Genomic DNA, 57,671 nt, shown 5'->3' with positions numbered 1-57,671 from the left:
CTGCTAGCTTTTAAGCTGATAGATAATATTGAGATATTTATCAGTATAATTAAAAAGTTTATTTCATTATCTATGTCATTTGTTTATGGAATAGTAATTGCATATGTATTAACTCCAGTTGTTAAATTATTTGAGGAAAAAGTAAAATTAAAAAGGGGAGTATCTATAGCTTTAACATATGCTATTTTAATTGGAGGAATAACTATTTGGGCATTGTATGGAATACCAGGACTGATAGAAAATGTAAAGGAAATAGGAAGTGATATACCTAATTATATAAGCTCTCTTGAAGGTGTTGTTAATGATATTTTAGAAAAAGATGGATTTAGTGGTATTATAAATAACACTGGTGTTAAAATGAATGTTGATACATATATAGATAAAAGTGGGAAAATACTTATTAGCGCATTAGAAGGCTCATTAATGAAAATGGTAAGCTTATCATCAATAATTTTTAAATTTATTATTGGATTATTAGTAGCTATATATATTCTTATAGATAAAGAAAGATTGTTACGTGAATGTAAAAGAATGATGTATTTAACTTTAAAGAAAGAGAAAAGTGATAAATTAATTGAGTTTATTAAAACTTATAATTCTATGATAGTAACATATATAGGTATAAAGGCAATTGATTCAATGATAATAGGTGTGTTAGCCTTTATATTATTAAATATAGTAGGGTCTGAATATACAATATTGTTATCTATATTAGTTGGTGTTACTAATATGATACCTTATTTTGGGCCATTTATAGGTGAAATTATAGGTTTTTTAATAAATGTATTTGTATCACCTACGAAAGGTATTATTGTATTTTTAACATTATTCTTGTTGCAGATGTTTGATGGATGGTACTTAGATCCAAAACTTATAGGAGACAAAGTTGGGGTGAGACCATTTTGGATTATATATGCAGTTGTAATAGGCGGAGGCTTTTTTGGACCTATAGGAATGCTTCTAGCATCTCCAACAGCAGCAACAATTAAAATATACTATAAAAAACTTTTAGAGAAGAACAAAATTACAATTTAGTATTATTCAAATATAAAAAATAAGAACTGCAAAATTTGCAGTTCTTATTTTTTATACTTCGAGCAGTGAGATGAACAACTTCCGCAGTTACAATCACCTTTTGAAGATTTTTTTATGTTTTTAAATAATATATATCCGGCAACTATAATTAATAAAGCTGCAATAAAAATTTCCAAATAAATTCACCTTCTTTTAAACAAATAATGAACCTATATTAAATACTAAGAATGCAACTAACCAAGCTAAGACCAATTGATAGGTTACAGAGAATAAAGTTAATTTTGAACCAAATTCCTTTTTCATAGTACCAACAACAGTAATACAAGGTGTATAAAGTAAAACAAATACTAAGAATGATAGTGCTGATAGTGTAGTAAAATGAAGTGGTAACATTGTTTGTAAATCACCTGCAAAGATTACACTCATTGAAGAAACAACAGTTTCTTTAGCAATTAGTCCTGTTAATAATGAAACTGATGATTGCCAATTCCCAAAGCCTAGTGGCTTAAATATTGGAGCAATAAAACCACCTACAGAAGCTAATATACTATTATTAACATCTGTCATTCCAGAGAAATTAAAGTTGGATAAAAACCATAAAATTATACTCATTGCAAAAATTAATGTACCAGCTTTCACTAAAAATCCTTTAGTTTTTTCATATAATTGATTTAAAAGATTTTTTAATGATGGCAATTTATATTCTGGCAACTCTATAAGTAAAGGCTCTTCTTCATTTTTAAATATTGTATGCTTAAAGATTATACCAAGTATAAATGCTAATAATATACCTAAGAAGTAAAGTGAAGCTACAACTAGCCCAATACTATTAGGGAAAAATACAGCTGCAAATATACTATAAACAGGCAATCTAGCATTACAACTCATTAAAGGAATCAATAAAGCAGTAAGTTTTCTATCTTTTTCACTTTCTAAAGTTCTTGCAGTCATAATTGCAGGAACAGAACATCCAAAGCCAACAATCATAGGAATAAATGCTTTTCCTGATAACCCCATTTTTCTCATAATTTTATCCATTATAAAAGCTACTCTTGCCATATACCCACTATCTTCTAAAATAGTTATACAAGCAAAGAGTGATAATATTATAGGTAATAACACTAATATTCCACCAACACCACCTATGATACCATCTATAATTAATGACTGGAACCAAGGCGCAGTTCCTTGAATTAAACTTTCAATTATAGGAACTAAAGAGTCATTTAATAATGAATCTAATAAGTCTGAAAGGGGTTGTCCTATCCAAGAAAATGTTACTTGGAATGTTAAGGCCATAATTATAAAGAAAATAGGATAAGCAAGCCATGGATTTAGCATTATATTATCTAATTTTTCTTTTATAGTCCTTGTTGATTTATTATCTTTTTTAGTACATTGACTTAATAAGTTTTCTATGTAAATATAAGTTTCTTTTTCACTTGAAAAATTATAATCATTATTATCTATTTTATTGGTATGAAGATTTTTTAAAGCTTTTTTTATATCATCTATACCTTGTTCTTTAGATGCTTGTATAGGAACAACAGTTACATTTAAAAGTTCTTCTAACTTTTTATAATCGATATTTATACCCTTCTTTTCAGCTACATCTATCATATTGACAGCTAAAATAATAGGCTTTTTAAATTGCTTTAGTTGCATTGTTAAATATAAATTTCTATCAATATTAGAAGCATCAATAATATTTAATATTAAATCTACTTGTCCATTTTCCAAAAACTCTTTTGATATTTTTTCTTCGTTTGAAAAAGTATCCATAGCATATATACCAGGTAAATCTACAATTTTAAAATCATCAAAAAAGCCTTCTTTTTTATCTACGGTTACTCCTGCCCAATTACCAACTCTTTGATTAGAACCAGTTAGGCTATTAAAAAGTGTAGTTTTTCCAACGTTGGGGTTACCAAGCAAAGCTACATTTTTCATTTTGTCATCCCCTTATTTTTATAATTAAGCTGTTAAAATAATATTTTTAGCATCCTTTTTACGTATAGCTAAATCAAAACCTCTTAAGTTTACTACTAAAGGATCACCTAAAGGAGCAACTCTTTTTAATTCTATTTCAGTTCCTTCAATAAGGCCTAAAGCATAAAGTCTTTTAGTAAGTTTATCATTTCCGTTTATTTCATGTATCTTAGCTTTTTCGCCAAGCTTTAAATCGCAAATGCACATATATATATCACCTCAAATTGAAAATCATTATCAAAAAATTCTTACATATATATATGATATCAATAAAAGAGGGCTTGGTCAATAAAAGCAACATATTAAAAACAAATTTGTTATATATTTGAAAAAGTAAAAACTATAAATGGTATTCACTGTATTAATAACATGGTATAATAAAAAGATATAGAGATACTAATTTTAAAACAGGAGATAAATAATGTAAGAAAGAGTGATAGTGTGATTATTCGAGAAAATTTTGTTGACGTAGAAGAATATAATATTGAAAAGATATTAGAAGGGAAGGAGGTTCAGTGTAAACCAGATGATATTATATATTTTGATTTAGAGCATTATGTTTACAAAAAGCCAAAATGTATAGGAGTATTTGGAGCATGTGTATATAATAATGTTGATAAAAAGATACATGTAACTCAATATATGATAGAAAATAAGAGTGAAGTAGTTGAAATATTAATACTTGCAAAAAAATATTTTACGAAAATGAAGAAGATGGGAAAGAAAGTTATAGTTACTTTTTCAGGAAATAATGATTTTACTGTTATAAAATACTTATTCAATAAATATAATATTTATTTTGATTTTGATAAAGAATTTAAATCTTTAGATATACAAAAAGAATATGAAAGAAATATGAATACATCTATAGGACTTAAAAATTTGGAAAAGGTTTTTAACATATATAGAGAAGGAGATGTTATTAGTGGTTCAAATCTAGCTAAAACATTTCATAAGGTATTAAAGGATAAAGAATATATTGAAAGAATGCCAAAAGAAAAAATAGAAACAATATTATTATATAATGAGCAAGATGTAGTGAATTTATATAAGATTTTTATTACTTGGAAAGACTATATACGAAGTAAAGATGAAGAAATAAAAGTTAATATTGATACAGAAAATTTAGAAACTGATAAGGAAGAGATTGATAAGAAAGAAACTAATAGCAATGAGGTTATGGAAGAAGATAAAGAAGAAGTAGTAGAAGCAACTGAAGTTGAAAAAATTGAAGATTGTATTGTAGATTAAATTTATATTATTTTAAGGATAATATCCTTAAATGATAGATGCTCCTAATTATTTAGGAGCATCTATCATTTATAGGAGTTTTATTTAACTGTAGAGATATTGATGTTTTTCCCATCGGAAATAGCTATAACGGTGCCATTAATATCTGTTCTAATAGTTCTAATATTATAAGAATTAAGAAGAGATAAAGTTTCTGAGGTAGGATGACCATAAGAGTTATTTTTACCTACAGATATTATTGCCACAGATGGGTTTGCTGAAATTAGAAAATCTGTGGAAGTAGATGTTGAAGATCCATGATGACCAACTTTTAAAATATCACAGTTTAAATTATTATTTTGAGATAGTACTGTATCTTCAGTTGATATTTCGGCATCACCTGTAAATAAAAAAGAGTTATTAAAGAAAGTTATTTTGATGATTGGAGAATAATCATTTAAATTATCACTAGATATATTTTCTAGGGGTGAAAATACTTCAATTTCTGTATTTTTTCCAAGATCAATTCCTTTAACTCCCTTCTTTAAAACATTTATTTTAAGATTCTTATCAACCAAAGCACTAATCATGTTTTCAAAGGTAGTAGATGAAGTTATTACTTTAGGAGAATAAAAGCTTCCAATAGTATATCTTTTTATAATAGTATCCATATTTCCGATATGATCTTCGTGAGGATGTGTTGCAATAATATAATCAAATTTTTTTATATTTAATTTTTCTAAATAATCTAGCAAATCTTTTCTATTAATAGATGGACCAGAATCTATAAGTAAATTTTTATTATTAACCTGAATTAAAATACAATCTCCTTGGCCTACATCTATATAGTGAATAATCATTTTGTTTTCGTAATTAACATTGTTATTTTGAGTTAAAAAAGAAATAGAAATAATAATTGCAGAAATAGTAAGTATTATTTTTAATGCTTTATAACTTTTATGTTTAAATTTATTCATAATTAAAGACTCCTAAATAAGAAATATATATTTTAGATTATTGACTAAAATTATAGAAAGAAAACTTAAGTTTATAAATATTTAACAAGTTAGTGAAGTGAAATTGTTGGTATAATATGTTATAATTGTATAAAATATCATATAAGAGCGTGGTTAAATAAAAAATATTAGGAGGATGAGGATGAAAAAAGAGTTTTCAATAAGTAATGATAAAGTATTAATGAATTTTTCAACTAGGTATTGTAATAATTTTGAGAGTTTATTAGAAAGTGAGGGGTTTAGAAGGGTTTTAAGTGTTTATTTAAAGAGATCTGAAAAAAAGAGAACTTTATCATATAGATATTTAATTAAATCTTTAAACACCACTGAAATATCAAATTTAAGAGAGGATATCACTAAAATTTTTAAATGGCTAACTATAATAGATGTAAAAGAAGTTATTGAATTAAATCCAAGATATAGTGAGCTTTTGAGTAATAAAGAAGAGTTTATCAATATGATAGAAGATTTTTATTTATTTTGGAGAAGATTAGAAAGATATACTATTGTTCAAAATGATAAAATTAGTCAAGGTTTAGCAGCTATGAATTTTACAGAAGCAAATTCAGCTTTTGAAAAGCTAATATTAAAGTTCTATAGAAAAATTGAACAAAATGTATTAGGTAGAACTCCACAAGTTTTTAGACAAATAACAGCAGGTGGAAACTGCAGTATAATGATAAATAAGCTATTATGGCCAATTCCTAATGGGTATGAATTACTAGAGGATATTAATTTTATAGATTGTATTTTGTTAGAACCACCATTTATAACATATCCTAAAAAGAATACAAGAAATGGAATGTTTTCAGAAGTTTATGATAATCCTTTAAAGTATACACATATAAATAAAGACCATTGGTTTTGTTATCCTGCAAAGGTTGGAGAGCTAATAGCGTATATATATTTCCATAGGGATTTTATGAATCATGGAATAACTCTATGTAATTTATTTGAAATGGCTACAAGAGAAGAATGTAGAGGAAGACGTCCTGATATTGTTTATGTATTTGGAATAAATGATGGAGAAGATTTAAAAACAGTTTTCTATGATGATGAAGAAAATAATATAATGCTTGGTTATGTAAATTATTCAGATGAGATAGATTACTTTGGATATATGAAAAAAATGATATTAACATTGCATAATTTAATAATGATAAAAAGAGGTTATTTGCCTATACATGGTGCAATGGTAAATGTTCAAATGAAAAATGGAAAAGAAGCTAATGTAGTAATAATGGGTGATAGTGGTGCAGGAAAATCTGAGAGTTTGGAGGCTTTTAGAACATTAAGTGAAGAATATATAAGTAATATGAATATTATTTTTGATGATATGGGTACTTTTAAAGAAATTAATGGAGAGATATATGGATATGGTACAGAAATAGGCGCATTTGTTAGATTAGATGACCTAGCTCAAGGGTATGCATTTAGAGAAATAGATAGAAGTATATTTATGAACCCAGATAAAATAAATGCAAGATTAGTAATGCCTGTAGCACCGTATAGCCAAATAATTAAAGGGTATAAGATAGATTTATTCTTATATGCTAATAATTTTACTAACATAACAGAAAATGATAAAGCTATCGAATACTTTAATAATCCTGAAGATGCAATTAAATTATTTAAATCAGGTCCAAGAATGGCAAAGGGAACTACAACTGAAGAGGGATTAGTTGAAAGTTACTTTGCAAATCCATTTGGACCTGCACAAAAACAAGAAGCTACTGACATATTGATAGATAGATATTTTAAAACAATGTTTGATACAAATGTAAAAGTTGGACAAATCAAGACATGTCTTGGAGTTAAAGGTAGAGAACAAGAGGGGCCAAGAGAAGCTGCAATAGAGTTATTTAACATTATTAAAGAGTTATAAAAAATAGCTTTGCACTTATGTGCAAAGCTATTTTTATTAAAATTTATCTTTTGCAAAAAATGATATAGAATATAATCCACAAATACCAATAATAGCATAAATTATTCTACTGAAAGTACTCATTTCCCCAAATATTGCAGCAACAAGATCGAATTGAAAAAAACCTAATAGTCCCCAGTTTATAGCTCCAATTATAATAAGTATAAGTACTATGGTATCAATTACCTTCATAAAAAACAACTCCTTTGGTTTTAATAACATAGTTATTTTTTCCAAAGGAGAAATTTATATTCATGCAAATATATTTCAATATTAAATTTTTTATTAAATTGAAATATTTCTGTCAATAGGTTGATTTAAAGATATGATAGTATCAGTTCTTTGAATTCCGGAAATAACATTTATTTTGTTTAATAATATATCTTGAAGATCACTTATGTTTTTACAGATAACCTTAGCAAATACAGAATAATCACCAGTAGTTAAGTGTAATTCAACAACTTCTTTAATTTTTGACATTTCTTCAAAAACTTCTGAGAATGATGAAGTTTTATCAATATATATTCCTACAAAGCAACAAACATCATATCCTAGTTTAGGAAGATTTAAAAGAATTTTAGTTCCTTTTATTATTCCAAGTTCCTCCATCTTCTTCATACGAACATGAATAGTACCACCGCTAACATGGCAAAGTCTTGCAATTTCTAAATATGGAGTTCTACAATCTTTTATTAATATATCTAAAATTTGAAGATCTAATTCATCAAGTTGATAGGCTTGGTTTAAACCCATAATAACACCCCTTTAATAAATTTATAATATCTTTAATACATTTTATCAAATAATTTAAAGATATGCTAGTCCTAATTATCGAATTCTTATTTTTTTAGGGATATAATATAAAAATTAACAATTTTTAACATATTATATATTTTAGCTAATAATAAGAAGGATTAGTTAATTATTAGATAAATAATAAAAAAATTACAAAGTTGGCCATGAAGTATAAGAAAAAATAATGTTATGAAGATAAGAAGAAATGAAATGGAAAGATATATTTTATAAAAGAGTGGAAATAAAATCGGGTTGAAAATATGTTAAATAGACAGTAATATATATAGTAGAAAGATATAGGAAGGAGAGCTATTGATGGGTAACTTTTTATCAACACTGCTTTATTTCATTGTTCTATTAGCAATTGTATTTGGAATAATGTTTTTAGGAAGAAAGTATGTATTTTCAAAAGTTAGAATTAATAAGTATATACCACTTGGTATAGCTATAGTAACATTTATTTTACAATTATTTATGCCTGTTATACTAGGAAAGAGTATTTTCTGGGTATCATTTTTACTAACAATATTAACAGTAACATTCTTTTTATGGTTCATGGATATTCAAGCAACTGGTGGTCCTAAAAAGAAAGAAAAGAAAATTGAAATTAGACCTAAGGCTAAGCCTAATAGAGTAAAGCATTTAAATAATGCTCAAAACAATAAAAAATAAAATATTTAATTTGAATTATTCCCTTTATAGAGGTAGTTTTATTATTAAAATTATTTTCTATAAAGGGAATGTTAAAATTAAATGCTTTTTATTTTAAATGAAACAACTTTATTCACTTAAGTTGTATTCTTTATGTAACTTTAAGTGAATAATTTCTAAATATAGTTATTATTTAGGTGAACAATAAAAATTGGAGAGCTTACTGCAGTTTTATTCTCATCTTGTAGTACTCTAATAACGTACCAGGTTTCTGATTTTAAACTTTGATGTTCATATATATATTTAATACAACTTAAATTAATATCTTCAATTTTTTTTATAATTGTACCACCATTTGATATTATTTGAATTTCTCTTATTTTATATCTGATATCTTCAGCAAAAATTGAAAACTTTATTTTTGAAGAATAAATTGATAATGTATCTCCCATAAATGTTTCATCTATGGTAAAATGTAATTTTAAAAATCGTGATTCAGTTGAATAAGTTCTATGACTTCTAAAAGCATCAATTAATGAATTCTTAGATAAATCATTTGCAATATATGCAGTTAAATTATCAGATTGATCGAAATTAATTCTATGATTATCTTGTCCGTTAACAGCACCTAATTTCCAACCGCAATCCAGTAATTGATAATAATATTTCTCATGTTTAGTATATTTACTTGCAGGATTACCATTATAAACTTCTATGGATGTAATAATTTTATTAAAAATTTCATTATATTGAATTTTACCAATTTCCTTATGGGGATGATTAATAATTATAAAAGCTTGATTATTATTAATCATCCATAAAGTTAATAATCTTAAATCTTTTATAGCTCCAGTAAAGAAGTTATTAGGATTTATTATGTTAAAATCACCAAAAGGAATAGTTCTACATTCAAAGCCAACAATAGGTAAGAAGTCATCTTCATTTTTTCTTATTTTATTGGAAAAATAATTTGTTGCATCCCATTTTGTTAAAGTACGATCTTTAACAGTAGTTTTATTTGCAAGAAAATCATTGTGATCAGTTACAAATAAAAAATCTAATCCGCATTTTATAGCAAATTCATATAAGTTTAAAGGAGTACCTTTACCAGTTGAATAGCTAGAATGACAGTGGGGGATACCATAATAATATTTTAATTTATTCTGATCAAAGATTACTTTGGTTTTACGCTTACTTTTACTCACAAATTCGCCTCTTAAAATTATTCATTATTAATATATAGTATTAAAGACATTAAAATAATGACAATAATTATAAAGGGTGATAAAATAAAGTGAAACTTTCATGATGAATATAAGTTATAAGGGAGTTAAAAAATATGATTATGGATTTTGAGGGAGTTAAACCTAAAATAAATGAGAATACATATATTTCAGAAAGCGTTGATATAATAGGAAAAGTTGAAATTGAGGATAATGTAAACATATGGTTTGGTACTAGGCTTAGAGCTGATATGAACAAAATAGTAGTTGGTGCTAATACTAATATTCAAGAAAATTCAGTAGTGCATGTTGATGCTAACTCTCCATGTATTATTGGAAGAAATGTAACTATAGGTCATGGAACTATAATTCATGGATGTAATATTTCAGATAATGTTTTAGTAGGAATGGGATCAATAATATTAAATAATGCTAAAATTGGAAAGAATACTATTATAGGGGCAGGAAGTTTAGTTACTCAAGGAAAGAGTTTTCCAGATGGAGTTCTTATTTTAGGAAATCCAGCAAAAGTAGTTAGAGAATTAACTGATGATGAAATAAAAAACATTAAGAAGTCAGCAGATAATTACGTAAATTTAAGTAAAAGATATAAAAAGTAGGAGGACGTATGTTAAGAATAGGAGAATATAATACTTTAGTAGTAGATAGAGAAAAGGACTTTGGATTTTATCTAGTTGATAAACAAAGTAAAGAGGATGTTTTACTTCCTAAGTCATTAGCGGAAGGAATGGGAGTAGAAGTTGGTAAGGAGGTTGAAGTATTTATATACAGAGACTCAAAGGATAGACCAATAGCTACATTTAAGAAGCCTTTAGCTATAGTTGGTGATGTTGCTTATTTAAAGGTTGTACATCAAGGTGAGTTTGGTGCATTTGTTGATTTTGGGTTAGATAGAGATATATTTGTACCATTAAAAGAACAAAGATATAAATTACATACAGGAAAAAAATATTTATTTTATATATATGTAGATAAGACAGGAAGACTTGCAGCTACAACAGAAGTTGAGCCATATATTGAAGTTGCTGAAGAAGGAACATTTAAAGTTGGTGATGAAGTTACTGCAATGGTATTTTCAAAGACTCCTTCAGGAACTTTAAATGTTGCAATTGATGCTAAATATAGAGGATTAGTATTACCAAATGAGTACTATAATGAGGTTCATCCAGGATATGAAATGCAATTAAGAGTTAAGAGAGTTTATGAAGATGGTGTAATAGGATTAACACCAAGAAAGACTAGATTAAATGAAAGAGATGAACTTCAAGAAAAAATTGTAACTTATATGAGAAAAAATGGTGGATTTATGGAGTTCAACGATAAATCTAATCCAGAAGACATAAAAGCTACTTTTGGAACTAGTAAGAATTACTTTAAGATGGCTTTAGGTGGACTTATGAAGGCTGGAAAACTTACTCAAGATAAAGAAGGAAGCAGACTTATCTAGGAATAACTTTACTTTGCTAGAAAAAATACAAGTGAATTTATCATTTGAATATTTATATTTTAAAAGAAGAGCACTATGAATATGGTGCTCTTTCTTATGGGTAATATATGATTACGAAGATTTAATGAATAATTTATTTAATAATAAGCTCAGGTATTTTTGCTATATCAAAATCCATAATAGTATAAGTACTTTTTAATTTTCCGTTGATTTCAGGTGAAAGATTAGAATGAAGATATAATGAGTCTAATCCAACATTTGAAGCACCTTCAATATCACATATATAGTCATTTCCAATCATAATACTATTTTTTATATTTAAATTATGCTTATTAATTAAAGTATTATAAAAGTTTTCATCTGGTTTACACATTTTATAATCAGCAGAAAATAAAATATCATCAAAGTATTTTTCAATTCCTAATAATCTCATTTCATAAAGTGTAAATATTCTTTGTGCGTTTGATAATAAGTATATTTTTTTACCTTTTTTCTTTAATAATTCTAATAATTCAATTACACTATCATATAATTTTATATACTTTATAGACGAAGTCCTAAAGAAGTGAGCAGTATCCATTATTAACTCATCAGAAGGAAGAATATTTTTATTTGTATAAAGCTTAGAAAATACAGTTTCAAGTGGAAAGTCAGGATATTTTGAATCCATTAAATTATCTAAATTTAACTTAACTAAAGCTCTATATGATTCTCTTAATTCTTCGGCATCATATAATGCACCTTTAAAAGAATAAAATAATGATAGCTTGTACCAAAAATCCATACTTTCTTCATCAGTATTAATATCAATCAATGTTCCATATAAATCAAAAATATAATTAGTATACATAAATTCTCCTTAGTATTTATAAAATTTTTTTTATTATATCATTATAGTAGGGAAAATTAAATTGGAGTTTTTTACAAAAATAATCAATTTAGTAATTTTATTATTATAAATAGGTATTATAGAATTTAAAATAACTAGTATCATTAAGTGGGAGTAATTAAAAGGAATTTATAAGGGGATGTGTATTAAAAATAACACATCCCTAATATATTAAGAGGAAAATAAGATAGCTAGATTAATTAGTTTTAAGTATATATTCTGTGTATGGAATATCTAATTCAACAGAACTTATTATTTTTATATTATAGGGTTTATTTATTTTAGTTAAAATAGATCTTACATCATCAGATATAGTACCTGTAGTTATAATTATCCCATTATTTATATTATTTGAAATCATAGCACCTAATAACTTTTCAACCTGTAATATTGATATAGAATTATTAAGAGAATATCTTTTACATTCAACATAGAATTTTTGAGAATCCTTTTCACAAATAATATCTTTTCCACCATCTGGCCCTAAAGGAAGGAGAAGAATATTAGTGAAGCCTAATTGAGATAAATATTCACTACACCAAATTTCAAACTCGTGAGGGGTTAATCTATGAACTAAATTATATAATTGATTATTTCCTTCAAAGTCTTTATATGATTTATAGTATATAATAATTTTTTTTATCAATTTACCTATTAAAGGAGTAAATAAGATTATTATGAAATAACTATATATTGTATTTAACTTCATTCATTAAACCTTCCTTCGTAATATAATAATTATGATTTCTTATTGATTTTGTAAGTTCATAACCATCAATAAGCTTAATTTCTACTCCACGATTTTGGTTGTTAAAATCGTTAGCAAATTTTATAGCTTGATTAGAAAATGAACTATTTGTAATAAGAATTCCTTTTTTACAGTTATTAATAAGCAGTCTACCTAAAAAGCTTTGAACGGCAGGTCTGCCGGTTAATTCCCAATTATCTTCATCATCAGGGGTTTTACCAAGTAAATTATTTTGAATACAACTTATAAATACATCTTCATTATTTAATGAGGCTTTAAAATTAGTTAAATTACTATCACCATTGGGAAGAAGTATATTTTCTTTAAATCCTAAAATATTGAGATATACATTTATAATTTTTATAAATGTAGTATAGTTATCCTTTTGAAGATCTTTTATGGATAATACACCAAGTTTTATTTGCTTTTCAGTTTCTTTTTTATTTAAATCAATAGTAGATTTTTCTACATATGATATTAAAAATTTTAATGTGAAAAATAATAATATAATAAGTGGTAAATATTTAATAGAACTCATAAAAAATCACCTCATCTCAATTATTAACAGAATTTACATATGATATACATTGATTGATAAATAAGTTTTTGGTGAAAAATATAAATAAATTGTAAAAAGAATATAAATAAATTTGTAACAAAAAAGAAAATAATGTTTAAAAATAGGTAAAAAGAGATTATAATTATAATAATAAATAAATTCATTTAAAATTAATTGCTAATTGGAGGTAAAGATGGGGATGGTTACAAGATGTTCAATTATTATTTATGATGATTTTGGAAATGTATTGATTGCAGAAAGAGGAAAAAGAAATGAAAGAAGTTGGGGAATATTTGGAAAAGAAATAAAGGGAAAAGAGACAGAAGAAAAATGTATTTCTAAAGCTGTTGATAAAGATATAAAATGTACAATATTTGATTTAAAACCTTTTAAAGAATATAATTTAGAAGGTGAAAAAAATTTAAAAGTTTTTACGGGTAGTGTAAAGGAATATATTACTTGCCATAAAAGTATAAATAATATAAAATGGATTTCTAAAAGAAACATTGAGGATTATATTTTTAATGATGAAGATAAGATGATATTAAAGGACTATTTTCAAAATTAAATAAATGGGTATTGTGAAACTAAAGCTAAAACTAAAGGAGATACTTAATGCTTTATAGAGTTATTATAAAAAGAGAAACATCAAAGTACTTTATAGGTAAAACCTATGATAATAAGAAATATAAAATTGAAAAGAATCAGTATAGTAAAAACCTTAAAGTAGGTAGTGACTCATATTTTTATGCTAGAAAAGAAGAAAAATTACTAAGTACGATTTTAGTTCCAATTTCCGATGAAGAAGCTGGAGTATTAGATATTCATAATTCTATTGATGATATTAATAAATAAAGCGAAGAAAGAACAAGGATAAATAAAGCCTTGTTCTTCTTTTCTATGTTAAATAAAAAGGAGAGGATTTCATGATTAAAAAATTTATTTCATATTATAAACCATATAAAGGGTTATTTTTTGCAGATTTAATAGTTGCAACTATAGCAACTTTATGCAATTTAATATATCCAATGATGACAAGAACTTTAGTTAATGATGCTATACCTAATAAAGAGATAAAAGTTATAGGTATTTTTGCAATTATTCTTATGGTTTTATACTTAGTTAAGGCTGGATGTTGTTACTTTATGCAGTATTTTGGACATCTTGTTGGAGTGGGAATGCAGGGTGATATGAGAAGAGATATGTTTAAGCATCTTGAAAAATTACCAAACTCATATTTTGATAATACAAAAACTGGAGATTTAATGAGCAGAATGATAAATGATTTAATGGATATATCTGAGCTTGCTCACCATGGACCAGAAGATTTATTTATTTCAATAATAATGTTTTTAGGATCATTTATAATATTATCAACTATAAACGTACCTCTTACAATTTTAATATTTGCATTTGTTCCATTTATAGTGATATTTACATTAAAGAAAAGAAAAAAGATGAATAAATGCTTTATGGAAACAAGGGTACATACATCAGCAATAAATTCAACACTAGAAAACTCAATTGCAGGTATAAGAATATCTAAGGCATTTGTTGCAGAAGAATACGAAAATGAGAAATTTAATAAAGGAAATAATAAATTTAAAGAAGTAAGAAGACAATCTTATAAGGTTATGGCAGAGTATTTTGCAGGAGTTAATTTTGGAGTAGATATATTAGATTATGTTGTTTTAATAGCAGGAGGAATATTTACCTATTATAATACTATTAATTTAGGTGATTTTTTAGCTTATATGTTATATGTTAAATTATTTACAGATCCAATTAAAAAGCTTATTAACTTTGTAGAACAATATCAAAATGGAATGACTGGATTTAAAAGATTTATTGATATTATGAATGTTGAAGAAGAAAAAGAAAAGGATAATGCAGTAGAATTAGAAAAAGTAGAAGGTAATATAAACTTTGAAAATGTATGTTTCAGTTATGAAAATGAAAAAGTATTAGATAAAATTACATTATCTATAGAGAAAGGAAAAATGTTAGCTTTAGTAGGACCATCAGGTGGAGGAAAAACTACATTTTGTAATTTAATACCTAGATTTTATGATGTGGACAAGGGTGATATAAAAATAGATGGAAAAAGCATATATGATATTAAGTTAGATTCTTTAAGAAAAAATATAGGTATAGTTCAACAAGAAGTATTCTTATATACAGGAACAATAAAGGAGAATATTAAATATGGAAAGCAAGATGCAAGTGATGATGAAGTTATTGAAGCTGCGAAAAAAGCTAATATTCATGAATTTATAATGGGATTAAAAGATGGCTATGATACTTATATTGGAGAGAGAGGAATAAAGTTATCAGGAGGCCAAAAACAAAGAATATCAATTGCTAGGGTATTTTTAAAGAATCCACCAATTTTAATTTTAGACGAAGCTACATCTGCTTTAGATAATGTAACTGAATATTTAATTCAAAAATCATTAGAAGATCTTTGTAAGGATAGAACTACTATAGTTGTTGCACATAGATTGTCTACAATAAAAAATGCAGATGAAATAATAGTATTAACCGATAAAGGTATAAAAGAGAGAGGTAGCCATAAAGAGCTTATTAAAAAAGGCGGAATCTATGATGAATTAAATAGATATTCAAAAGTTAATTAAGTGACTTTATCACAGAATTTTTAAATGAAAAGAGGGTAAACTAAATATAAAGATAAAATTATTGACTAATAATGATTATCGCTGTACAATAAAACAAATAATATTAATAGCCCCCTAAGGGGGAGTAGGAGGAATTGTAATGGTTCAACATTTAAAAGAAAATGAATTTAATTCAGAAGTTGTTAATTTTGATGGTATTAGTATAGTAGATTTCTGGGCAGAATGGTGTGGTCCTTGTAAGATGATAGGTCCTATCTATGAAGAAGTTGCAGGAGAATTATCAAATGCTAAATTTACAAAGGTTAATGTAGATGAGTGTCCTAATTTAGCAGGAAAATATAGAGTTGCAAGTATTCCAACAATAATGGTATTTAAAAATGGAGAGCCTGTAGATACATTAGTTGGATTTATGCCAAAGCCACAATTAAAAGCTGCAGTTGAAAAACATTTATAAGAGAGAGGAATACTATGGAAAGATATGATTTAGCCATAGTAGGTAGTGGTCCAGCAGGATTATCAGCAGCTCTTAATGCAAAAATAAGAAATAAAAAATTCATTATTTTTGGAAGTAAGGATTTAAGTAATAAAATAATGAAAGCTCCTAAAATAAATAACTATTTAGGTTTTTATGGAATGAATGGAGCTGAAATAAAAGAAAAGTTTGCAGAGCATATAGATAAGATGGGGATACAAATTACAGAGGAAAGAGTAAATAATATCTATGCCATGGGTGATTATTTCACTTTAATGGTAAATGATAAAATGTATGAAGCTACAGCTGTAATTTTAGCTACCGGAATGGAATATACTAAACCCCTTAAGGGAGAACTTGAATTATTAGGTAAAGGTGTAGGATATTGTGCAACTTGTGATGCTCCTCTTTATAAAGGAAAAACAGTTTCAATAGTAGGATATAATAAAGAAGCTGAAGAAGAGGCTAATTATGTAAGTGAACTTGCAGGAAAAGTTTACTATATACCTATGTATAAAGATGAATATGAAGTTAGAGAAAATATAGAAGTTGTTAATAAAAAGCCATTAGAAATAGTAGGAGATAATAAAGTTTCTTCATTAAAACTTGATGGTCTAGATTTAGAAACAGATGGAGTATTTGTTCTTAAAGATAGTATTTCACCAGGCCAATTAGTTCCAGGACTAGAAATTGTTGATGGACATATTAATGTGGATAGAGAAATGAAAAGTAATATTCCTGGATGCTTTGCAGCAGGAGATTGTGTAGGTAAGCCATATCAATATATAAAATCAGCTGGAGAGGGAAATATAGCAGCATTAAGTGCTGTAAGATATATAGATATTTTAAAAAATAAATAGTTTATATAAAAATAAGACATGTTGTTATAAACAATATGTCTTATTTTTTTCTTTAAATATTGTCAAGACTTGATTTAAATATAAATACAAGGTATCATAAATTAGCACTAAGGATGAATATAAAGGATAGGTGAAGTATGTTGTTAGTTGTTGGCGGAATGATAGGTTTAGGTAAAAGTTCAGTGGCAAAAATTTTAGGAGAACATTTTAATTCAGAGGTTTTTTATGAATCTGTTGATGATAATCCGCTTTTACCATTATTTTACAGTGAATCTGAAGAAGAGATACAAAGAAAGAGATATCCTTTCTTATTACAATTATATTTTTTAAATACTAGATTTAAAAGTATTAAAGAGGCATTAGTTAATGATAACAATGTTTTAGATAGATCAATATATGAAGATTGGTATTTTGCTAAGAAAAATATGGAGCTTGGTAGAATATCAGAATTAGAGATGAGTATATATGAAAATTTATTAGATAATATGATGGAAGAGCTAGAGTCATTACCTAAAAAAGCACCTGATGTTATGATATATCTTAAGGGCTCTTTCGAAACTGTAATTAATAGAATTAATCTTAGAGGAAGAGAATTTGAGATTGATGATAGTTTAAAAGAATATTATCACTTCTTATGGGAAGGATATGATAATTGGGTTAATAATCATTATAATGCATCTGAAGTTTTAGTTATAGATATGAATGTTATGGATGTAGTTAATAATGAAGAAGATAAAAAGAAATTAATTGAAATGGTAGAAGAAAAATTAAAAGAAATTAGAAAATAATAATGATTTTCTTATATTAATTTCAAAAGATGAAGATAAATATTAAAGTTTAAATATAGTTTTAATGAATAATGAAGAAATTTTAGATAATATTATATTAACAGATGAAGGAATAGAAGAATTTGGTGGAGAACTTTTAAAAGATAATATATATTTATTACAATATAAAGCTGATGCATATAAGGAAATTGGAATAGAATTAGTAAAGAAGAGTGAAGAATAAATTTCACTCTTCTTTTAGTTAAAGTTTAAAATTTAAATTAATTTTGATATTAATATAAATAACTAAATATATTTATTTAAAGGAATTAAATGAAGCATCTGATGGCATTCTCCAATCACCACGAGGACTAAGAGAAATTGAACCAACTTTAGGTCCATCAGGTAAAGCACTTCTTTTAAATTGTTGAGTAAAGAATCTATAAATAAATTTATCAAGCCATTTTTCAATTTCTTCTTTAGAATAATCATCTTTAAATGCAACTTGAGCTAAAGTTAATATTCTTTCTTTAGATGATCCATGCTTTATAAAATGATAAAGGAAGAAATCGTGAAGCTCATAAGGTCCTACAATATCTTCTGTTTTTTGAACTATATCACCTTTATCGCTCTTTGGAAGAAGCTCAGGGCTAACAGGAGTATCTAAGATATCTAATAATGTATTAGATACTTCTTTATTAGATTCTTTTTCAGCAACGTATCTAACTAAATATCTAACAAGTGTTTTTGGAATTGAAGGATTTACAGAGTACATACTCATATGATCACCATTGTAAGTACACCATCCAAGAGCTAATTCAGATAAATCTCCTGTACCTATTAATAGACCACCTTCTTTATTGGCTAAATCCATAAGAATTTGAGTTCTTTCTCTAGCCTGAACATTTTCATAAGTTACATCATGTATATCTTTATCGTGGCCAATATCTTTAAAGTGTTGAAGAGCAGCATCAACTATATTTATTTCTCTTAAGTCTGTTCCTAATTCATTGCATAAAGTTAAGGCATTATTATAAGTTCTATCAGTTGTACCAAAACCAGGCATAGTAATTGCTATAATATTTTTATTATCAATTCCTAAAAGCTTGAAAGTTTTAACTACTACTAAAAGAGCTAAAGTTGAATCGAGTCCACCTGAAATACCTATAACAGCTTTTTTTAGGCCTGTATGTTCTAAACGCTTAGCTAAGGCAGAAGATTGAATATTAAATATTTCTTTACATCTTTCTTCTCTTTCATGTTCATTTGAAGGTACAAATGGATGTTTATCAACATATCTATTAAAGTTTGTAATTTTAGTATTATTAAAACTAAAGTTTATAAACTTTGATTTAAAAGGAACAATTTGAGAGGAGGATCTGTAGCTTAAGTTCTTTAATCTTTCTGAATTAAGCTTAAATACATCAATACAAGATGTTATTATTTCATTTTCTCTTTGGAATCTGTCATTTTCTTTTAATATAGAACCATTTTCACTAATAATTAAGTGCCCACTAAATAATAAATCTGTAGTAGATTCATGAACACCAGCAGATGAATATATATATGAAGACATACATCTAGCACTTTGATTAGAAACTAATGAAACTCTATAATCTTTTTTACTTACTAACTCATTAGAAGCAGATAAATTACCAATTATATTTGCTCCTAATAATGAAAGATAAGAGCTAGGTGGGATTGTAACCCAAAGATCTTCACAAATTTCCACTCCAAATTTATAATCACCAGCACAGAAAATTAAGTTTGTTCCAAAAGGAATATTTTCTTGGAATGGAAGGCTTATAATTTCATCTACTAGCATAGCAGCCTCAGTGAACCATCTTTTCTCATAAAACTCACTATAATTTGGAATATAAGATTTTGGAACTATACCAAGAAGTTTTCCATCAAAAATAATACATGAACAATTATATAGGATATTGTTATGTACTAATGGGCATCCAACTGCTATTAGCATATCTTTATTGCGGCTTTCTTCACAAATTATTTTTAAGCCATCAATAGCTTTATTTAAAAGCGATGATGTTAAAAATAAATCACCACAAGTATAAGAAGTTATAGATAGTTCAGGAAAAACTATAAATTTAACTTCTTGTTTATAAGCATCTTTTATACAAGAACATATATTTTCAACGTTATAAAGAACATCTGAAACTCTTGTCTTAGGACAAGCAGATCCTACTTTAATAAAATCCATAATATCATCTCCATTACATTATATAAATTTAGTATTGTATTAGAGGGCTAATAAAATACATATAACTAAATAATAAAAGGAAAACCTTAGAAAATCAATGAATTTAATAGGAAATAATACTAAATATCGAATGAGTTATTTTATAACTCATTTAAGTGTAAAAAATAACTTGCAAAACATTAATTTTTATATTATAATAAGTTTATAGTTAATGCTTGGTTTAGAGCATTAAAACTATAAAAAAAGAAATATATGGTATATAATAAATGTATATAAATTATTAATAAGTAATTTTATTATTAATTTAAATAAAATTGAAAGGGGGAAGAGAAGTGGTTGAGGTAATTATTTGGATTATAGTTGCTATCGGTGTAATTGCTATTGACGTTGTTACAAGTAGTTTTATTTTCATGTGGTTCTCAATTGGAGCTTTAGTTGCTATAATACTTTCTTTATTAGGATTATCAATTTTGTGGCAAATAATAGCGTTTTTAATTGTTAGCGTTATAACTATTTCTATTGGTTATCCTTGGGCAAAGAAAAAGTTTAAAGCGGATGTAAATCAAGTACTAACAATGGAACAAACATATATTGGAAGAGAGATGGTTGCTACAGAAGATATGGAGGAAACATCAAAGATAAAAGTAAGCGGTATTTATTGGACAGCTTATAATAAGGGACAAACTATAAAAAAAGGTGAAAAATATACTATTACAGGTATAGAAGGAAATAAATTAATTGTAAGTTTAAAGGAGGGGTAATATGCCAGGATTAATATTTTTAGTAGCATTATTAGTAGTTATTTTCTTAGTGTTATTATCGTCAATTAAAGTTGTTAATACAGGTTATTTATATGTAGTAGAAAGATTAGGACAATTCCATAGAATTTTAGAGCCAGGATGGCACTTTATAATTCCAGGTGTTGATTTTGTAAGAAAAAAGGTATCAACTAAGCAACAAATTTTAGATGTACCACCACAATCAGTTATTACTAAAGATAATGTTAAAATTTCAGTAGATAATGTTATATTCTATAAAATGCTAAATGCAAAAGATGCAGTTTATAATATTGAAGATTATAAATCAGGTATAGTTTATTCAGCAACAACTAACATAAGAAATATCCTTGGTAATATGACATTAGATGAAGTATTAGCAGGAAGAGATAGTATTAATCAACAACTATTAGGTATTATTGATGAAGTTACAGATGCTTACGGTATTAAAGTACTATCAGTTGAAATTAAAAACATAATTCCACCAGCTGAAATACAACAAGCAATGGAAAAGCAAATGAAGGCTGAAAGAGATAAGAGAGCTATGATTCTTCAAGCAGAAGGTTTAAGACAATCTCAAATTGAAAAGGCAGAAGGAGAAAAGCAATCTAAGATTCTTGCAGCAGAAGCTGAAAAAGAAGCAAATATTAGAAGAGCAGAAGGGTTAAAAGAATCACAATTACTTGAAGCAGAAGGTAAAGCAAAAGCAATTGAACAAATAGCTATAGCAGAATCAGAAGCTATAAGAAAAGTAAATGAAGCTATTATTGAATCAGGAACTAATGAAACAGTTATAGCACTTAAGCAAGTTGAAGCTCTTAAAGAAATGGCTAATAATCCAGCTAATAAGCTTATATTACCAAATGAAACACTATCTTCACTTGGTAGCATAGCAGCTATTGGAGAAATGCTTAAGGGTAGCAAGGAATAATTAGTTATAAAGAACAGTTTTAATAGAAGAAATCTTATTTGATAAAATATCAAATGAGGTTTCTTTTTTTATTATAAAATTTAAGTAGAAATATTTAATTGGAATATTTTGTGGTATAATCTAAAGGATAAATAGGAGGGGATTATATGAAGAAAAAAGGAGTTTATTATTTAATAGCAATAATAGTAGTATTTATATGGGGTATAACCTTTATATCTACAAAAATGTTGTTAAATGAGTTAAAACCAGCAGAGATCATGTTTTATAGATATATAATAGCATACATATCATTAATTTTAGTTTATCCCAAATTTCATAAGAGTAGTGGAATAAGAGAGGAGATATTATTTTTACTAACAGGAATTTTTGGTGGAACATTATATTTCTTATCAGAAAATTATGCACTAAAATTTTCTTTAGCATCTAATGTAGGATTATTAGTGGCATCAGCGCCTCTTTTAACTGCAATGGTCGCACATATTTTTATGAAAGATGAAAAAGTTGAGAAAAATTGGTATATTGGGGCATTAGTAGCTTTAGTAGGAGTAGCTCTAGTAGTATTTAATGGACAGTTTGTTTTAAAACTTAGCCCAATAGGAGATTTTTTAGCCATATTTGCAGCTTTTTCCTGGGCAATATATTCAATATTAATAAAAAAGATTGGACATTTGTATAACAGTATTTATATAACTAGAAAAGTATTTTTCTATTCAATTATAACTATGATACCCACATTATTTTTTACTGGATGTAAAGTTGATATGAGAGTTTTACTAGATTTAAAGATAATATTAAATTTATTATTTTTAGGAATATTAGCATCATCAATATGTTTTGTTTTATGGAATAAAGTTATTATGGTAATTGGAGCAGTTAAGTCTAATAACTTTATTTATTTAATTCCATTTGTAACTATGATTGCATCAGCAATTATGTTAAATGAAAATATAAAAATTATAGCTATACTAGGTGGAGTATTAATTATTTTGGGAGTATATATTTCTGAATATAGAAAAAAGGTAAATAAAGAATAAAAAAATTCGATTTTTTAATCTTAGTTTAATGAATATTAAAGAGTAATAATTTTAAGGTGAAATGACATATAATCTTATGAATAATAGAGGTTATATAGGAGATATAAATATGCCAAATTTAAAGGGTTCAAAAACTGAAAAAAATCTAATGGAAGCTTTTGCAGGAGAGAGTCAAGCTCGTAATAAGTATACTTATTATGCAGCTAAAGCTAAAAAAGAAGGATATGAACAAATAGCAGCTTTATTTGAAGAAACTGCTGCAAATGAAAAGGAACACGCAAAAATATGGTTTAAACTTTTATGTGGTGGGGATATTGGGACAACAGAGGAAAATCTAAAGGATGCAGCAGCAGGCGAAAATTATGAATGGACAGATATGTATGATAGAATGGCCAAGGAGGCAAGAGCTGAGGGATTTAATGATATAGCTTATTTATTTGAAGCTATAGGAAAAATTGAAAAAACTCATGAAGAAAGATACTTAAAGCTTCTTCAAAATGTTGAAGATGGATCAGTTTTTTCTAAAAATACAAAATCAGTTTGGATTTGTCGTAATTGTGGACATATAGTAGATAGTTTAGATGCACCAGAAGTATGTCCAGTGTGTAAACATCCACAAGCATACTTTGAATTAAGAGTTATTAATTACTAAATTGTTCGTTACGTGGAAACAAAAAAATGAAATATTTATTTTCCAGTAACCGTGAAATTTTCACCTAGAATTTATATAATTGATTCCGTAAAGTTTGCTAAAGTTTTTAAACTTAAGTGAGATTCAAAATTTCAATTTTGTAAATCGAACTTACACATTCGACGTAAGGAGAAGGTGCTTCCTTTTAAAAGGAAACTCACTCTTCACTATCGCTCAGAGGAGTAAGTTCAGCTAACTAAATCAAGATTTAGAGCTTCACTTTACGCAACTTTACTCCATCAATTATTAAATTCTACGGCTTAATTTCAATGGTCCTTCCAAATTAATATTTCATTTTTTCTTTTTTTCACGTAACTACCTATACCTAAAACCTTGCAGTTAATGTCTTTTGCTACATACTATATGACTTAATGGAGGGTATATCATTAATTTTCGGCATCACGGCATTAACGCTTTAGTTCGCAATATTATTCAATAATAGAATAAAGTGAAGAATCTTTTGGTAATATTTTTTCAAGTGAAGTATTAGTGAATATATGCAATTCATGTAAAGCTCTTGTGCAAGCTGTATAGAATAAGTGTTTATCTTCGTTAGATAAATAATTTTCACCATCAGCTAAAATTACACCGTCAAATTCTAATCCTTTTGCTATATAAGATGATATTATATTAACTCCAATTTTAAATTCACATTTATCACTTACTATTAAATTTACATCAGTACCAATTGATTTTAATGAAGAATAAAGTTTTTCGCAGTTTTCTTTATTTTTACAAATAATAGCTATTGATTTGTAGCCTTTATTTTTCATTTCTATAATTTTTTCAGAAATTCTTTCATCTAAGTTATTATTAACTAAATAAATAGTAGGATTATCTCCAATTCTATCAACAGCTTCAATAGGTTCATGAGTATCTAAAATGTCTTTTGTAAAGTTAGTTATATTTGCAGTTGATCGATAACTTTTAGTTAATACTACAGTTTTAATATCGTTGAAAACATTAGTAATGCCATCTCTACTTTTTACATTAGAATGTTTATCAATTCTTTGATTTAAATCACCCATAATAGTTAAGGATGCATTTGGGAATGACTTTTTAACTATTTCATAGAATAAAGGGCTATAATCTTGACATTCATCTATAAGAACATGTTTCATATTTCCATAGCTTCTAAAGCCTTCTAAAGCAGCTCTAATATAAATTATTGGAGTAATATCTTCATATTTAACTTCATTATTATTTAAAGAAGCTAATGTAATTTCTTTTATATCAGTTAAATCTAAATCAGTATATTTTTCTATATTGTCCCAAAGTAATTCGTATATAGCAACACTATCTAATGTATCTATCATAGAATCAACCTGAATATCAACTTGATTTTTACAATAATCATAGAAAGTTTTTTTATCTTCTACATAATCAAAATGTGAATTATCTTTTGATGATAAATATTTATTTTCAACTTGTGAAAATAAACTTTGCTTAATAACATCAATTCTATTTAAGAATGGAATATCCTTAAATCTTTCAAAGAATGTAATTTCAACTGATTTCTTACTAACTATTTGAGAACCTTCAATTATTATTGGTTTAGCATTTGTTATAAGTTTTGGAATATCTAAAATGAAATTATTTAATACATTCATAAATTCCAAAGTATTTTTATATTCCATAGATTTAGTTCTTTTATTAAATTCATTTAAATCTCTTATATTAGAATAAATATAATCTAAATGATCATTTTTAGTTTCATATAAATAGTTTGTAGGTAAAAATCTTTTTGAATAAATTTCAAAAGTAGTTTGACGAATATTACTTTCTCCAAGCTCAGGTAATACATCAGATATATATTCTGCAAAAACTTCATTTGGACTGAAAATCAAAATATTTTCTGCGCTTAAATTTTTTCTATGTTTATATAATAGATAAGCAGATCTATGAAGTGCTATAGAAGTCTTACCAGAACCAGCAGCTCCTTGTATAAATAATACTTTGCTATCATCACTTCTAATAATATCATTTTGTTCTTTTTGAATAGAAGCAACTATGTTTTTCATTTTATCTGTTGCATTTCCGCTTAACATAGAAGTTAAAGCTTCATCACATAAACTTTCATTAGAGTTATGAATAAATACTATTTCACCATTTTTTATATTATACTGCCTTGTAAATTCAATTTCACCATGAATTCTTCTAACTGGAGCATCATAGTAGGCAGGACCAGCTTCAAAATCGTAAAACATATTAGCAACAGGGGAACGCCAATCAAACACAAAAATGTCAAAGTTATCTTCATCTTCTACTGTTGATAATCCTATATAAAAACTTTCAGCATTTTCTCCATCTTCTTTAAAATCTAATCTTGCAAAGTAAGGATTAGATAATTGTTTTTCTAAAGTTCTAATTCTTGAAATTTTTTTTGAATGAAGTTGTTCGTTTAAGGCTACTTGTCCACAGTTTTCATTAATTTCAATTTCATCAAGCTCATTTCTATTGTCCCAAAGAAATTTTCTATGCTTAATTATTTCTTTATCTTGTTCTTCACTAGAAGCACCATAATTTTTTAAAAGTTCATTTATTTTTTCAATTGTATTTTTTAAATATACTTTTTCATCATGTAGATCTTTTCCAATTAGCATCTTATCATTCTCCTTATAAATACGGTCATTAAATTTTAATGTTTATATTAATTTGTGTCAAGTAGATAAATTTTAATTAAAAATAATATGAATAAAAAAATAGGAAAAGAGAAGAATAATAATAACCTTTTAAGGTTACGTAGGATTATTGTCGCAAGATTTATCTTGCGGCGATTTTTTTAGTTAAGAATTATATATGACAGTTATAAGAGTATCTAAAAGAAATATAATTAATTATTAATAGAAGGAGTTAAAGTGACTCCTTCTATTAATAATTAACCACCTAATGTAACATCCTGTGTGGCATACCAATCTAATGCATCATATATATGTTGAGGTTTAAAATCAGGCCAAAAGTCATCAACTACAAAAAAATCTGAGTAAACAGATTGTATTGGTAAAAAACCACTTAATCTTCTTCTTCCACCCCAACGTATTATTAAATCTATTCTAGATATATCTTTTGATTGTAAAGCCAAATCTAAATTTTTTCTTTTATTATTTGTTTTTCTTGATAAATTTAAATCCCATTCCCATCCGTAATTAACTAAGAAATTTACTTTTATTCCACCTTTACCGAAAACTTTTCTTTCAGTAAATGGTAGTAACTCTTGGGGGAAGCATGGTGACTCTGTATTACCAAGAACTAATAATTCTGCATCTTCATGAGAAAGTAATTTTACAGCATCTATACAGGCTTGTGTAAATGCTTCTTTTTGCTTAGCTGGTCTTTTGGTATTATCTGTTGTAAAACCATAATATGTAATTTCTTTGATGCCTAATTTTTGACAAAGTTTAAATAATAATAAACCAGGATTTATACCTAATTTATAACCCTTTTCTTTAGTGAGGCCATTATTTTCAGCCCATCGTCTATTTCCATCTGGAATTATTCCAATGTGATTAGGAAGTCTCATTTGATTCACTCCTTAATTTATAAAGTTAGTAAAACAGATAAATAATACAATTTATTTATAGTATTACTAATTTTCTTTTTATTAATACTTTAAATAGAAAATAATATATTATTTTCTTTATATAACATTTTAATTAAGTATTAAAAGTATAATGGTTAATAATAAAATTATTGTAAAAAATGAAAATAATGACTAAATCAACAGGTAAAGTCGAATAAAATCGAAAATAATAATCATAAATAAAAATATTATTCGTCATATATAACGAATAATAATTAAAAATATTCAAATAATGTTGACAGGAAGAAAAAGGATTGGTAAAATTTGATTAAAGCGAAAAATTAATACTAAAATATTAAAAATGTTCGTATTTTATTGGTGGAGTTATGGAGGTAGATTATGTTAGGGGTTAAATGCATTTTTGTTGAAAAAAAGAAAGGGTTTAATGTTGAGGCTAAAAGTCTTATGGAAGACTTTAAAAGTAATCTTAGAATAAATAATCTTAAAGAAGTAAGAGTTGTAAATAAATATATATTAGGTGAAATAGAAGAAGATTACTATAAAAACTCCTTATACACAATATTTGCTGAAAAGACAGTAGATAATTTATATGAGGGAACTCTTCCAGTTGATGAAGATGAGATTGCATTTGCAGTTGAGTTTTTACCTGGGCAGTATGATCAAAGAGCTGATTCAGCTTCTGAATGTATAGGGTTATTAGGAGCTGAAGAAAAAGTAGAAGTTAAATCAGCTAAGGTAATAGTTTTAAAAGGTGATTTAAGCAAAGAAGATATAGAAAAAATTAAAGAATATTATATAAATCCAGTAGATTCTAGAGAAGTAGCAATAGATAATATTGAACTTTATTCAAAATTAACAGAACCTAACGATGTAGAAGTACTTCATGATTTTGTTGGTAAAGATAGAAAGCAAATAGAAGAATTCCACAAAGAATTGGGACTTGCAATGAGTGTGGATGATTTATTAATCATAAGAGATTACTTCAAAAGTGAAGATAGAACACCAACTATTACTGAAATAAAGGTAATAGATACTTATTGGTCTGATCACTGTAGACATACAACATTCAGTACTGCAATTGAAGATGTAACTTTTGAAGTAGGTGAATTAAATAATGCAGCAGAAAAATCATATGAAGCATACTTAAAATCAAGAGACTTCGTTTATGGAGAAACTAATAGAGACGAAACATTAATGGACATAGCAGTTATTACTATGAAAGAGATGAGAAAAAGAGGAATGTTAGAGGATTTAGATATCTCTGAAGAAATAAATGCTTGTTCAATAAAAGTTAACATAGAGACAGATAAGGGAAATGAAGAATACCTAGTGATGTTTAAAAATGAAACACACAATCACCCTACTGAAATTGAACCTTTTGGTGGAGCAGCAACTTGTTTAGGAGGAGCTATAAGAGATCCACTTTCAGGTAGAACATATGTATATCAAGCAATGAGAGTTACTGGTGCAGCAGATCCAACAGTACCTGTTGAAGATACCATTAAAGGAAAATTGCCACAAAGAACTATTACATTAGGAGCGGCACATGGATATAGTTCATATGGAAATCAAATAGGTTTAGCAACTGGACAAGTTTCGGAAGTTTATCATCCTAATTATGTGGCAAAAAGAATGGAGGTTGGTGCAGTTATAGCAGCAGCTCCGAAAGAAAATGTAGTAAGAGAAGAGCCAAAAGCCGGTGATATAGTAATTCTTCTTGGGGGAAGGACTGGTAGAGATGGTGTTGGGGGAGCTACAGGTTCATCAAAAGAACATACTGAGGATTCAATAAATCAATGTGGAGCTGAAGTTCAAAAGGGTAATGCCCCAACAGAAAGAAAGATACAAAGATTATTTAGAAATTCTGAAGTTGCTAAGATGATTAAAAGATGTAATGACTTTGGAGCTGGTGGAGTTTCAGTTGCAATTGGAGAGTTAACTAGGGGATTAGATATTAATTTAGATAAAGTTCCTAAAAAATATGAAGGTTTAGATGGAACCGAAATTGCAATTTCTGAATCCCAAGAAAGAATGGCAGTAGTTGTTAATAAAGAAAATGTAGATAGATTTATAGAATTATCTAAGATAGAAAATTTGGAGGCTGTTGTTGTTGCAGAAGTTACTGATACAGAGAGATTAAGAATGTATTGGAGAGGAAAAGAAATAGTTAACCTTAAGAGAAGTTTCTTAGATACAAATGGAGCAAGGCAAGTAACTAATGTAGAAGTAAAATTACCAAATGAATATCCTTTAGCAGTTGGAGAAGTAAATGTTAAAGAAGAATGGATAAATAATTTAAAGAAATTAAATGTTGCTTCACAAAAAGGATTAGTGGAAAGATTTGATTCAACTATAGGGGGAGGAACAGTTCTTATGCCATATGGTGGTAAGGACGCAGCAACAGAACAAGAAGCAATGGTTGCTAAAATTCCAGTACTAAATGGAATAAGTAAAGAAGCAACAATAATGAGTTATGGATTTAATCCAGACTTAGGAATGTGGAGTCCATACCATATGGCATATTATTCAATAATTGAAGCAGTAACAAAACTTGCAGCTGTTGGAGGGGATTACAGGAAAGCAAGATTAACTCTTCAAGAATATTTTGAAAAATTAGGGAAGAGTCCAGAAAGATGGGGTAAACCATTTGCAGCATTACTTGGAGCATATCAAGCACAGATAGATTTAGGTATACCTGCAATTGGGGGTAAAGACTCAATGTCTGGTAGTTTTGGTAGTTTAGATGTTCCACCAACATTAGTAGCTTTTGCAGTTGGAGTTGAAAAAGCAAAAAATATAATTTCAGCAGAGTTTAAAGAAGTAGGTTCAAAGCTAGTGTTTTTAATGGCTGAAAGAAATGAAGATTATACATTAAAGGTAGAACAATATAAAAAGAATTTAGAGAAGTTACATGAGCTTATTTTAGAAGGAAAAGTAATATCAGCATCATCAGTTAAGTTTGGGGGAGTTGCAGAGACACTTTCTAAGATGGCTTTCGGAAATAAAATTGGGGTTAAATTCTACAATCTAACTAAGGAAGAGCTTTTCGGATTAAACTATGGAAGTTTAGTTTTAGAAGTAAAGCAAAATGTAGAGATAGATGAAGAGTTTGAAGGATGCGCTTACAAGGCAATAGGATGCACAGTTAAAGATGAAGTAATAGTTTCAGAAGAGTATGATTTAGATTTAAATTTAAATGCTTTAGAAGAAGTTTATGAAGAAAAATTATCAAAAGTATTTAAGATTAAAACTACCAATAAAAATGAAAGTGTAAAAGAAGTTTTATATAACAAATCAAATATTAAATCACCCGTTATAAAGGTTGCTAAACCAAAAGTAATAATTCCAGTATTCCCGGGGACAAACTGTGAATATGATTGTGAAAGAGCCTTTAGAAATGCTGGAGCTGAAACAGAAACTTTAGTATTTAGAAATTACTCTAATGATGCTTTTGTAGAATCAATTGAAAGCTTAGAAAAGCAAATTAGAGAAAGTCAAATAATAATGTTACCAGGAGGATTCTCTGCAGGAGATGAACCAGATGGATCAGGTAAATTTATTTCAACAGTATTTAGAAATGAAAGAATTAAAGATGCTGTTATGGATTTATTAAAGAATAGAGATGGATTAATGTTAGGTATTTGTAATGGCTTCCAAGCACTAGTTAAATTAGGATTAGTTCCTTATGGTGAAATAGTTGATATTGAAGAAGATATGGCTACATTAACTTATAACGAAATTAATAGACATATGAGTTCAATAATTAAAACTAAGATTGTTTCTAAAAAATCACCATGGTTTAGTGGAGTTAATTTAGGAGATATACACAATGTAGCAATTTCACATGGGGAAGGAAGATTTGTTGCTCCAGAAAAACTATTAAAACAATTAATAGAAAATGGACAAGTAGCAACTCAATATGTTGATAACAAAGGAAATATAGCATTAGATATGCCATTCAATCCAAATGGATCAATGCTAGGAATAGAAGGTATAACAAGTCCAGATGGTAGAGTTCTTGGAAAGATGGGACACTCTGAGAGAATTGGAGAAAACCTATATAAGAATGTACCAGGAAACTTTGATCAAAAGATTTTCGAATCAGGAGTAGAATACTTTAAATAGTTTCAAGTGATAAGTAGCAAGTTAAGGTGGAAACTCATTAGGGAGTCTCTTGAATAAATAGTGAATTAAAATTTAAAGTGTAGGGAGAATTAAAATGAAAGTAGCGATTTTTTTTGGCTCTAAGTCAGATACAGAAATAATGAGAGGAGCAGCTAACTGCTTAAAGGAATTTGGTATTGAGTATAAAGCATTTGTTTTATCTGCTCATAGAGTTCCTGAAAAGTTAGAGGAAACTTTAAGAGAAGTAGAGGCGCAAGGCTGTCAAGTTGTAATAGCAGGAGCTGGACTTGCGGCACATTTACCAGGAGTAATTGCTTCTCAAACAACAATGCCTGTTATAGGAGTTCCATGTAAAGGTGCAATAGAAGGATTAGATGCATTATTCTCAATAGTTCAAATGCCAAAATCTATTCCAGTTGCAACAGTTGGAATAAACAATGCTTATAATGCTGGAATGCTTGCAGTACAAATGCTTTCAGTAAATGATAAAGAATTAAAAGCTAAATTAGTTGAATATAGAAAAAATATGAAAGAAAAATTTATTGCTGAAAATGGTGAAGGAGTGGATTTATAATGGAAAAATTAGAAATGATGTACGAAGGTAAAGCAAAAAAAATATATGCTACAGATAAGGCTGATGAAGTAATAGTTTATTACAAAGATGATGCAACAGCTTTTAATGGAGAAAAGAAAGGTCAAATTGAAGATAAAGGTGTTTTAAACAATGCAATTACTTCAATGTTATTTGAAATGTTAAACGGCAAAGGAATTCCAACTCACTTTATTGAAAAACTAAATGATAGAGAACAATTATGTAAAAAAGTTGAAATAGTACCTTTAGAAGTAATAGTAAGAAATGTTGCAGCTGGTTCTATGGCTAAGAGATTAGGGTTAGAAGAAGGAACTGAACTTAAAACAACAGTATTTGAATTATCATATAAAGATGATTCTCTAGGAGATCCATTAATAAATGACTACCATGCAGTTGGTATTGGAGCAACGACTTTTGAAGAATTGGAAAAAATTTATTCTTTAACAGCAAAAATTAACGATATTTTAAAGGATATGTTTTTAAAATCTAACATAAGATTAATAGACTTTAAATTAGAGTTTGGTAGATATAAAGGAGATATAGTTTTAGCAGATGAAATTTCACCAGATACATGCAGATTCTGGGATGCAACAACAGGAGAAAAGTTAGACAAGGACAGATTTAGAAGAGATCTTGGTAATGTTAAAGATGCTTATGTTGAAATATTAAAGAGAATTCAGGAATAGTTTAGATAGTGACTCAAAAACTGATTAATCGGGGGTTATAAAATATGAATCCAAAGTTAGACAATATAATAATGGATCCAAGCAATGATAAATTTAAAGATGAATGTGGAGTATTTGGTGTTTACTCTAATAGAGAAATAGATGTAGCATCTATAACTTACTATGGTTTATATGCACTTCAACATAGAGGACAAGAAAGCGCAGGTATAGCCGTTGCTAATGGTGAGAATATAAATATAAAAAAAGGAATGGGGCTTATTACAGAAGCATTTTCTCAAGAAGATATAAATTCTTTAAAAGGTTTTACAGCAATTGGACATGTTAGATATTCAACAAGTGGAGATACTAGAATTGAAAATGCACAGCCATTATTAAGTAAAACAAAGTTAGGACCAATAGCTATGGCACACAATGGAACTTTAGTTAATGCAGATGTTATTAAGGAGTTATTAGAGGATGGAGGACATGTATTTCATACATCAATAGATTCAGAAGTAATTGCTAATTTAATTGCAAGAGGTGCTAAAAAAGGTGTTGAAAGAGCAGTATTAGATGCTATTCAAGCTGTTAGAGGGTCATTTGCAATGGTTATTTTAACTGAAAATAAACTTATAGGGGTAAGAGACCCACATGGAATTAGACCTCTTTGTTTAGGAAGAATTGAAGAGGGATATATTTTAACTTCTGAAAGCTGTGCTTTAGATGCAATTGGTGCAGAATTAGTTAGAGATATTGAACCAGGTGAAATTATAGTAATTGATGAAAGTGGAATAAATTCATATAGATATTCTGAAAATACTCAATGCCAAACTTGTGCTTTTGAATATATATATTTTGCTAGGCCAGATTCTATAATAGATGGATTAGATGTTCATGAATCAAGAGTTAGAGCAGGGGAACAATTATATAGAGAAAACCCAATTGAAGCAGATGTAGTTGTTGCTGTTCCAGATTCAGGTATACCAGCAGCTATAGGATATGCTAAGGCATCAGGAATTCCTTATGATACTGGATTTGTAAAGAATAGATATGTTGGAAGAACATTTATAACTCCTTCTCAAGAAGTTAGGGAAAGGGCAGTAGCTGTTAAGTTAAATCCTTTAAAAGTAAATATTAAAGATAAGAGAGTTGTTCTTATAGATGATTCAATAGTAAGAGGAACTACTTCAAAACACTTAGTTGAATCTTTAAGAAGAGCTGGAGCAAAAGAAGTTCACTTTTTAGTAGCATCACCAGTAGTTCAATACCCATGTTATTTCGGAATAGACACTCCTTATAGAAAAGAACTTATTGGGGCTAATAATTCATTAGAAGAAATAAGAGAAATAATTGGTTGTGATTCTTTAGGATATTTAACTATGGATGGTATGTATAAATGCTTTAATGCAGATCAAGGATATTGCGTAGGATGTTTTAATGGAATATATCCAGTTGCAACACCAATAGAAACTGAAAGGTAGGTAATTTAAATGATAACTTATAAAGATGCTGGAGTTAATATAGAAGAAGGTTATAAGTCAGTAAAGCTTATAAAGGAATATGCACAAAGAACAATGAGTGAATATGTTTTAAATGGTCTTGGGAGCTTTGCTGGAATGGTTGAATTACCAGAAGGTTATAAAAAACCTGTTTTAGTTTCTGGTACAGATGGTGTTGGAACTAAGCTTGAATTAGCATTTAAAACTAAAAAATATGATACAGTTGGTATTGATTGTGTAGCTATGTGTGTAAATGATATTTTATGTCATGGAGCAAAGCCATTATTCTTTTTAGATTATATAGCTTGTGGAAAACTTGAAGCAGAGGTTGCTGCTGATTTAGTTAAAGGTGTTTCTGATGGTTGTGTTATGTCAGGTTGTGCTTTAGTTGGTGGAGAAACTGCTGAAATGCCAGGTTTCTATAAAGAAGGAGAATATGATATTGCAGGATTTGCAGTAGGTATCGTTGATAAAGATAAAATAATAAACGGAAAAAATATTAAACCAGGAGATAAGTTAATTGGTATTGCTTCTTCAGGAGTACATTCAAATGGATTCTCTTTAGTTAGAAAATTATACACAGATTTAAATGAAGAGTTTAATGGAGAAGAGGTTTGGAAGACATTAATTACTCCAACTAAGATATACGTTAAACCAATATTAAGTTTAATTGAAAAGTTTGATATTAAGGGTATGTCTCATATAACAGGTGGAGGATTTATTGAAAATGTTCCAAGAATGTTTAATGGTTCAGAATTAACTGCAGAAATAAACAAAGATAGTTATCCATTACCAGCAATCTTTGAAGATATGATTAACAAAGGTGTAAATAGAGAGCATATGTATAATACATTCAATATGGGAATTGGTTTTGTATTATGTGTTGATGAAAAAGACGTTGATGCTGTTATAAAAGAACTTATTGAATTAGGTGAAAGAGCTTATGAAATTGGTGTCGTAACAGCTGGAGGTGAAGGAGTTTGCTTAAAATAGCAGTGCTTGTATCTGGTGGAGGGTCAAACCTCCAATCAATTTTAGATTATGGACAAGGGACTTTTAAAGTTGAAATGGTTATTGGAAGTAAATATGGTATTTATGGCTTAGAAAGAGCTAAAAATGATGAGGTTCCTACATATGTTGTTTCAAGGAAAGAGTATGGAAATGAAACTTCTAATAAGATATTAGAATTAACTAGAGGCAAAGTTGATTTAATAGTTTTAGCTGGTTATCTTTCAATATTAGATGGGGAAATATTAAAAGAGTTTAAAGATAGAATAATAAATATTCATCCTTCACTTATACCAAGTTTTTGTGGAGATAAAATGTATGGAATGCATGTACATAATGCAGTAAGAGCTTCAGGGGTTAGGTTCACTGGGTGTACAGTTCATTTTGTTAATGAAGAAGTAGATGGTGGAGCAATAATACTTCAAGAAGTAGTTCCAGTATATTTTGATGATACAGCAGAAGATATTCAAAAGAGGGTATTAGTAGAAGAGCATAAGTTATTACCTAAAGCAATTGATTTAATAAGTAGAGATAAAATTGAGATTATAGACGGTAGAGTAAATATTTTGAAATAGGGAGGATTTTTACATGATTAAAAGAGCATTAATTAGTGTATTTGATAAGACTGGAATTTTAGATTTTTCAAAGTTTTTAGCAGAAAAGGGAGTTGAGGTTATTTCAACTGGAGGTACCTATAGACATTTGAAAGAAAATGGAGTTGCAGTAACTGAAGTTAATGAAGTTACTAATTTTCCAGAAATGCTAGATGGAAGAGTTAAAACTCTTCATCCAATTATTCATGCAGGAATACTTGCTATAAGAGATAATGAAGAACATATGAATACTATAAAAGAAAGAAATATTGAAACTATAGATATGGTTATAGTTAATTTATATCCTTTCTTTGAAAAAGTAAGAGAAGATTTAAGCTTTGAAGAAAAGGTTGAATTTATAGATATTGGTGGACCAACAATGCTTAGGGCAGCAGCTAAGAACTTCCAAGATGTTGTTGTTATAAGTGAAGCTTCCGATTACCAAGCTGTAATGGCTGAAATTGAAGAAACTGGAGATGTTAGCTATAAGCTAAGAAAAAAATTAGCTGGTAAAGTATTTAATTTAATGAGTGCTTATGATGCAGCTATTTCTAACTTTATGTTAAGTGATGAAGAAGAATATCCAGAATATCTTTCAATTTCATACAAGAAGAAGCAAAGCTTAAGATATGGTGAAAATCCACATCAAAGCGCTGCATACTATGTTTCAAATGAATTTGACGGCGGTATGAATGACTTTGAAATCTTAAATGGAAAAGAGCTTTCTTATAATAATATTAAGGATTTAGATATAGCATGGAAAGTTGTTAATGAGTTTGAAGAAACAGCTTGCTGTGCATTAAAACATAATACTCCATGTGGTGTTGCAATAGGCAAGACTACTGTAGAAGCTTACACTAAAGCACATGATGTAGATCCAACCTCAATCTTTGGTGGAATAGTTGCTATTAATAAGAAGATTGATAAAGCTACAGCTGAAGAAATGGTGAAAATATTCTTAGAAGTAGTTGCAGCTCCAGAGTTTGATGAAGATGCCTTAGAAATTTTAAGAACTAAGAAGAAATTAAGAGTTATTAAGTGTAACGTTAAGCCATGTGATAAGAAGTTCATGGTAACTGTTGATGGAGGAATTTTAGTTCAAGAAGAAGATACTAAGCTTTTAGAAGAATTAAATGTTGTTACAGAAAAATTTCCAACTGAAACTGAAATGAGAGATTTAGTATTTGGTATGAAGGTAGTTAAGTATGTTAAATCAAACGCTATAGTTACAGTTAAAAATGGTGTTGCTGTAGGAATCGGTGGGGGACAAGTTAATAGAATTTGGCCAACAATGGATGCTTTAAGAAGAGGGGAAGGGGCAACTATACTAGCTTCAGATGCTTTCTTCCCATTTAGAGATATAGTTGATGAATGTTCTAAATATGGAATTAAAGCAATAATTCAACCAGGTGGTTCAATGAGAGACCAAGAATCAATTGATGCTTGTAATGAACATGGAATTGCTATGGTGTTTACAGGAGTCCGTCACTTTAAACACTAGTAGTTACCTGGGAGGTCAATACAATATATGGAAGGACCTCCGGGGTCCATACATTAATTGGAAGTAATTTATTGTTATAAGAGAGGTTAATATTATGAAAATATTATTAGTTGGTTCTGGTGGAAGAGAACATGCTATTGCTTGGAAGTTAGCTGAGAGTGAAAAAGTTAGTAAGATATTTGTAGCACCTGGTAATGGTGGAACTGCAATTGAAAATAAATGTGAAAATGTTAATATTACTGATATTGATGAATTGGTAGTATTTGCAAGAGAAAATAATATAGATTTAACTTTTGTTGGACCAGAAAATCCATTAACAAAAGGCATAACAGATAAGTTCAAGGCTGCAGGACTTAGATGCTTTGGACCAGATTCAAAAGGGGCTAAATTAGAAGGAAGTAAAGCTTTCTCTAAAGATTTTATGAGGAAGTATGGAGTTAAAACTGCTCAATATGGAACTTTTACAGAGTGTTCAGAAGCTAAAGCTTACCTAGAAAACTGTGAATATCCAATAGTTATTAAAGCCGATGGATTAGCCGCCGGTAAAGGTGTTGTAATTGCAGAAACTAAGGAAGAAGCCATGAATACAATTGATGATTTTATGATTTCTGATATTTTCAAGGGAGCAGGCCAAAAGGTTGTTATTGAAGAATTTCTTGAAGGTGTAGAAGCTTCAATTCTTTCAATTACTGATGGTAAGACTTTAATACCTTTTATTTCGGGAAAAGATCACAAGCAAATCTTTGATGGTGATAAGGGACCTAATACTGGAGGTATGGGAGTTTTAGCACCAAATCCATTTGTTACAGAAGAAGTAATGAAAGACTTTGAAGAAAATATAGTGGCTAATACTTTAAGGGGAATTCAAGAAGAAGGATTTGATTTTAAGGGAATTATATTCTTTGGTCTTATGATAACTAAAAAGGGAACTTATTTATTAGAGTATAATGTAAGAATGGGTGATCCAGAAACTCAATCTGTTTTAACTTTAATGGAAAGTGATTTAGTTGATTTAGTTGAAGCAGCTTTAGATAGTAGATTAGATGAAGTTGAAGTTAATTGGTATGATGGAGCTTGTGTTAATGTAGTTTTAGCTTCTAATGGGTACCCAGGAACTTTTGAAAAGGGATTTGAAATTACTATTGATGAAAGTATTAAGGACAAGGTATTCTTAGCGGGAGCACAACTTGAAGATGGAGTTTTAAGAACTAGTGGAGGAAGAGTGTTATCTGTTGTTGGCAGAGGGAGAACTGTTGAAGAAGCTAGGGAAGAGGCTTATAGGATGACTGAGAAGGTTAATTTTGAAGGTAAGTATTTTAGAAGAGATATATAAGAAGATAAGTATAAATACAAAGGATAATTAATTTTATCATTATAATATGAATTTAAGTATTATAATTTATTAATTAATATTTAGAATATATAATAGAAGTAATTAATAAGGGACAGTAGATGGATTTTAATTTTATAAAAATATATCTACTGTCTTAAATTTTATTTGGTATAAAAGCAATTAGTGATATAAGATTGAATATATGGTATTATATAATAAATTAAAAATATAATATAGAAACTAAAATATTTTAAATAAAAGAAATAGGTGAATATATGGGGAATAATAACATAATGAGGAATTATGAAGAAGCGATAAGAGAAATAAAACAAGCATATATGTATGATAAGAAAAAGAATTATCCATATTTTTTATTGTAGGAGCTGGTATTTCCTCTAGGGTAGTAAAAACTGCTGGGAGAATAATAGATGAGTGTAAAAATATATATAAGGAAAGTTATGGTGAAATTGATACTCAAATTAAAAAGAAAAATTGTGATGAGTATTCATATTGGTTTAATAAAGCTTTTCCACATAAAGAAATAAGACGAATGTATTTAGAAAGACTTATAGTTGGAAAACAGATTCCGGAAGAAGTGTTAAAATTAGCGAATATATTAATCTCAAAAGAAATAAGTAATTTAGTAGTTACGCCGAATTTTGATAAATTTATATATCAAGCATTAAATTTATATGGAGAAAAAAATATTTTACTAAGTGAAAGACCTGAAAATGTTACAAAACTAAATATTAATAGTGATTCACTTAATATATTACATGTACATGGAACATATGAATATTATGATTGTTGTAATTTGAAATCAGAAATTAACGATAGAGCTCAAGAAGATGGTATTTTTTCGGTTAAATCATTTTTAACAAATATTTTAAATTCTATGTCTCCTATAATTATAGGGTATAGTGGTTGGGAAGGCGATGTTATAATGACAGTATTACGTGAAAGATTAAAAATGCCTTTGAAATATAAGTTATATTGGTTTTGCTATGATGAAAAATCTTATGAGAATATTCCAGAATGGGTAAAATATGAAGACGAAGATGGGAAAAAACTAAGAGAAGATATAGTTTTTGTATTACCACAAGAAAAATTAAAAAAAGATAGTGAGCAAGAGTTATTAAGTAATAATGAGTTACAAGTTATAGATGATAAATTAACTAGTTCAAAGATAGATTGTTTAGAGGCTATAGATATATTTGATGAAATGATGAAGCAATTTGAAATTAAGTTACCTAAGATAGTAATAGATCCCATAGATTTTCTATATAATCATTACAAAGAGGATATTCTTAATAGTAGCTATAAGAGATTATTGTTATTAGGACTTGATAACAAAAAGGAAAAAAATGATGATTTAATTTCAAAGATAAAAACGAATATAGTTCAAAACGATATAATAAATTTGTTGAAAAATTTAAATGAAATTAGTAATAAAATTATACATTACCAGGAAAATGATTTGAGTGAAATTTTGTTATGTTTAGAGATTATGCTAGATGCATATAAAATAAATAAGATAGAGAAAGAGACATTAGAAAAAATAATACTATAATAATTCAGAAATAGATAAATTATTTAATTTAATAGTTGAAATTAATAGAGAGAAAAAAAGTAATAAGTTAGAAAGTTTTAATGATGTTTTCAAGAAAATTATACCATTAAAAATAAAAGTAACTAATGATAAAATTGAATTGTATAATAACTTAATTGAAATTTGTGAAGAGAATAATTATGAAAAAACTAACGATATAGATATTAAAAAAATATATATTAAATTAAATTTTAATAAAGGCGTGTTGTTATCCAAGAGTAATAAAATAGAAGCAATGAATATTTTTGATAAAATATATTGTAAATATAATAATGAAGACGATAAAGAAATTAAAAAAATAGTATTATATTCATATATGAACAAAGGTATATGTATGAGTAAATTGGAAGAGTTAGAAAAAGCAATAGAAATATATGATAAAGTAGTAGAAAAATACGGCAACGAAGATGATAGAGAGATAAAAAGAATAGTAGTAGATGCATATGCTAAAAAAGGTGTATGCATGAGTAAATTAGAAAAAACAGAAGAAGCGATAGAGATATATGATGAAGTAGTAGAAAAATATAGTAATGAAGACGATAAAGAAATAAAAAGATTAATAGCAATGACATATATGAATAAAAGTATATGTATTAGAAAAATGGAAAAGATAGAAGAGGCAATAGAAATATATGATAAAGTAGTAGAAAAATACGGTAACGAAGATGATAAAGAGATAAAAAGAATAGTAATAGATGCATATGTTGGAAAAGGTGTATGCATGAGTAAATTAGAAAAAACAGAAGAAGCGATAGAGATATATGATGAAGTAGTAGAAAAATATAGTAATGAAGACGATAAAGAAATAAAAAGATTAATAGCAATGACATATATGAATAAAAGTATATGCATTAGAAAAATGAAAAAGCTAGAAGAGGTAATAGAAATATATGATAAAGTAGTGGAAAAATATGGCGAGGAAGATGATAAGGAGATAAAAAAAATAGTAATAGATGCATATATTGGAAAAAGTGTATGCATGAGTAAATTAGAAAAAACAGAAGAAGCGATAGAAATATATGATAAAGTAGTAGAAAAATATAGCAATGAAGACGATGAAGAAATATTAGAAAAAATATTCCTAGTATATGATTATAAAGCTATGTATCTAGCCGAAGAAGGCGATGAATTAGGTGCATTAGAAGTGTATAAAAAAATTATTAAGTCTAATTGGATAAATAAAAATTATTTATCAGATAAATTTAATAGAACAAAAATAAATATAGCATATTTGTTAAGAAGAACTGGTGCCAATGAATATAATATAGATATAAAACAATTGTTAAAATATGGTGTTGAGGATGGAGATGGTGTAGCGTTAATTAATAGTGCATTAATATCTATTAATGAAAAAAAATATGAAGATGCATTAAATAATTTTTTTAGTATAAAAGATAATAGTTGTTTAGAATGGTGGACTAAAAGTTTGAATGATGATGATAAGGAAAAGTATATAGTGATATATCTAGGTATACTAAGTGGTAAATATCATACTAAAATAAGTTGCATAGAAGAGATAGAAAAGAAGTTATTATCATTTGATTTACAATATATAGTAAATGGATTTAGAAAAATTGTTAAAAAAGATGAATATTATAAGGAAGCGGTATTTGAGTTAGAAGATAAAGAATGCTCTACGGAAGTAATGGTTTCTAAATAGAATCTTAATTTATAATATGGACAGTAAATTCTTAAATTAAACTTTATAAATTATGAGTTAAACTATATGAAAATTACTAGTGATAAGCTATAGAAAGCTCAATCAAGGTCAATTTCTTTATTAGTGAAAACTCCATAGATATAATAGAAGTTTCCTGAGAAAAGCTATAAGAAAAGAGAAAAATATAATAAATTATATGAACGAGTTAAAAGATTAATAGCTTATATTGATATAGAAGAAAATAAGTATAGAAATATAAAAGTAATAAGCAGTATGTGAAAGCATATGCCTTTATTTCGATTTACTAAACGATTCATAGGGCGCAACTGCTACTAGGGGAAAATGTTCCTGGTATAAGTATTAATTTATATATAAGTATTAGGGGATTAGAAACTACAGACAATAAGAGGTGTAATTAGCAACTTCTAATCTAAGAAATCTACAGCAGAAATGTTGTAGATTTTTTAGTTAAAGAAATTAATCCATCAAGATATAATTAGATACTATAGTAGACTTTAAGTATAGATATGATAAAGAAGAACTTATGTAACCTGAAAATACTATATCTACAATATTTCTATTATATCAATATATAGAAATTAATGAATTGTTTTATTAACTCAATAATTAGGTTATAATTAAACTATATTAATTACAATAGGAGAAGATAGTGTGGGTATATATTTAAATTCATATAAACCATTAACAAACTATAAAAACTTATATAGGAGCAAATACTTTGTTGATAAGTCTTTAATAATAGAAAAAATAAATGAATTAATAGAGACTTCTGATATGTATATATGTGTTACAAGACCTAGAAGATTTGGAAAGTCATCAGTTGCAGATATGTTAGGAGCTTATTATTCAAAGGCTGTAGATTCAAAAGATATATTTGATAACCTTAAAATAAGAGAAGCTAAAAGTTATGAAGAAAATTTAAATAAATATAATGTAATAAATATAAGCTTTAATACAATACCAGATAAGAATAAAACTTATGATGAATATATAGGTATAATACAAAATGGCCTAATAGATGATATAAAAAGTATGTATCCAGACTTAGAAATTAAAGATTATTATACTATTAGCCATATGCTAAATGCTACTGGAGATAAGTTTGTTTTTATATTCGATGAATGGGATTATATTTTTACTAATAACCTTTTTGAAGAAAATCAAAATGACTTTTTAGAATTTATAAGACAGCTTTTAAAGGACCAACCTTATGTTGCATTAGCCTATATGACAGGTGTATTACCTATTAAAAAGTATTCAAGTGGCTCAGCATTAAATATGTTTGATGAGCATACTTTCTTGAAGGATAGAATTTATGATGAATTTTTTGGATTTACACATAATGAAGTTTTAAATCTATGTAAAAAAACTGATGAAATTGAATTTGAAGAATTAGAGAATTGGTATAATGGTTATTTAACAACTAAGGGAAATAAAATATATAATCCAAGATCTGTAGTAAAAGCGCTTCAAAATGGATACTGTGAGAGTTACTGGACAAATACAGGAGCTATGGATGAGGTAGCAAAGTATTTAAAATATAACATTTTAGAAATTAGAGATGATGTTATAGAAATGGTATCTGGTGAAGAGATAGATATATTTATTGATGAAGAGTTTAGAGCCGGTCAAAGAGAACCAAGAACTAAAGAAGAGATTTATTCAGCAATGATAGTATTAGGATTCTTATCTTACCATGATGGATATTTAAAAATACCAAATAGAGAGTTAATGAAAGAATTTGAAAAAGCTTTAAGAGATGAATCTTTCGGATATGTTTCTGAAATTATAGATAATTCAAGGAAGATGTTAAAAGCTACAGTTAATGAGGATAGTAAAACAGTAGAAAGAATACTACATGAAATTCATAATTCAGAAATACCAATCCTTCAATATAATGATGAAAATAGTTTATCATGTGTTCTAACATTAGCATATTTAAGTGCAAGAGATACTTATAGAGTTGAAAGAGAAGAAAAGACGGGGAAAGGATATGCTGACTTTACTTTTCATCCAAGAAGAAAAGCAGATAAAGCATTTATTGTTGAGTTAAAAAAAGATGAAAATGTTGATGTAGCATTGAAGCAAATTAGAGAAAAAGAATATGTTCAAAAGTTTAAAAGTGATAATAAAGAAGTTTTAGCTATAGCTATATGTTATGATTCAAAACTTAAAGAGCATAGTTGTAAGATAGAGAGTATATAAATACAATTTATGAAAGCTATTAGGGTAAATCAAATGAAATCCTAGTAGTTTTTTCTTTAAAAAGTTTATTCTTTTTATAATTATTTTGATAGTTGTATCACAATTAGTTTATGTTAGAAAAAGCAGGAGTAGAATATAATGGATTTATTATTGTAAATTATGGGGAAGATTCCTTAGAGAAAGTTTTAGAAGAAATAAAGGGTGACTAATAGGAAGAGGAGAAATTATGATATATTTAAATAGTTTCAAATTTGTTGATGAAGTTAGAGAATATAATTTTATATTAGATGAAAAGAGAACTTGTTACGATTCATTTTATCCATTTAAGATTCTTTCTAAAAATCAATTTGAAAGAATAGACTTTAATACAATTACCATTTTATATGGAGGAAATGGCTCTGGAAAATCAACAGCATTAAATATAATAGCTGAAAAAATAAATATAAATAGAGATTCAATATACAATAAGTCTAACTTTTACACTGATTATGTTAATATGTGTGATATTGATATTGAATATGAAATTCCTAAAAAAAGTAGAATTATAACAAGTGATGATGTATTTGATTATATGTTAAATGTTCGAAATATTAATGAAGGAATAGATAATAAAAGAGAAAAAATTTTTGAAGAGTATTTAGATAATAAATATAGTAATTTTCAAATGAAATCCATAGAAGAACTTAATATATTAAGAAAAGTAAACGAGGCTAGAAGTAAAACACAATCTAAATATGTTCGTCATAACTTAATTGATAATATAAGAGAATATTCTAATGGTGAAAATGCATTTAGATATTTTATTTCTAAGATTGAGGAAAATGGATTATATATATTAGATGAACCAGAAAATAGTCTTTCTCCAAAGAGACAGATAGAGTTAGTCAAGTTTATTGAAGATCATGCAAGGTATCTAAGTTGTCAATTTATAATAGCAACTCATTCTCCATTTATGCTTTCTATAAGAGGGGCTAAAATATACGATTTAGATGAAAATCCAGTTGATATAAAGAGATGGACTGAATTAGAGAATGTACGTGAATATTATGTTTTCTTTAAGGAACATGAAAATGAATTTAAATAATTTTAATATATATCAGTATTGTATGATAATAAATCTAATACTGTTATTTTAATTGTTCATAGTATGGTCAGTAACTTGGCTGTAAAAGTTACCTTTAGGTTTAGTTGTTGGAATCACTAGCTGAGGATAAGGGGACTAATTAGGTAAATACCATATTTCATCTTAATAAATCAAAAGAATTGACTATTTACTATAGATATATAATAAAAAGGATACTTTAAAATAGATTAATAATAATATTGATAAAAATATTAGTACAGTTATTAAAATTAAGTTATAAAATGAGGTAAATAAAATGAACGGTAGAATTATATGCAAAAGACTTCAGCGTGGAGATGACTTATTAATTGAAATAAAGAAAATAGCAAAAGAAGAAAATCTTAAGGCTGCAGTTATATTATCATCAGTAGGATGTGTATCTAAGTTAAGAATACGTGATGCTGGTGGTATTAATATAAGAGAGATTAATGAAAACTGTGAAATAGTGTCTTTAAATGGAACTGTAAGTTCTGAAAGAACTCATCTACATATTGCTTTTTCAAAGGAAGATTTATCTGTAATTGGTGGTCATTTAGTGGAAGGATGTATAATTAATACTACTTGCGAGCTTATTATACAGGAAATAATGGGATGGAAATATGAAACAATTAAAGATTATAAGACAGGTTATAATGAAATTGTTTTTATAAAAGAGTAGAAATATTAATATTACAGAAGGGAAGAGATGTTATATGCATGAGATAATGGCAAAAGGAATATTGTCCAGTAATAATGGAATGAATATTTATAGAGGATGCACTCATGGATGTATATATTGTGATGCCAGGAGTCTATGTTATGGAATGAATCATGTCTTTGAAAATATAGAAGTTAAAAGTAATGCACCTCAGTTATTAGAGGATGCACTTAAGAAAAAAAGGAGAAAATGTATCATTGGAACAGGTGCAATGAGTGATCCATATATTCAATTAGAAGAAAAAATACAAAATACAAGAAAGTGTTTAGAGATAATTGAAAAGCATGGGTTTGGGTTAACAATACTAACTAAATCAAATAGAATATTAAGAGATTTAGAGTTGTTAAAAAGTATAAATAATAAAGCAAAGTGTGTTGTACAAATGACACTAACAACTTATGATGAAGAGTTATGCAAAATAATTGAGCCTAATGTTTCTAGCACAAAAGAACGTTTTGAAGTGTTAAAGATAATGAGGGATAACGGTATTCCTACAGTGGTTTGGTTAACTCCTATTTTACCATATATAAATGATACCGAAGATAATATAAGAGGAATATTAAATTATTGTATAGAAGCTAAAGTTAAAGGAATTATAGTATTCGGTATTGGATTAACATTAAGAGATGGAAATAGAGAGTATTATTATAAAAACTTAGATAAGCATTTTAAAGGGTTAAAAGAAAAATATATAAAAAAATATGGAAGTAGTTATGAAGTATTAAGTGAAAATCATGAAAAATTGATGAAAATTATTAAAGAAACTTGTGAGAAGAATAATATTATTTGTGGAGTAGAAGAGGTTTTTAAATATATGAGAACTTTTGAAGAAAAAAATAATGAAATTCAATTAAGTTTTGATATATAATTTCAGTTATGAGGGAAACAATACTCATGATACATGTACATTATTAGAGCTTAAAGAAAGCTATTAGGAACTTAATCCTAATAGCTTTTTTGGTAGTGGCTTAATTATAAGAATCAGTAAGATTACTAATATCAAAGTTACTATTATTAGAAAGCCCTCCAAGAAGGCCAGCAAGGTTAGAGTTAGAAAAGTTTGTATTAGAAATATTATTAGTAAAGCTACCATTGTTAAATTGGCTATTATCACACCAACCGTTATTAAATCCGCTACAACGAAAAATCTTGCCATAGTCACCCCAAAAGCTACCTGGACCAAAGCCGCCACCACCAAATAGCAAAAATATTGCTAGTATATAAAAGCCAAAACCGCCAAGTCCTGATACACCGTTGTTACAACCATTACACGGGGTGCAACAGTTATTATTACAGTAAGATGATTCATTATTACAACAATTTCTTGACATGTATCTCATCTCCTATCATTAGATTTCATACTATATAGTATTTAAAAAAGATGAGTTTGTTTAAAGTTTCTTTTCATAAATATGTATCCAAAAAGCTTGTAGAAATAATATAAAACTACAAACCCATACAGATTTAATACTTAAAGCAAGAGATATTAAAGTACCAGGAATAGCACCAACTGCAAAAGAAAAAGTAAGTATTGTAAAAGTAATTAATTTTTTAAAAGAGTCATTGCTTTCTTTATCTAATGCACCGAATAAGAATAATCCAACAGTTCTAATATTACCAGTACATATAGTTGTATTAAAAGGAACACCAAGACAATTTCTAAATAAACATAATTGATATCCCATTAAAAAAGAAACTAAATTAGTAACAATAATATCAGGAAAAGAACTAGGAATTAGCCCTATTAAAAATAATGCAATTCCTTCTAAAACAAGAGCAAACTTTCTCCAATCTCCTTTAAAATTAAAGTTTATAAGTATAGTTTCAATTAATTTACTAAAAGCAGCACCTAATATACAGGTTACAATTGGAATGAAGTAGTGTAGTGCCTCTAACCATTCTCCAAGAGCAATATTAATTCCTAATTTAGACATATTAGCAGTATGCATATTAGCTAATATATTATTTCTTGTAATATAAGTATATCCATTCATATATCCACCAACAAAAGTTATTATCATTATAAATAAAGGCTTTTCAAATGGTGGTATCTTTTGTATTTTGTTATTGTTATTTTTCATATAAATCCACCTTAAAGACATAAATATTAATGAAATGACCTATATATTATGCCCTAAATTAGAAAATTATCTTTCTTTTTATTTAATAAAAAAAAGTTATAGGTATAATAGATATGAGAGAAGATTAGCTATATTGTTTAGGCTAATGAAGAATAGTGAGGTTATAAATATGGATTATGTTAAATATATACGAGAAAGAGTAGGCCATGACTCAATAAATCTAACAGGGGTAAATGTATTGATAATAAATAAAGATAATCAAATATTATTACAAAAGAGAGGAACATTCCCTTACAAATGGGGATTAATAGGTGGAATTACGGAGTTAGGTGAGTCTCTTGAAACTACTGCAGTTAGAGAAGCAAAAGAAGAAACTGGATTAAATATAAAAGAGTTAACTCTTTTAGGAACAACTTCAGGAGAAGATTGTTTTATAGAATTTCCTCATGGAGATAAAGCTTTTTTTATAACTATAGGATATGTATGTAAAAGTTATAGTGGTAAATTAAGTATAGATAATTTTGAAACAAAGGACTTATGTTTTTTTAGTTATGACGAATTGCCAGAAAATATACCTAGAAGTCATAAGGTATTTATAGAAAAGTATTATAGTATATAAGATAAATAGTTATTAGAGAGTAAATTAAAGATAACTCCTAATAGCTTTTTTATTTATTAAAGCAATTGTTTGGTATATAATGTATAAAAAAGAATAATTAGGGGGAAGCCATGAGTAATCATAATAAGATACTAAGGATATCAATAATAGTTATAGTGTTAACGGCAATAATATCTATAATATCAATTAGCAAGTTAAGAATAGACAAGCAGGTGTTTTTAAAGAATTATTACGAAATAGCTATTAATGAATATGAAGGTACATATTCATTAGATGAAGGTTCTTTAATTTTACAGTATATCTCGAATGTAGATGATAATAAATATGTTACAGGGATAACATTTAAAGAACTATCAGATACATATTTTTTTGCAACAGAATATAATCAATCTTATGGAATGATGTTTTATGAAGAGAAAAAACTAAATGTAAATGAGTTTGGAAGGTATGGACTTCATACAGTATATGTAACATGTCCAGAACTTAAATATGATGATAACCAAAAAGAAATTGTATTAACTAATGCAACAATAGAATTTAATGATGGATCAAATATGGATATAGATTTAGGAAAGATAGTATTATATAAAGGTAGTAATAGACCAGTAGCATTAGAGGGGATTAGCTATACTGGTTCTAGTGATGGAACGTCATCAATAACATTTAGAATAAAAGAAGATGTTAAAATAGAAAATATAGAATCATCTTTATTTGAAGATGTCTCAGAAATATTTGATTTTAATATTACTTATATAGAGTTTAATGGTGTTGATGAAATAAAATATGAGAAAGGACAAACTATAAAAGAAAATTCAATAGTAACAATAAAATCAAAGTATAATGGAAGTAATGATATTTTAAAAAGTTATACATTATATAACATAAGTCCTAAGATACACTTTATAAATGAGTATAATGATGAATATATTTATAGGTATAACAATATGGAAAGTTTTAATGTTAGAAATTACGATTCTTTTTATAATTCCTATGGAATATATAAATATTTAAAGGCAAGAGGGGAGTTATAGAAATGAATTCGGGATATAATAAAATATTTTGGGGATTTATATTTTTAATATTTCATATAAAGTTGGGTAGTATTAAGCTTTTACCGGATTTTATTAGCTATATGGTTATATATTTCGGAATAAAAGAGTTGATAGATCAGTATAAATTAGAATCATTAAAACAATCAGCTAATTATGCTTCTATATTAATATTTATAGCTTTTATAAAGTTGCTTATAACTTTTTCGATAAGTTCAGAAATGATAAATAATATATACTTTAATATTATATGGATGAATGTATTTAATATAGTAGAAATTATTATGATATATAAATTATTAGTTGGAAGTAGTGAAATATTAAAAATAAAAAATAATGATTTATATGATAACTATAATAATAAAATAAGTATTTATCTAATAATAGCTTCTATAATTACAGTTGGAAATACTATAAATATGATATTTTATTCAGCAGTAATAGGGGTATGTATAGTATTTTTAGCATTAGCTTTAAGATTATGGATTATAATATTAGTTAGAAGAATGTATAATTTATTAAAAGAAGTCTAATTGAATATTTCTAATTTTATATAGAGATAAAGCTATTGATTAAAAAATCAATAGCTTTTAATAGTTTATTCTAAATTTTTACCTGTAAATGCTAATGGTAAAAGTTCATCTAATGTATATTCTAAATATTCTTCTGTACTTTTAGCAATTATTACTTTGAAAGTTTTTAAATCGCAAAACTCAGCCATTACTTGTCTGCATACAGCACAAGGTGCACAGAAATCTCCATCTCCAGGTTTTATGCCTGCTTTATTTCCTACAATTGCAATGGCAGTAAAATTCTTTTGACCTTCAGAAATTGCCTTGAAGAAAGCAGTTCTTTCAGCGCAGTTTGTTGGTGTATATGCAGCATTTTCTATATTACATCCTTGATAAATTTCACCATTTTCACAAAGTAAAGCTGCACCTACATTAAAGTTTGAGTATGGTGTATAACAATATTTTTGAGCATCGAAAGCTTTTTCTATTAATAATTTTTTATCTATCATTGTTTGCCTCCTGAATTATTATTAAAAATACTTACTAAGTTATTATTACTATTAGAGGAGAAATTTATATCAGCAAGTTTATTTATATCTTTTACCTTAATAGATCCTTTATTATATTCAATAATATCTTCATCTACTAACTCTTTAATAATTCGATTAACACTTCTAATATTAGAACCTACACCTTCTACTAGTATGTCTTTATGAACTGTATTTAGATTATGTTCATTTAAAAACTTCCATAAAAAGAAGAGTACTCTATCTTTTAAATTATAAGCAACATTTGCTTTACTATTAATAGAAGTATGATACATTTTTTCAGAAAGCTCTATATGAATATATAAAGAAAATTCACTATCATATTTAATCCATTCTAAAAAGGATTCTTTGGAAATTTTAATTGCTTCGCAAGGTTCAAGTGCTTCTACATAATTTAATATAGGCTTATTAGCAAATACTTCTAGCTCACCAAATAAATCATTTTCACAATAAGTCCTTTCTAGATATTTAATTCCAGTTGGTGTTAGTGAATAAACTTTGACTTTTCCTTTTTTTATTATATATACAAAGTTAGGATCTTCATTTTGTATAAGTATTTTATCAAAAGTATTAAATTTAACATACATAAATTTATTTTTTATATAATTAGGACAAGTATCTAAAAAATAAGGTAAGTTGTTCATTGCAATTCTCCTTATTAGTTAAGTAAAGTAATTATAACACATTAATTCTTTTAAGAAAGAGGTAGAATAAAAAAATAAGGACAAATGTCCAAAAATTTTAAAAATATAATAAGGAAGTAAGTTATAAAAATAAATGAGCAGAAGTTAAATAATGATATAATTATAAATATATAAATTAATTTTGTAAAAGGTGATGAGATTTTGAAAATAGGAAACTCAATTTTAATAAGGAATATAGATAACTACTGCATAAATGATTTGAATATTCCTTCAATTGTTCTTATGGAAAATGCTGCATTAAAAGTTATTAAAAATATAGATTTTGAAAGATTTAAATCATTTACTATAGTATGTGGAAGTGGTAATAATGGAGGCGATGGTCTAGCTGTTGCACGTCATATTTTTAGTATGAATATGAAAGTAGATATATTCATAGTAGGTAATCATTCAATGAGTAAAGACTGTAAAGCAAACTATGATATTTTAAAAAATATGGGGATTAATATAAAGCATATTATTAAAAATGAAGATATTATAAATTTAAGGGAAGCACTAAGTGAAAATAGCATGACTATTGATGCGATTTTTGGAATAGGTCTAAGCAGAAAAATAGAAGGAATATATGATGAAGTAATTAAAATAATAAATGAAAAAAGTACTTACACACTTTCTATAGATATACCTTCAGGAATGAAATGCGATAGCTTTGGGATTCTAGGTAATTCTATTGAAGCAGATAAAACTGTTTCTTTTGAAGTTTATAAAAAGGGATTTTTAGATTATGAAAGTGAAAAATATACAGGGAGTATAATAATTGAAAAAATAGGTGTACCAGATTATGTAGTTAATAAATTTCATAATAAAGAGTACATGACAGAAATAAATGATATAAAAAATATTATAAAAAAGAGAAATAAGTATTCACACAAGGGTGATTTTGGTAGAATCACTGTTATAGCAGGATCTGAAAAATTTACAGGGGCAGCATATATTTCAACTATGACAGCTGTAAGAACTGGTTCAGGGTTAGTTACTCTTTGTACAAAGAAATCTGTAGTAGATATTTTAAAAACTAAATTAGTAGAAGCTATGTCAATGTCATATGAGGATAATACATTTGAAGAGGTTATATTAAATAGTGATAGTATTGCTATGGGACCTGGTATGGGAAATGATGAATTTACATTTAAACAGGTAAGGAATATTCTTTCTAAGGAAGGATGTCCTGTAGTTCTTGATGCAGATGCATTAAATGTATTAAAAGATAATTTAGAATTATTAAAGAATAGCAATAGAAAGATTGTAATAACACCCCATATGGGAGAAATGTCTAGGCTTACAGGTATTAATATTAAAGAGTTAGTTGAAAATAGAATTGATATTGCTGTTAATTTTGCTAAAGAATATAATGTAGTAGTATTATTAAAGGGATATAATACAATAATAACTGATGGTAGAGAAGTTTATATAAACACAACAGGAAGTAGTAAAATGGCATCAGGAGGTATGGGAGATGCACTTACAGGAATTATTGCTTCCTTTATAGGGCAAGGATATGAGATTTTAAAGGCAACAATATTAGGAGCATATATTCATGGATATTGTGGAGATATATTATCAAAAGATATGTTTTGTGTTAATGCATCTCATATTATTGAAAAGCTCCCATATATAGTTGAAGATTTAATAAATAAACATGAAAATCAATTTAAATTACAGTAGAGAAATAAAAATTAGAGATGATATTGAGAAGTTATTATATACCTATATAATAAAAATAAGCTGTATTCTACCAAATATGTGGGATACAGCTTAAACTATAAATATATAGTTTTATTATTGATTCTCAACTTTTATAATCCATTCTTTAACTTATAAAAACGGTAGTTCCATATGGTATATTATCATAAATCCATTTAGCATTTACTTTAGCAAGTCTAATACAGCCATCACTGATTTTATATCCAAGGCGACCGTCTCTAACTGTATTATCTAGATTATATATAATTGAATGGAAAAGATAATTTCCTTTAAATTGTGTATAATAATAACAAATATACCCATGATTTTCGCCAAATGAAAATCCTTTGGCACCAACCTTAAATGTTCCTAATGGTGTAGGCGTAGATGGTTTTCCAATAGAGCAAATATAATTCTTTGCTAGTTTCCAGTTATTTTTAGAGCCTGAAAAAATATTTACTTGAAAATTATTAGTATCTACCCAAATAAGATATTTAGTAGTGCTAGATAAATTATTATTATTTACAAAGTCTGTAGAGGTATCATTATAATTTGAATGAATTCTAAATTTATGAGATATTACAGATTTTGAAAAAATAATATTACGATACATATTTTTTAGGGTATTATTAAATTTCATAAATGTTCTCTCTTTTTGTATTATTAAATATATTAGTTTATGAAATAATATATTTAAGTGTTCAGTTAATAAAAATTAAGAATATAAAATATATTAAAAATCTATTTATATTACAGATAATAAATTAAATTATAAAAGTATATAGTTTTTATTGAGCTTCTGGAGGTGAATATTTTATGATAAGTGAGTTTATTAATAGTGAAACATTTAAAGTATCAGCAGTTATTATATTTAAGATAATTGTATGTGTAATTCTTGTAGGAGCAATAGGATATAACAGAGAGAAAAAAGGAATGGTAGTAGGAATAAGAACTCACGTTATGGTTGGGCTTGTAGGCTTATTAATTCAAATAACATCTTTAGAATATTATCGTATTAATGGTGGGGATAATGATGTGTTCAGATTAGCTGGACAATATATTTCAGGTATAGGTTTTTTAGGTGCAGGAACAATATTAAAAGATAAAAGAAGCGTAAAGGGGTTAACTACAGCAGCATCTATATGTTTAGTAGCTATAATAGGTCTAGCAGTAGGATCAGGTATATATCTTGCTTCAATACTTGTTACTCTTGTTGCATATGCATTTTTAAATGATATATTTAGAATAAAAAATTTAATTACTATATCTAGAAATTCACATGCCCATATAGAAGTTAGAATAAGTGAGAATATATCAGTAACAGTTGAAGCTATAAAGGACATGATAAGAAATGTTGGAGGAGATATAGTATCTATTGAAATGCAAAAGAGATCTAAGGGTGAAGGTGTTAGAATTAGATTTAAAATAAATCTTGATGATGAACTTGATATTAGTGATATATTAACAGATATAATGTGTATAAATGAAGTTGAAAAGGTAGATTTAATAGAGCATTAAACATATAAAAATGGTATGTGTCAGAAATCATGATACATACCATTTTTATTATTAAATTATATTAAACTAAGCTATCAATTCCATTTACAGTAGTTTGTTCATTTTCATCAATAGGAATAACAAGATATTTTTTGCCATCAATTATTTGAGATTTAATTTGTGGTACTTTTTCAGGTTTTACTTTTAGTACAATATCATAATCTTCATTTAAATTAGTAGAATTCTCTATGTTTTCATCTAAATTCTCAGATAGCTCAGTATTAGTATTAAGATTAGTATCTGAGTTATCCTTAGATATAGAATCACTAACATCTTCTGAAGTGATATTAGAAGAATCTACTTCTATAGCCGCTTCATCTTCTAATTCTAATGAAGCTTTTTCTATTTCTGAATTTGGTGAAGAGCTTTGAGTCACTCTTTCAAGTTTGCTTTCAAGTATTTTTACTTGTCTTTCAAGCATTTCTTCTTTTTTCTTTTGAGCTTTTGCAGCAAGTGCCTTGTTGTCTATCAATATTTCTGCTACAGGAGGAGCATCGCCAAAGTTTTCTGTATATGACTTTTCTATTTTAGTAGTAACTTCTTCAGGAACACCACTTAGAGATAATATTTCTTGAACAACATCATTAGTTAAAACTATTGGTACATCAGACTCTTCATAAATACTATTATGTTCTTCAATTTTATTGTTTAAACTTTCTTGAATTTCCATAAAGAAAAGATCAGATTTCTTTTCATCAGGACCAAGAGCATCGCGGATAATATCATTAAATACTTCTTTTTGTTCTGTATGAGTTTGTTTTGTCGGACATCCTAAAGCATTTTCCATTAGCTCAGGATGTGTATCTTTTGCATTTTTTGTATAATACATAATAGAATTAACATCTGAACTACGATTTATAAAGGCAGGAAATACAAATCCATTACTTGGTGCCTCAACAACCCAATCTCTTGTACGTGATTTAATTGTATTTTCTTCTTCAAAATATCTAAGTCCAGCTTTAGATAGTTCAACGGGACATATTGCACAAAGAATATATTCGTATACTTCTTCAGACTCATCTAACTTTGCATTATCTTTAGTCTTAGTAATAACATCGTAAGCATCATGGAATATAAGGATTAAAAAATTACCTGTATAATCATAATTTTCTATAATTGAATTGTAGAATTCATCAAGTAAAGCGTCATCTTTTAATCCACTATTTTTTAGTTTCATAAAAGAAAGTTGTTTTTCATTTATATGCTCTTCGTTAAGTTCAAAATTAAGCTCTAAAATATTGTTACCAATAGTTCCAGATAAAACTTTTTTAGCAATTTCTAAGTATTTGAAATAATCATCCTCTTCTAAATTTAAAAATGTTTCTCTGAATTTTAATAAAATATTTTTTTCGCCATTAACGTAACAACCACACATTTTTGTAAAGGTACAGTGGTCTTTTTTAAAACGTTTTTTTAGCTCTAATATATCTTTTTTTCTCATATATAATCCTTTCATTATAAATTATATTTATTAGTATATAGCAAAATATGTTACTAATTATAAGTATAATGTTCTATAAAGCCCTCTGCAAGAATGAAATAAATTGCTATTAATAAATTGTAAATTTTTCTATATTAGATATTAAAAAAGTAAAAATATTATTTTTTAATATTTTTATTGACTATAACGTTACGTTATAGATTATAGTTAGATGTGTAGTAAGGAAAACAAGTCATAGTTATAGCAAGTAAATTAAAGGTGCTGATTAATTTATAAGAAAAAGGAAGGATTCAGAAAAGTGAAAATAAGTGAAGTAGCAAAATTAAGTGGAGTTACAGTAAGAACTCTTCATTATTATGACGAAATTGGACTTTTAAAGCCAAGTGATACTACTGAAGCTGGATATAGAGTATATTCCAATAAAGATTTAGAAACCTTGCAACAAATATTATTTTTTAGAGAATTAGATTTCCCGTTAAATGAAATAAAAGAAATAATGACAAATCCTAACTACAATAAAAATGAAGCATTAAATAAGCATAAAGAATTGCTTATGGAAAAAAGAAAAAGAATTGATGGGTTAATTGCCTTAATAAATAAAACAATAAAGGGAGATAATATTATGAGTTTTAAAGAATTTGATAATAGTAAGATAGAAGAAAATAAAAGAAAGTACTCAGAAGAGGTTAAAACTCGTTGGGGTAATACCGATGCATATAAAGAATATGAGAAAAAGACAAGTAGTTATGATAAAAATTCATGGAATACAATTAATGAAGAAATGATAGAAATATTAAAAGAGTTTGCTGATAATAGGAATGAAGATCCAAATAGTCATATTGTACAAAGCTTAGTTGAAAAATGGAGAGCATATATAACTTTAAACTTTTATAATTGTACAAAGGAAATTTTAAGTGGCTTAGGTTTAATGTATATAGGAGATGAAAGATTTAAAGAAAATATAGATAAATATGGAGAAGGGACTGCAGAATTCATGGCAAAAGCAATTGAAATATATTGCGTACCACATGGAAGCGAAAAATGAAATATTTATTTTCCGGTAATGGTGAAATTTTCACCTAGAATTTATATAATTGATTCCGTAAAGTTTGCTAAAGTTTTTAAACTCGCTATTCGCTCAAACAGTAAAAACTTCTTTACGCAACTTTACTCCATCAATTATTAAATTCTACGGCTTAATTTCAATGATACCTCCAAATAAATATCTCATTTTTCTTTCTTCATGTATATGCTTATACCTCGCCATTTATAGTTAATGTTTTGTGCTACAAATTTTTTTTATATTAAAGTTAATTTGTATATTAATACTCTTAGTTTATTTTAAAATATATATTTAGAAGTTAATAATTTATTATATAAAATATAGCAGAAG

General features: G+C 27.0%; 56 protein-coding genes (1 of these 56 running past the window's edge). 37 read left to right on the top strand and 19 right to left on the bottom strand.

Going from position 1 to position 57,671, the window contains the following annotated elements; translation table 11 throughout:
• Positions 1-1,035, top strand: the 3' portion of a protein-coding gene (locus EJJ37_RS06140) for an AI-2E family transporter (protein WP_243124844.1). It extends 66 nt beyond the left edge of the window; 1,035 of the gene's 1,101 nt are visible here — the last part of the coding sequence; its start codon lies off the left edge, out of view; its stop codon occupies positions 1,033-1,035.
• 44 nt (positions 1,036-1,079) lie between these two features.
• Here the strand turns inward: EJJ37_RS06140 and EJJ37_RS06135 are convergent, their stop codons facing one another.
• The 3 genes from EJJ37_RS06135 to EJJ37_RS06125 are packed head-to-tail and all read right to left on the bottom strand — an operon-like array spanning position 1,080 to position 3,231.
• The gene (locus EJJ37_RS06135) at positions 1,080-1,211 is read right to left on the bottom strand and encodes a FeoB-associated Cys-rich membrane protein (RefSeq protein WP_193553913.1); all 132 of its coding nucleotides are present in this window, start codon (positions 1,209-1,211) and stop codon (positions 1,080-1,082) included.
• A 16-nt stretch (positions 1,212-1,227) separates the two neighbouring features.
• Positions 1,228-2,985, bottom strand: coding sequence for a ferrous iron transport protein B (feoB, locus tag EJJ37_RS06130; RefSeq protein WP_133014720.1), 1,758 nt, complete (start codon positions 2,983-2,985; stop codon positions 1,228-1,230).
• 24 nt (positions 2,986-3,009) lie between these two features.
• A complete protein-coding gene (locus tag EJJ37_RS06125) occupies positions 3,010-3,231 on the bottom strand; it encodes a FeoA family protein (RefSeq protein WP_133014719.1) in 222 nt (73 codons plus the stop codon).
• Positions 3,232-3,465: 234 nt separating this feature from the next.
• Between EJJ37_RS06125 and EJJ37_RS06120 the strand changes: the two genes are divergently transcribed.
• Positions 3,466-4,275 carry a ribonuclease H-like domain-containing protein gene (locus EJJ37_RS06120; protein WP_133014718.1) on the top strand — a complete coding sequence of 270 codons (810 nt, stop codon included), beginning with the start codon at positions 3,466-3,468 and terminating at the stop codon, positions 4,273-4,275.
• An 80-nt stretch (positions 4,276-4,355) separates the two neighbouring features.
• Here the strand turns inward: EJJ37_RS06120 and EJJ37_RS06115 are convergent, their stop codons facing one another.
• Positions 4,356-5,231: a ComEC/Rec2 family competence protein gene (locus tag EJJ37_RS06115; RefSeq protein ID WP_133014717.1), complete on the bottom strand. Its 876-nt coding sequence runs from the start codon at positions 5,229-5,231 to the stop codon at positions 4,356-4,358.
• A 181-nt stretch (positions 5,232-5,412) separates the two neighbouring features.
• Here EJJ37_RS06115 and EJJ37_RS06110 point away from each other — a divergent pair, with 181 nt between their 5' ends.
• Complete coding sequence (locus EJJ37_RS06110) at positions 5,413-7,155, top strand: phosphoenolpyruvate carboxykinase (protein WP_133014716.1); 1,743 nt, start codon at positions 5,413-5,415, stop codon at positions 7,153-7,155.
• A 36-nt stretch (positions 7,156-7,191) separates the two neighbouring features.
• Here the strand turns inward: EJJ37_RS06110 and EJJ37_RS06105 are convergent, their stop codons facing one another.
• Both EJJ37_RS06105 and EJJ37_RS06100 read right to left on the bottom strand, forming a co-directional pair.
• Positions 7,192-7,386, bottom strand: a complete 195-nt coding sequence (locus EJJ37_RS06105; protein ID WP_133014715.1) for a DUF378 domain-containing protein — start codon at positions 7,384-7,386, stop codon at positions 7,192-7,194.
• A gap of 93 nt (positions 7,387-7,479) precedes the next feature.
• Entirely contained in the window at positions 7,480-7,947 is a 468-nt protein-coding gene (locus tag EJJ37_RS06100; RefSeq protein WP_133014714.1) for an Lrp/AsnC ligand binding domain-containing protein, read from the bottom strand.
• A gap of 357 nt (positions 7,948-8,304) precedes the next feature.
• On the opposite strand from EJJ37_RS06100, the gene EJJ37_RS06095 reads away from it, so the two are divergent.
• Entirely contained in the window at positions 8,305-8,661 is a 357-nt protein-coding gene (locus tag EJJ37_RS06095) for a hypothetical protein (RefSeq protein ID WP_133014713.1), read from the top strand.
• Positions 8,662-8,816: 155 nt separating this feature from the next.
• Here EJJ37_RS06095 and EJJ37_RS06090 read toward each other — a convergent pair whose 3' ends face one another.
• Entirely contained in the window at positions 8,817-9,845 is a 1,029-nt protein-coding gene (locus EJJ37_RS06090) for a CehA/McbA family metallohydrolase (protein WP_133014712.1), read from the bottom strand.
• A 134-nt stretch (positions 9,846-9,979) separates the two neighbouring features.
• Between EJJ37_RS06090 and EJJ37_RS06085 the strand changes: the two genes are divergently transcribed.
• On the top strand, positions 9,980-10,483 hold the full coding sequence (locus tag EJJ37_RS06085) for a gamma carbonic anhydrase family protein (protein WP_133014711.1): 504 nt from the start codon (positions 9,980-9,982) through the stop codon (positions 10,481-10,483).
• Between the two features lie 8 nt (positions 10,484-10,491).
• On the top strand, positions 10,492-11,331 hold the full coding sequence (locus tag EJJ37_RS06080) for a CvfB family protein (RefSeq protein ID WP_133014710.1): 840 nt from the start codon (positions 10,492-10,494) through the stop codon (positions 11,329-11,331).
• A 133-nt stretch (positions 11,332-11,464) separates the two neighbouring features.
• On the opposite strand, the gene EJJ37_RS06075 is transcribed toward EJJ37_RS06080, so the two are convergent.
• From EJJ37_RS06075 to EJJ37_RS06065, 3 genes are all read right to left on the bottom strand, one after another.
• Complete coding sequence (locus EJJ37_RS06075) at positions 11,465-12,181, bottom strand: HAD family hydrolase (protein ID WP_133014709.1); 717 nt, start codon at positions 12,179-12,181, stop codon at positions 11,465-11,467.
• Between the two features lie 235 nt (positions 12,182-12,416).
• Positions 12,417-12,929, bottom strand: a complete 513-nt coding sequence (locus tag EJJ37_RS06070) for a restriction endonuclease (protein WP_133014708.1) — start codon at positions 12,927-12,929, stop codon at positions 12,417-12,419.
• The gene (locus EJJ37_RS06065; protein WP_133014707.1) at positions 12,907-13,506 is read right to left on the bottom strand and encodes a restriction endonuclease; all 600 of its coding nucleotides are present in this window, start codon (positions 13,504-13,506) and stop codon (positions 12,907-12,909) included. Before EJJ37_RS06065 ends, EJJ37_RS06070 begins: the two co-directional genes overlap by 23 nt.
• Before the next feature lie 214 nt (positions 13,507-13,720).
• Here EJJ37_RS06065 and EJJ37_RS06060 point away from each other — a divergent pair, with 214 nt between their 5' ends.
• The 7 genes from EJJ37_RS06060 (at position 13,721) to EJJ37_RS20085 (ending at position 18,506) form a co-directional block, all read left to right on the top strand.
• Complete coding sequence (locus tag EJJ37_RS06060; protein ID WP_133014706.1) at positions 13,721-14,095, top strand: DNA mismatch repair protein MutT; 375 nt, start codon at positions 13,721-13,723, stop codon at positions 14,093-14,095.
• A 47-nt stretch (positions 14,096-14,142) separates the two neighbouring features.
• The gene (locus EJJ37_RS06055) at positions 14,143-14,382 is read left to right on the top strand and encodes a hypothetical protein (protein ID WP_133014705.1); all 240 of its coding nucleotides are present in this window, start codon (positions 14,143-14,145) and stop codon (positions 14,380-14,382) included.
• A gap of 71 nt (positions 14,383-14,453) precedes the next feature.
• Complete coding sequence (locus EJJ37_RS06050; protein ID WP_133014704.1) at positions 14,454-16,163, top strand: ABC transporter ATP-binding protein; 1,710 nt, start codon at positions 14,454-14,456, stop codon at positions 16,161-16,163.
• 139 nt (positions 16,164-16,302) lie between these two features.
• Complete coding sequence (gene trxA, locus EJJ37_RS06045; protein ID WP_133014703.1) at positions 16,303-16,617, top strand: thioredoxin; 315 nt, start codon at positions 16,303-16,305, stop codon at positions 16,615-16,617.
• Positions 16,618-16,631: 14 nt separating this feature from the next.
• Positions 16,632-17,495, top strand: a complete 864-nt coding sequence (locus EJJ37_RS06040) for an NAD(P)/FAD-dependent oxidoreductase (RefSeq protein ID WP_133014702.1) — start codon at positions 16,632-16,634, stop codon at positions 17,493-17,495.
• Between the two features lie 137 nt (positions 17,496-17,632).
• On the top strand, positions 17,633-18,283 hold the full coding sequence (locus EJJ37_RS06035) for a deoxynucleoside kinase (RefSeq protein WP_133014701.1): 651 nt from the start codon (positions 17,633-17,635) through the stop codon (positions 18,281-18,283).
• Between the two features lie 64 nt (positions 18,284-18,347).
• Positions 18,348-18,506, top strand: coding sequence for a hypothetical protein (locus EJJ37_RS20085; protein WP_166484673.1), 159 nt, complete (start codon positions 18,348-18,350; stop codon positions 18,504-18,506).
• A 72-nt stretch (positions 18,507-18,578) separates the two neighbouring features.
• Here EJJ37_RS20085 and EJJ37_RS06030 read toward each other — a convergent pair whose 3' ends face one another.
• Positions 18,579-20,483 carry an NAD(+) synthase gene (locus tag EJJ37_RS06030; protein ID WP_133014700.1) on the bottom strand — a complete coding sequence of 635 codons (1,905 nt, stop codon included), beginning with the start codon at positions 20,481-20,483 and terminating at the stop codon, positions 18,579-18,581.
• Between the two features lie 332 nt (positions 20,484-20,815).
• Here EJJ37_RS06030 and EJJ37_RS06025 point away from each other — a divergent pair, with 332 nt between their 5' ends.
• From EJJ37_RS06025 to rbr, 4 genes are all read left to right on the top strand, one after another.
• A complete protein-coding gene (locus tag EJJ37_RS06025; protein WP_133014699.1) occupies positions 20,816-21,244 on the top strand; it encodes an NfeD family protein in 429 nt (142 codons plus the stop codon).
• 1 nt (position 21,245) lies between these two features.
• Positions 21,246-22,190, top strand: coding sequence for an SPFH domain-containing protein (locus EJJ37_RS06020; protein ID WP_133014698.1), 945 nt, complete (start codon positions 21,246-21,248; stop codon positions 22,188-22,190).
• Between the two features lie 146 nt (positions 22,191-22,336).
• Positions 22,337-23,224 carry a DMT family transporter gene (locus EJJ37_RS06015; RefSeq protein ID WP_133014697.1) on the top strand — a complete coding sequence of 296 codons (888 nt, stop codon included), beginning with the start codon at positions 22,337-22,339 and terminating at the stop codon, positions 23,222-23,224.
• A gap of 109 nt (positions 23,225-23,333) precedes the next feature.
• On the top strand, positions 23,334-23,876 hold the full coding sequence (rbr, locus tag EJJ37_RS06010; protein WP_133014696.1) for a rubrerythrin: 543 nt from the start codon (positions 23,334-23,336) through the stop codon (positions 23,874-23,876).
• Positions 23,877-24,343: 467 nt separating this feature from the next.
• Here the strand turns inward: rbr and EJJ37_RS06005 are convergent, their stop codons facing one another.
• Together EJJ37_RS06005 and EJJ37_RS06000 are read right to left on the bottom strand one after the other, a co-directional pair.
• A complete protein-coding gene (locus EJJ37_RS06005; RefSeq protein WP_133014695.1) occupies positions 24,344-26,518 on the bottom strand; it encodes a HelD family protein in 2,175 nt (724 codons plus the stop codon).
• 275 nt (positions 26,519-26,793) lie between these two features.
• On the bottom strand, positions 26,794-27,435 hold the full coding sequence (locus EJJ37_RS06000; protein WP_133014694.1) for an undecaprenyl diphosphate synthase family protein: 642 nt from the start codon (positions 27,433-27,435) through the stop codon (positions 26,794-26,796).
• 399 nt (positions 27,436-27,834) lie between these two features.
• On the opposite strand from EJJ37_RS06000, the gene EJJ37_RS05995 reads away from it, so the two are divergent.
• From EJJ37_RS05995 to EJJ37_RS05930, 14 genes are all read left to right on the top strand, one after another.
• Positions 27,835-31,581 (top strand): phosphoribosylformylglycinamidine synthase, encoded by a 3,747-nt coding sequence (locus EJJ37_RS05995; RefSeq protein ID WP_133014693.1) that lies wholly within the window; start codon positions 27,835-27,837, stop codon positions 31,579-31,581.
• A 94-nt stretch (positions 31,582-31,675) separates the two neighbouring features.
• The gene (purE, locus tag EJJ37_RS05990; protein ID WP_133014692.1) at positions 31,676-32,155 is read left to right on the top strand and encodes a 5-(carboxyamino)imidazole ribonucleotide mutase; all 480 of its coding nucleotides are present in this window, start codon (positions 31,676-31,678) and stop codon (positions 32,153-32,155) included.
• Positions 32,155-32,859 carry a phosphoribosylaminoimidazolesuccinocarboxamide synthase gene (purC, locus tag EJJ37_RS05985; RefSeq protein WP_133014691.1) on the top strand — a complete coding sequence of 235 codons (705 nt, stop codon included), beginning with the start codon at positions 32,155-32,157 and terminating at the stop codon, positions 32,857-32,859. Before purE ends, purC begins: the two co-directional genes overlap by 1 nt.
• 44 nt (positions 32,860-32,903) lie before the next feature.
• Complete coding sequence (gene purF / locus EJJ37_RS05980; protein WP_133014690.1) at positions 32,904-34,319, top strand: amidophosphoribosyltransferase; 1,416 nt, start codon at positions 32,904-32,906, stop codon at positions 34,317-34,319.
• A 9-nt stretch (positions 34,320-34,328) separates the two neighbouring features.
• Complete coding sequence (gene purM / locus EJJ37_RS05975) at positions 34,329-35,330, top strand: phosphoribosylformylglycinamidine cyclo-ligase (protein ID WP_133014689.1); 1,002 nt, start codon at positions 34,329-34,331, stop codon at positions 35,328-35,330.
• Positions 35,318-35,920: a phosphoribosylglycinamide formyltransferase gene (gene purN, locus EJJ37_RS05970; RefSeq protein WP_133014688.1), complete on the top strand. Its 603-nt coding sequence runs from the start codon at positions 35,318-35,320 to the stop codon at positions 35,918-35,920. Before purM ends, purN begins: the two co-directional genes overlap by 13 nt.
• Positions 35,921-35,933: 13 nt before the next feature.
• Complete coding sequence (gene purH, locus EJJ37_RS05965; RefSeq protein ID WP_133014687.1) at positions 35,934-37,439, top strand: bifunctional phosphoribosylaminoimidazolecarboxamide formyltransferase/IMP cyclohydrolase; 1,506 nt, start codon at positions 35,934-35,936, stop codon at positions 37,437-37,439.
• Between the two features lie 94 nt (positions 37,440-37,533).
• Positions 37,534-38,772, top strand: coding sequence for a phosphoribosylamine--glycine ligase (gene purD / locus EJJ37_RS05960; RefSeq protein WP_133014686.1), 1,239 nt, complete (start codon positions 37,534-37,536; stop codon positions 38,770-38,772).
• A gap of 550 nt (positions 38,773-39,322) precedes the next feature.
• Positions 39,323-40,342: an SIR2 family protein gene (locus EJJ37_RS05955; RefSeq protein ID WP_133014685.1), complete on the top strand. Its 1,020-nt coding sequence runs from the start codon at positions 39,323-39,325 to the stop codon at positions 40,340-40,342.
• 139 nt (positions 40,343-40,481) lie between these two features.
• Positions 40,482-42,041 carry a tetratricopeptide repeat protein gene (locus EJJ37_RS05950; protein WP_133014684.1) on the top strand — a complete coding sequence of 520 codons (1,560 nt, stop codon included), beginning with the start codon at positions 40,482-40,484 and terminating at the stop codon, positions 42,039-42,041.
• 672 nt (positions 42,042-42,713) lie between these two features.
• On the top strand, positions 42,714-44,267 hold the full coding sequence (locus EJJ37_RS05945) for an AAA family ATPase (RefSeq protein WP_133014683.1): 1,554 nt from the start codon (positions 42,714-42,716) through the stop codon (positions 44,265-44,267).
• Positions 44,268-44,493: 226 nt separating this feature from the next.
• Positions 44,494-45,351 carry an AAA family ATPase gene (locus EJJ37_RS05940; protein WP_133014682.1) on the top strand — a complete coding sequence of 286 codons (858 nt, stop codon included), beginning with the start codon at positions 44,494-44,496 and terminating at the stop codon, positions 45,349-45,351.
• Positions 45,352-45,646: 295 nt separating this feature from the next.
• A complete protein-coding gene (locus EJJ37_RS05935; protein ID WP_133014681.1) occupies positions 45,647-46,048 on the top strand; it encodes a PPC domain-containing DNA-binding protein in 402 nt (133 codons plus the stop codon).
• A gap of 34 nt (positions 46,049-46,082) precedes the next feature.
• Positions 46,083-46,955, top strand: a complete 873-nt coding sequence (locus tag EJJ37_RS05930) for an SPL family radical SAM protein (RefSeq protein WP_133014680.1) — start codon at positions 46,083-46,085, stop codon at positions 46,953-46,955.
• 100 nt (positions 46,956-47,055) lie between these two features.
• On the opposite strand, the gene EJJ37_RS05925 is transcribed toward EJJ37_RS05930, so the two are convergent.
• Together EJJ37_RS05925 and EJJ37_RS05920 are read right to left on the bottom strand one after the other, a co-directional pair.
• Entirely contained in the window at positions 47,056-47,418 is a 363-nt protein-coding gene (locus EJJ37_RS05925) for a hypothetical protein (RefSeq protein WP_133014679.1), read from the bottom strand.
• 60 nt (positions 47,419-47,478) lie between these two features.
• On the bottom strand, positions 47,479-48,168 hold the full coding sequence (locus EJJ37_RS05920; RefSeq protein WP_133014678.1) for a YoaK family protein: 690 nt from the start codon (positions 48,166-48,168) through the stop codon (positions 47,479-47,481).
• Between the two features lie 169 nt (positions 48,169-48,337).
• Between EJJ37_RS05920 and EJJ37_RS05915 the strand changes: the two genes are divergently transcribed.
• From EJJ37_RS05915 to EJJ37_RS05905, 3 genes are all read left to right on the top strand, one after another.
• On the top strand, positions 48,338-48,787 hold the full coding sequence (locus tag EJJ37_RS05915; RefSeq protein ID WP_166484672.1) for an NUDIX hydrolase: 450 nt from the start codon (positions 48,338-48,340) through the stop codon (positions 48,785-48,787).
• 110 nt (positions 48,788-48,897) lie between these two features.
• Positions 48,898-49,818, top strand: coding sequence for a hypothetical protein (locus tag EJJ37_RS05910; RefSeq protein WP_133014676.1), 921 nt, complete (start codon positions 48,898-48,900; stop codon positions 49,816-49,818).
• A gap of 2 nt (positions 49,819-49,820) precedes the next feature.
• A complete protein-coding gene (locus EJJ37_RS05905; RefSeq protein WP_133014675.1) occupies positions 49,821-50,369 on the top strand; it encodes a hypothetical protein in 549 nt (182 codons plus the stop codon).
• 65 nt (positions 50,370-50,434) lie between these two features.
• Here the strand turns inward: EJJ37_RS05905 and EJJ37_RS05900 are convergent, their stop codons facing one another.
• On the bottom strand, positions 50,435-50,857 hold the full coding sequence (locus EJJ37_RS05900) for a cytidine deaminase (protein WP_133014674.1): 423 nt from the start codon (positions 50,855-50,857) through the stop codon (positions 50,435-50,437).
• Positions 50,854-51,540 carry a Crp/Fnr family transcriptional regulator gene (locus EJJ37_RS05895; RefSeq protein ID WP_133014673.1) on the bottom strand — a complete coding sequence of 229 codons (687 nt, stop codon included), beginning with the start codon at positions 51,538-51,540 and terminating at the stop codon, positions 50,854-50,856. Before EJJ37_RS05895 ends, EJJ37_RS05900 begins: the two co-directional genes overlap by 4 nt.
• Before the next feature lie 201 nt (positions 51,541-51,741).
• Between EJJ37_RS05895 and EJJ37_RS05890 the strand changes: the two genes are divergently transcribed.
• Entirely contained in the window at positions 51,742-53,262 is a 1,521-nt protein-coding gene (locus EJJ37_RS05890; RefSeq protein WP_133014672.1) for an NAD(P)H-hydrate dehydratase, read from the top strand.
• 145 nt (positions 53,263-53,407) lie between these two features.
• Here the strand turns inward: EJJ37_RS05890 and EJJ37_RS05885 are convergent, their stop codons facing one another.
• Positions 53,408-53,920, bottom strand: coding sequence for a L,D-transpeptidase (locus EJJ37_RS05885; protein WP_133014671.1), 513 nt, complete (start codon positions 53,918-53,920; stop codon positions 53,408-53,410).
• Between the two features lie 176 nt (positions 53,921-54,096).
• Between EJJ37_RS05885 and EJJ37_RS05880 the strand changes: the two genes are divergently transcribed.
• The gene (locus tag EJJ37_RS05880; protein ID WP_133014670.1) at positions 54,097-54,798 is read left to right on the top strand and encodes an MgtC/SapB family protein; all 702 of its coding nucleotides are present in this window, start codon (positions 54,097-54,099) and stop codon (positions 54,796-54,798) included.
• A 61-nt stretch (positions 54,799-54,859) separates the two neighbouring features.
• Here EJJ37_RS05880 and EJJ37_RS05875 read toward each other — a convergent pair whose 3' ends face one another.
• A complete protein-coding gene (locus EJJ37_RS05875) occupies positions 54,860-56,278 on the bottom strand; it encodes a DUF4317 domain-containing protein (protein WP_133014669.1) in 1,419 nt (472 codons plus the stop codon).
• Between the two features lie 298 nt (positions 56,279-56,576).
• On the opposite strand from EJJ37_RS05875, the gene EJJ37_RS05870 reads away from it, so the two are divergent.
• Positions 56,577-57,323: a MerR family transcriptional regulator gene (locus tag EJJ37_RS05870; RefSeq protein ID WP_133014668.1), complete on the top strand. Its 747-nt coding sequence runs from the start codon at positions 56,577-56,579 to the stop codon at positions 57,321-57,323.
• Positions 57,324-57,671 lie beyond the last annotated feature (348 nt).

This window comes from Clostridium cuniculi, from assembly GCF_004353185.1.
Classification (GTDB): Bacteria; Bacillota; Clostridia; order Clostridiales; family Clostridiaceae; genus Clostridium; species Clostridium cuniculi.
This window is presented reverse-complemented; position numbering and strand designations above follow the sequence as displayed.

What these genes read in the sequence shown, in the direction of transcription:
- EJJ37_RS05955 (WP_133014685.1), top strand. Translation starts at nt 39,323, where the DNA reads ATGTATTTAGAAAGACTTATAGTTGGAAAACAGATTCCGGAAGAAGTG.
- EJJ37_RS05875 (WP_133014669.1), bottom strand. Translation starts at nt 56,278, where the DNA reads ATGAGAAAAAAAGATATATTAGAGCTAAAAAAACGTTTTAAAAAAGAC.
- feoB (WP_133014720.1), bottom strand. Translation starts at nt 2,985, where the DNA reads ATGAAAAATGTAGCTTTGCTTGGTAACCCCAACGTTGGAAAAACTACA.
- EJJ37_RS06015 (WP_133014697.1), top strand. Translation starts at nt 22,337, where the DNA reads ATGAAGAAAAAAGGAGTTTATTATTTAATAGCAATAATAGTAGTATTT.
- EJJ37_RS06060 (WP_133014706.1), top strand. Translation starts at nt 13,721, where the DNA reads ATGGGGATGGTTACAAGATGTTCAATTATTATTTATGATGATTTTGGA.
- EJJ37_RS06030 (WP_133014700.1), bottom strand. Translation starts at nt 20,483, where the DNA reads ATGGATTTTATTAAAGTAGGATCTGCTTGTCCTAAGACAAGAGTTTCA.
- purC (WP_133014691.1), top strand. Translation starts at nt 32,155, where the DNA reads ATGGAAAAATTAGAAATGATGTACGAAGGTAAAGCAAAAAAAATATAT.
- EJJ37_RS06020 (WP_133014698.1), top strand. Translation starts at nt 21,246, where the DNA reads ATGCCAGGATTAATATTTTTAGTAGCATTATTAGTAGTTATTTTCTTA.
- purF (WP_133014690.1), top strand. Translation starts at nt 32,904, where the DNA reads ATGAATCCAAAGTTAGACAATATAATAATGGATCCAAGCAATGATAAA.
- EJJ37_RS06110 (WP_133014716.1), top strand. Translation starts at nt 5,413, where the DNA reads ATGAAAAAAGAGTTTTCAATAAGTAATGATAAAGTATTAATGAATTTT.
- EJJ37_RS06065 (WP_133014707.1), bottom strand. Translation starts at nt 13,506, where the DNA reads ATGAGTTCTATTAAATATTTACCACTTATTATATTATTATTTTTCACA.
- EJJ37_RS05880 (WP_133014670.1), top strand. Translation starts at nt 54,097, where the DNA reads ATGATAAGTGAGTTTATTAATAGTGAAACATTTAAAGTATCAGCAGTT.
- EJJ37_RS06115 (WP_133014717.1), bottom strand. Translation starts at nt 5,231, where the DNA reads ATGAATAAATTTAAACATAAAAGTTATAAAGCATTAAAAATAATACTT.
- EJJ37_RS06085 (WP_133014711.1), top strand. Translation starts at nt 9,980, where the DNA reads ATGATTATGGATTTTGAGGGAGTTAAACCTAAAATAAATGAGAATACA.
- EJJ37_RS06040 (WP_133014702.1), top strand. Translation starts at nt 16,632, where the DNA reads ATGGAAAGATATGATTTAGCCATAGTAGGTAGTGGTCCAGCAGGATTA.
- EJJ37_RS05885 (WP_133014671.1), bottom strand. Translation starts at nt 53,920, where the DNA reads ATGAAATTTAATAATACCCTAAAAAATATGTATCGTAATATTATTTTT.
- EJJ37_RS05935 (WP_133014681.1), top strand. Translation starts at nt 45,647, where the DNA reads ATGAACGGTAGAATTATATGCAAAAGACTTCAGCGTGGAGATGACTTA.
- EJJ37_RS05930 (WP_133014680.1), top strand. Translation starts at nt 46,083, where the DNA reads ATGCATGAGATAATGGCAAAAGGAATATTGTCCAGTAATAATGGAATG.
- EJJ37_RS05895 (WP_133014673.1), bottom strand. Translation starts at nt 51,540, where the DNA reads ATGAACAACTTACCTTATTTTTTAGATACTTGTCCTAATTATATAAAA.
- EJJ37_RS06125 (WP_133014719.1), bottom strand. Translation starts at nt 3,231, where the DNA reads ATGTGCATTTGCGATTTAAAGCTTGGCGAAAAAGCTAAGATACATGAA.
- EJJ37_RS06095 (WP_133014713.1), top strand. Translation starts at nt 8,305, where the DNA reads ATGGGTAACTTTTTATCAACACTGCTTTATTTCATTGTTCTATTAGCA.
- EJJ37_RS06005 (WP_133014695.1), bottom strand. Translation starts at nt 26,518, where the DNA reads ATGCTAATTGGAAAAGATCTACATGATGAAAAAGTATATTTAAAAAAT.
- EJJ37_RS05900 (WP_133014674.1), bottom strand. Translation starts at nt 50,857, where the DNA reads ATGATAGATAAAAAATTATTAATAGAAAAAGCTTTCGATGCTCAAAAA.
- purH (WP_133014687.1), top strand. Translation starts at nt 35,934, where the DNA reads ATGATTAAAAGAGCATTAATTAGTGTATTTGATAAGACTGGAATTTTA.
- purE (WP_133014692.1), top strand. Translation starts at nt 31,676, where the DNA reads ATGAAAGTAGCGATTTTTTTTGGCTCTAAGTCAGATACAGAAATAATG.
- EJJ37_RS05940 (WP_133014682.1), top strand. Translation starts at nt 44,494, where the DNA reads ATGATATATTTAAATAGTTTCAAATTTGTTGATGAAGTTAGAGAATAT.
- EJJ37_RS06075 (WP_133014709.1), bottom strand. Translation starts at nt 12,181, where the DNA reads ATGTATACTAATTATATTTTTGATTTATATGGAACATTGATTGATATT.
- EJJ37_RS06100 (WP_133014714.1), bottom strand. Translation starts at nt 7,947, where the DNA reads ATGGGTTTAAACCAAGCCTATCAACTTGATGAATTAGATCTTCAAATT.
- EJJ37_RS06000 (WP_133014694.1), bottom strand. Translation starts at nt 27,435, where the DNA reads ATGAGACTTCCTAATCACATTGGAATAATTCCAGATGGAAATAGACGA.
- EJJ37_RS05925 (WP_133014679.1), bottom strand. Translation starts at nt 47,418, where the DNA reads ATGTCAAGAAATTGTTGTAATAATGAATCATCTTACTGTAATAATAAC.
- purD (WP_133014686.1), top strand. Translation starts at nt 37,534, where the DNA reads ATGAAAATATTATTAGTTGGTTCTGGTGGAAGAGAACATGCTATTGCT.
- EJJ37_RS06070 (WP_133014708.1), bottom strand. Translation starts at nt 12,929, where the DNA reads ATGAAGTTAAATACAATATATAGTTATTTCATAATAATCTTATTTACT.
- EJJ37_RS06055 (WP_133014705.1), top strand. Translation starts at nt 14,143, where the DNA reads ATGCTTTATAGAGTTATTATAAAAAGAGAAACATCAAAGTACTTTATA.
- EJJ37_RS20085 (WP_166484673.1), top strand. Translation starts at nt 18,348, where the DNA reads ATGAATAATGAAGAAATTTTAGATAATATTATATTAACAGATGAAGGA.
- EJJ37_RS05915 (WP_166484672.1), top strand. Translation starts at nt 48,338, where the DNA reads ATGGATTATGTTAAATATATACGAGAAAGAGTAGGCCATGACTCAATA.
- EJJ37_RS06105 (WP_133014715.1), bottom strand. Translation starts at nt 7,386, where the DNA reads ATGAAGGTAATTGATACCATAGTACTTATACTTATTATAATTGGAGCT.
- EJJ37_RS05910 (WP_133014676.1), top strand. Translation starts at nt 48,898, where the DNA reads ATGAGTAATCATAATAAGATACTAAGGATATCAATAATAGTTATAGTG.
- trxA (WP_133014703.1), top strand. Translation starts at nt 16,303, where the DNA reads ATGGTTCAACATTTAAAAGAAAATGAATTTAATTCAGAAGTTGTTAAT.
- EJJ37_RS06050 (WP_133014704.1), top strand. Translation starts at nt 14,454, where the DNA reads ATGATTAAAAAATTTATTTCATATTATAAACCATATAAAGGGTTATTT.
- EJJ37_RS05995 (WP_133014693.1), top strand. Translation starts at nt 27,835, where the DNA reads ATGTTAGGGGTTAAATGCATTTTTGTTGAAAAAAAGAAAGGGTTTAAT.
- EJJ37_RS05920 (WP_133014678.1), bottom strand. Translation starts at nt 48,168, where the DNA reads ATGAAAAATAACAATAACAAAATACAAAAGATACCACCATTTGAAAAG.
- rbr (WP_133014696.1), top strand. Translation starts at nt 23,334, where the DNA reads ATGCCAAATTTAAAGGGTTCAAAAACTGAAAAAAATCTAATGGAAGCT.
- EJJ37_RS05905 (WP_133014675.1), top strand. Translation starts at nt 49,821, where the DNA reads ATGAATTCGGGATATAATAAAATATTTTGGGGATTTATATTTTTAATA.
- purM (WP_133014689.1), top strand. Translation starts at nt 34,329, where the DNA reads ATGATAACTTATAAAGATGCTGGAGTTAATATAGAAGAAGGTTATAAG.
- EJJ37_RS06035 (WP_133014701.1), top strand. Translation starts at nt 17,633, where the DNA reads ATGTTGTTAGTTGTTGGCGGAATGATAGGTTTAGGTAAAAGTTCAGTG.
- EJJ37_RS06080 (WP_133014710.1), top strand. Translation starts at nt 10,492, where the DNA reads ATGTTAAGAATAGGAGAATATAATACTTTAGTAGTAGATAGAGAAAAG.